Below are 56011 nucleotides of genomic sequence, written 5' to 3'. Positions count from 1 at the left end.
TGATCCCGGGTCAGCCGGGCTCCCAGGCCCCAGACGATCTCGTGGCGCCCGGCGAGGGTGAACCGGTGCTGGAGGTCGAGGTCCCAGGTGTCCCGTACCTCGCCGAGCACCTCGGATCCGCGGTCGGTCCGATCGTAGTAGGCCTGGACCGAAAGTTGGGCCGTGGGGGAGAACCACCGGTTCCATCGGGCCAGGACGTAGGCGCCCCGCACGGGGTCTTCCTCGTCGAACTCCGCGAGGGGTACGTCCGGGCCCACGAGGGCGCGGGTCCTGCTCTGGACCCGTTCGTGGTAGGCCTCGCCCTCGAACGTCCAGGTCGAGGCGCCGGCCATCCCGCCGTCGAGGCGCCACCCGCCCCGGAGCCCCTGCCAGGCGTCGTGGGCCTCCCGCCCTTCCGTGTCGACCGATCCGTCGCGGCCGAAGGCCCGGGCCCATACCCGGCCGAAGGTGCTTCCCGAGGAAAACCCTTGCCGCAGGTTCAGGAACCCCGGTTCCTCGTTCCCGCCGCCCACGCTCACCAAAGTGCCCTGGGTATCCTTGGCGTGGCGGGTGACGATGTTGACCACCCCGTTCACCGCGTTCGCGCCCCACAGGGTCGCCCCGGGCCCCCGGATCACCTCGATCCGGTCGATGTCCTCCAGGAGAAGGTCTTGGGCGTCCCAGTGGACGCCCGAGAAGAGCGGGGTGTACACCGTGCGGCCGTCCACGAGTACCAGGAGCTTGTTGGCGAACCGGCCGTTGAAACCCCGGGCGCTCACCGCCCATTTGTTGGCGTCGATCCTGGCCACCTGCACTCCGGGCACGAGCCTGAGCGCCTCTGGCACGCTCGTCACCCCGGAGCGCCGGATGTCCTCGGCCGTGATGACCGTGACCGCGGCGGCCGCATCCGAGAGCAACTCCGCCCGGCGGCTCACCGTGGTGACCTCGGCGGAGAGGAGTTCCTCGAGGCTCAGGCCGGCCAGTCCCTTCCCCCCTTCGGCCCAGGCGGCCGGAGGGCACGAAACGAAAAGGATCAGGCCGAGACATGCTCCGCGAAACCAACCCGCCGGACGTCGGTTACGGTTCCCGTGGGGCACGGGGGCCCTCCTTTCTAGCTTTCAAGTCCGGTTTTAGGGAGGATGGGAGGGCGCTTCGGCCGCCGACACCCCGTCGCGGCTCATCTCCTTCACGCGGTACATGGCCTGGTCGGCGATCCGCACCAGGGCGAGCTTGCTTTGGGCGTCGTCGGGAAATGTGGCCACGCCGAAGCTCGCGGTGATCCGGATCCGGTAGCCCTCGTCCTGCAGAAAGTATCTCGACCGGATTCGGTTCCGGAGGTTCGATGCCATCTGGATGGCCCCGTCTTTGGGGGTGTTGGGGAGCACCACCACGAACTCGTCGCCCCCGTAGCGCACGGCCACGTCGGCCTTTCGCACGTGGGATCGGATCACCCGGCCCACCTCCGTGAGGAGTCGGCTTCCCACCAGGTGCCCGTAGGTGTCGTTCACGTCCTTGAAGTAGTCGAGGTCGAGGAACACGAGCGACACCGGGTACCCGTACCGGCGGGCGCGGTCGAGCTCGTAGTCCAGAACGTCCAGCAGGTACCGGGCGTTGTAGAGCCCGGTGAGGTCGTCGGTGACCACGAGGTCTCGCACCTTCTCCACGTACCGGGCGTTCTCGATGGCGATGGCCGCGTAATCGGCGATGGTCGAGAGGATCTGGAGGTCGGCTTCGGAGAAGGTCCGCTCGTCCAGGGGGTTCACGAGCTCGATCACCCCCAGCACCCGGTTCTTGCTCTTCAGGGGAACGCACACGATGGAGCGGGTGTTGAACTGCACCGCCTCGTCCACCTTGGGAGCGAACCGGGGGTCCTGGCGGACGTCGGGGATCAACAGGGGCTCGCCGTGGAGGGCGACCCATCCGGCGATTCCCTCCCCCTTCTGGAGCCGGATGTCCTTGAGCCGGTCGGCGGCGGGCGAAACGGCGATCTCGAAGGTGAGTTCCCCGGTGCGCTCGTCCACGAGCAGGAGCGACCAGGTCTTGGGCCGAAGAAGCTGGCCCACCTTGTCCATGATGATGCTCAGGACCTCCTTGAGGTCCAGGGTCGAGGTCAGGGCCTTCCCGATCTCGACCAGGGTCTCCAGTTCGCGCGTTCTGCGCTCCAGGAGCCCACGGAGTTCGGGCGGGCAGGCGTCGTTCGGCTCGGGCATCGTGTCTCCCGTCGCGGTCGGGTGTGGCCGGGCGAACCCGGCGGCGTTATTGCGCTCCCCTACCTCTTCGGCTAGTATGCCCCGAGGTTTTAGCCCGAAAGGGCGGCTTTCCCCTTCCCACGGATCCGAGGCGCCATGCAGGTATCCTGCCCGAAGTGCCAGGCCCGCTACGAGGTGCCGGACGAAAAGCTGGCCCGGGGGGCCGTGAAGATCCGGTGCTCCCGCTGCGCCCGCCTGTTCGCCGTGCGGCGGAGGCAGGAGGCTCCCCCAGAGCCCCCCGAGGCGCGGTTCGAGGACTTCGCCGCGGAGGCGCCGGAGGCCGCGCCCGGCGGGGGTGAGCCGGCGGTGGAAAAGGGGCCGGCGGAAGAGCCGCAGATCCCGGGCTTCGACGACCTGCCCCCCCTGGGGGAACTGGACCTGGCGGGAGATTCGGAGGAACCCGCCGTCCCCTCGGTGCCACCTGCCCAGCCTGAGGTTCCGCCCCCCGACGATCTGCCCTCCCTCGAAGATCTGGATCTCGGGGACTTTGCTGCGGAACTCGCCGGCGAGAAGGGCGAGGAAACCGCCCGACCCGAGGCCGAGATCCCGGCGATGGACGATCTGCCCTCCCTCGGGGAGCTGGATCTCGGGGACTTCGAGGCGGAGGTCGGTGAACCCGGACCGGAAGGGGCCGAACCCGGGCCGGAGTTGGAACGGGTGAAGGAGGACGACCTCGTACCTCCCCGCCGGCAGGGGGGGGTGCAGGTGCAGGGGCTGGCCGACGATATGCCCCGCCTGGACCTCCAGCGGGGCCCCCGGAGCCGGCCCGAGGGGGCGGGCAGGTCGTCCCTCGTGGCCCGGGACCGCCGCCGGTCGCCGCTTTTCTGGGTCGTGGCCGTGGCCGTCGCGGGAGCCGTGGGTTTCACCGCGTACAACGTGTACCAGCACCCCGAGGCGTTCACGTTCCTCAGCCCGTCGAAGATTCGGGCCCTGTGGCACCGTCGCGCCGTCGGGGCCCGGTTGGCCGTGCAGAACGTGGAGGGGTACTACCGGGATCTCGCCGGCGGCCGGCGGGTGTTCGTGATCCGAGGCGAGGTGTGGAACCGCTCCCAGGCGGCCCAGAGCCTGGTGCGGGTGCGGGGAAACCTGTTCGACGCCCGCGGGAAGACGCTCGCGTCCCGGGAGGTGTTCTGCGGCAACATCCTCAGCGAGAAGGACCTGGCTACCCTTCCTCCCGCCGACATCGAGGCTCGGCTCAAGAACGAGGTGGGGGAGGGCCTGAGCAACATGGACATCCGGCCGGGCGGCCGGGTGCCGTTCATGGTGGTGTTCCTGCCTGCGCCCGAGGGAGCCGTGAAGTTCAACGCCGAGGTCGTGGAGGCCCGGGAGGGGGCCTCGGGCGGGTGAGTTCGGCGGTGTGATCCAGACGTTCCGTGCCCTCGTTCCCCACCTGCGACCCCATGCGAAGTCGTTCGCATGGGGTTTTGTCGCGTTGGTGTTCTCCGTGGCCCTGCAGTTGGCGGGCCCCCAGGTTCTCCGCCGGGGGGTGGACGCCCTGGCCGGAGGGGAGGGCGGCGTGTTCGGCCTCGCCGTGGTGCTGGGGGGCCTCGCCGCCGGCCAGGCCCTGTTTCGGTTTGCATCCCGCCGGCTCACCCTTGGGGCGGCCCGGGCCGTGGAGCACGATCTGCGCATGACCTACGTGGCCCATGTGCTTCGGCTCCCCCTCGAGACGCTTGACCGGGCCCGCCGGGGGGATCTGGTGAGCCGGGCGCTCCACGACCTTCAGGACCTTCGGCTCTTTCTGGGTGCGGGATGGCTGAACCTGTGCCAGACCCTCCTCGTGGGCTCCGGAACGGCGGTGCTCCTGTGGCGGATCCACCCGGGGCTCACCGCCGTGGCCCTGGCGCCGTTTCCGGCCATCGCCTGGGTGGTGCGGAGGATGAGCCCCCGGCTCCACCGGAGGTTCCTGGCGGCCGACCGGGCCGCCGGGGCCGTGGCCGACCGGGTGCACGAGACCCTCACCGCGGTCCGGTTGCTTCGGGCCATGCGCCGGGAGCGCTGGCAGGAGGAGCGGTTTCGGGTGGAGAACGAGGCGCTTTCCAGGGCCCGGGAACGGGTGGTTTGGGCCTGGGCGGCCGTATTCCCCGCGGTGGGGGTGCTCGCGGGCCTGGGGCATGTGGCCGTGCTGGGCCTCGGAGGGTACTGGGTGGCGACCGGCGCCCTGACGCTGGGCGGGTTCGTGGCCTTCAGCGCCTACCTCGCCATGCTGATCTGGCCCATGGTGGCCCTCGGCTGGACCCTGAGCCTGGTGCAGAGGGGCGCGGCCGCCCTGGGCCGGTTGGAGGAGGTTCGGGGATGGCCCGCAGAGCCCGAGCCCGGCGACCCGCTTCCGGCTTCGCGGGGGGTGTGCGTCAGGGCCGAGGGGGCCACGTACGCCTATCCGGACGCTTCCGGCCCGGCTGTGGCCGGGGTCGATTGGGAGCTTCCCGAGGGAGGGATGTGGGCCCTGGTCGGTCCGGCGGCCTCGGGAAAGAGCACGCTCGTGTCCCTGGTGGCCCGGCTGCGCCGGCCCCAGCGGGGAGTGATCGAGATCCACGGGGCGGCCCTCGACCGGGTGGCCGACCCCGAACTGCGACGCCACCTGGCGGTGGTTCCCCAGGAGGATTTCTTCTTCTCCGACTCGGTGGCCGCCAACGTGCTCTTGGGCCGGCCCCGGGACGACGAGCGGATCTGGCAGGCCTTGGCCCTGGCGGGTCTGGACGAGGACGTTCGGGCCCTCCAGGAGGGGCTCGACACCCGGGTGGGGGAAGGCGGCATCACCCTATCTGGGGGGCAGCGGCAGCGGCTGGGCATCGCCCGGGCCCTCTACGGCGACCCGGGGGTCCTCGTGCTGGACGGAAGCCTCTCGAACCTCGACGCCCGCACGGCCCGGGAGGTGCTTGGCCGCGTGAGGCAGCGGCTCAGGCGCCGCACCCTCCTGGTGGTGAGCCACCGGGCCTTCGAGGTGGAAGAGGCCGACGGGGTGTGGTTCCTGGAGAAGGGTCGGATCGTGGCGAGGGGCACCCACGAGGAGCTCTGGCAGCGGCTGCCGGGGTATCGCCGCCTCTACCGGGAGGAGGAGCTGCGCCGGGAGCTGGAGGAGGCGCCGTGAGGCCCCACGCCCCTTCGGCGCGCCCGGTCCGGCCGGGGGACTGGCGCCTGCTGGCGAGGCTTTGGCCCCTGACCCGGCCGCATCGGGGGGCTCTCTTCGCGGGGGTGGGGCTCATGGGCCTCGGCGCCCTCGGCCGCATGGCGGGCCCCTATCTCGTGAAGCTGGCCATCGACGGCCCGGTGGCCCGGGCCGATCCCAGGGGCCTCGCCTGGCTCGCGGCCCTCTATCTTCTGGTGCAGGCCGGGGTCGGCGCCGTGGAGGCGGGGCAGACCGTGCTCCTTCGCACACGGGGGGAGAGGATCCTGCGGGACCTGCGGGGGCGCCTGTTCGCCAAGGCCCTGCGGCTTCCGATGGAGCGGCTCGACCGGACCCCGGCGGGCACCGTGGTGTCGCGGGTGTCGTCCGACGTGGCGGTGTTGGCCGATCTCTTCAGCGCCGGGCTCGTGGGGGTCCTGGGGGACATCGTCCTCGTCTTGGGGATCCTGGCCGTTCTGTTCCGACTCCACGCCGGGCTGGCGCTCACGGTGCTCGCGGTGTTTCCGGTGCTCGTTGTGACCTCGGAATGGATCCGCCGGGGCATGCGCGAGGCCTACCGATCCGCCAGGGAGGCCACGGCCCGGCTCACGGCGGCGATCCACGAGCACCTGCGAGGCGCCGAGGTGGTCCGGCTGTTCGGGGCGCGGGCCTGGAGCCTCGGCCAGGTGGAGGAGCGCGGGGTGGAGAACCTGCGGGCCCAGGTGCGATCGGTGACCCTGCAGGCGCTCTTTTTCCCCCTGGTGGAGCTCTTCTCGGCCGTAACCCTGGCCCTGGTGCTCTGGCGGGGCGCCGGGTTCGCCGGCGAGGGGGCCCTGAGCTTCGGGGCGCTGGTGGCGTTCTTCGAGTACGTCCAACGGCTCTTCCGGCCGCTTCGGGACGTGGGCGAAAGGGTGAACGTGCTCCAGGCGTCCCTCGCCGCGGCCGAGCGGATCACCGGCTTCCTCGACGAGGCCTCCGAGGCCCCTGGGGGCCGCGCCAGGCCGCACATCCGGGGGGAGGTCGTCTTCGACCGGGTGACCTTTGGGTACGGCGGCCCGGATGATGTCCTTCGGGAGTTCGAACTCCGGGTACGACCGGGGGAGTCCGTGGCGCTGGTGGGGCCGACCGGGTCGGGCAAGACGACGGCCGTTCACCTGCTCCTCGGATTTTACCCGCCCCGGCGGGGGGAGATCCGGATCGACGGCATCCCCAGGTCCCGGATCGACCCCGAGTGGTTCGCCCGCCACGTAGCGCTCGTTCCCCAAGACCCGGTGCTCCTCCGGGACACGGTGTACGAGAACATCCGCCTGGGCCGGGAGTGGGTGGGGCCGGCCCAGGTCGAGGCCGCGGCCCGGGCCGTGGGGCTTCACGAGATGATCGAGGCGCTGCCGGCCGGATACGATACTCCCCTCGGGGAGGAGGGGGCGGGGCTCAGTTCCGGGCAACGGCAGCTCGTGGCGTTCGCCCGGGCCCTGGCCGGCGCCCCCAGGATTCTCATCCTCGACGAGGCCACCTCCGAGGTGGATCAAGCCACGGAGGCCCAGATCGAGGAGGCCCTGTCCGTGCTGCTCGAAGGCCGGACCTCGCTGGTGGTGGCCCACCGCCTGAGCACGGTGCGGCGGGTGGACCGGATCGCGGTTCTTCGAAGGGGAAGGGTTGCGGAACAGGGGAGCCACGACGAACTTCTGGGCCGGGGCGGGTGGTACCGCAGCCTCTACGAACTCAACCTCCTACGGGCGTGAGCGGTTCCGGCACCGCGCCCGATCCCGCGTTTCGCCGCGAAGGCGCCCCGGCTTGGGCACCCGGGCCGGCGGGGTCGCGGAAACCCATCGGCCGAAGACCGCGAGACCGTGAACCGCTTTTCCAGGGAGTCCCATCGTGAGCGAGTTCGACGTTCCGAAACACGTGGCGGCGCTCGTCGTGCTCCTTGTCCTTTCGGCGTTTTTTTCGGGTTCGGAGACGGCGCTTCTGGGCGCCGACTGGTGGCGTATGCGCTACCGGGCGCGGGCCGGTGACATGCGGGCCCGGATCTACGAGGCCCTCCTGGCCCGGCGGGACCACCTGATCGGCACGATCCTGGTGGGGAACAATCTCGTGAACATCGCCGCGTCCGCCCTGGCCACGGCCGTGGCCATCCAGTGGTTCGGCGAGGACGGGATCGCCGTGGCCACCGGGGTGATGACCTGCCTTCTTCTCGTGTTCAGCGAGATCGCCCCCAAAACCTTTGCGTCCCAGAGGCCGGAGGCGGTGGCCCTGGCCGTGGCTCCGGTGTTTGCCGTGCTGTGCCGGCTGTTCTATCCGTTCGTGGCGGCCGTGACCCTGGTGTCCAACGGCCTCTTGCGGCTGATGGGGGCGAGGCCCGAGGCGGCCGCGCGCCAGAGCCTCTCGGAGGACGAGATCCGGGCCCTTCTGGAGGACGGGGCGGGGGCCTCGGTCGAGGATGCCCGGCGCCGGATGCTCCACGGGATCTTCCGGATCGGCCGGCAGCAGGTCCGCGAGATCATGGTGCCCCGCACCCGCGTCCAGGCCATCGACGTGGCCACCCCGCTCAAGGAGGCGGTGGAAACCTTTGTCCGCACCGGGTACACCCGGCTCCCGGTGTACCGGGAGAACCTCGACGATCTCGTGGGCATCGCCCACGTGCGAGACGCGGTGGCCCTTTTGATCCGGGATCCCGGGGCCGGCGTCGCCCAGGTGGCCCGGGAGCCGTTTTTCGTGCCCGAGACCAAGGACCTGGAGAGCCTCCTCTATGAGTTTCGGACCCGGCGAACCCACATGGCCGTGGTCGTGGATGAATACGGGGGGGTCGAGGGGATCGTCACCCTGGAGGACGTGATCGAGGAGATCGTGGGGGAGATCCGCGACGAGCACGACGTGGAGGGTGAGTCCATCCGGTTTCTTCCCGGCGGCGAGGTCCTGGTGCACGGGGGAACCCCCATCCGCGACCTGAATCAGCAGTTGGGGCTTCGGCTGCCCACCGAGCCCGACGTGACCCTGGCCGGGTTCCTGATGACCCGGCTCGGACACATCCCCCAGGCCGGCGAGACGGTGGAGTTTCGGGGCCACCGGTACACGGTGGAGCGGACGGCCGGCCACCGGGTGCTGCTCGTGCGGATTACCCCCCTTCCGGCCAAGGCCCCGGGTTCCCCGGCGCGGAAAGCCTGATCCGAGGGAGACCCCCTGGGCTCCTGCGGGGCCCTCGGCCGCGGGAAGATAACGGCCGGATCAGGGCCCGGTGTGGGAACGGCGCCCACGCCGCGACCCGGGCGAAGGCCCGCGGGAAGAACTGTCGCGGATTGGGGACCGCTCCCACAGGCTGGGACAGGACAAGACGATGGAATCCAGAAGGTTCCCAGCCGCCCAACCGCCGAGCAGCCCAGCCGCCCGGCGGAGGTTCCCTGGAGGGTCGGCCTTACACGGTGAACCGGGCCATCAGCCCCTTCAGACTCAGGGTCTGGGAGCCTAGCCGTTCGGCCGTGCCCCGGGTCTGCTCCACGGCCGCGGCGAGCCGGGTGGCGAGCTCGGCCACCGCGTCGAGGTTCCGGCTGATCTCCTCCACGGCGGCGCTCTGCTGCTGGGTAGCCGTGGCGATCTGGGACACCCGGTCGGCCGTGTGCTCGATCTGGGCCACGATCTCCGCTAGCGCACCCCCGCCCTGCCGCACCAGGGCGCTGGAGGTCTCGACCTCCCCGAGCCCCTCCTCCACCGAGGCGACGGCGCGGCCGGTCTCGGTTTGGATGCCGGCGATGGTGTCCCGCACCCGGCGGGTGGCCTGGGCCGTCTTCTCGGCGAGCTTTCGTACCTCGTCGGCCACCACGGCAAACCCCCGGCCGTGTTCCCCCGCCCGGGCCGCCTCGATGGCGGCGTTGAGGGCGAGCAGGTTCGTCTGGTCGGCGATGTCCTCGATGACCTGCATCACGGCGCCGATCTCGTGGGTCCGGGTCCCCAGGTCCCGGACCTGGCCGGCGATCGCCCTCACCCGCTCCTCGACCCGGGCCATGCCCTCCACCCCCTGGGCCACGGTCTTCCCGCCCCGCTCCGCCGTTTCCGAAGCGGTTTGTGCCCTCGTTGCCGCCTCCTGGGTGTCGCGGGCCACCTGGAGCACGGTGGCGCTCATCTCCTCGGCCGAACTGGCGGCCGCGTGGGTGCGGTCCTTCTGGGCCTCGGCCTCGTCGAGGGCTTTGCGGCTCGCCTCGAGGATTTCCTCGGCCCCGGCCGCCACCTCGTCCGCGGTGGCGAGCACTTCCCGCACGAGATTCTGGAGATTCCCGAGGAACGCGTTGAAGGCCTGGGCGAGTTCCCCCATCTCGTCCCGGCCCTCCACGGGGAGTCGGCGGGTGAGGTCGGCCTCGCCCGAAGCCATTTCCTGAACCCTTTCGGTGAGGGCCCGGATCGGTCGGCGGACCCGGGCGCCGACGATGACCCAGGTGCCGAGGGTCGCCGCCAGTAGCCCCAGGATGCCGGTCGTCGTGCCGGTCGTGATGCTCTCCCTGCGGGCGGCAGCCACCATCGATCGGGTCTTCTCCTCGGCCTGGGCCAGACGGTCGAGGCTGTAGCGCACGTAGAGGACCCCGGCCAGATCCCCGGCGTTGGCCCCCTCGTGGCAGCGCAGGCAGTCCGCGGTCATGTGGTGGGCCCTGAGGATCGTCACCTCGCCCTGTCCCCCTACCTCGGCGATCCAGGAGGTGTCCCGGGCCCGGCGGAACGCCTCGGCGTCGAGTGGGGTGTTCACGGCTTCCCGGCGGCTGGCGTAGTCGATTTTCCCGGTCGGGTCCGTAAGCCCGATCTCCAGGACCCCTTCGATCCGGGCGAGTTGGTCGAGGAGCGACTGGAACTGCTTCATCTCCCCGCGTTCGAGGGAGTCCCGGGTGCCCATCTCGAGGCTCTCGAACACGCTGCGGGCCTGGGACCGGGCCGAGGCGGTGAGTTCTTCGGCCCCGAACCGCCCCAGGGCCTCCAGAGACCGGGCGGCCCGCACCGTGGCCACCCAGGTGCTCACGCCGAAGGCCAAAACCAGCACCCCCAGCACGAACCCGCCGACCTTGAGTTGAATGCCGATGCGCATCGCGTCCTCCCCTCGGGGTTTAGCGGTCGGGATCAGGCCTCCCGGGCCTCGTTCAGGCGGAAGAAGGGGTAGGCGGGGTTCTGGGCGAACCCGGGCCGGGCGCAGCCGGTGCAGGGGGCCCGGCCCCGCACGCACCAGTTGACCCCGGCGTTCCAGCCCCGCCACGGGCAGTCGGAGTGGGTGAGCACTCCCTGGCAGCCCAGTTGGAACAGGCAACCGTCCTCCCCGGGCGCCCGGGCGAACTCCTGGCGTTCGTACTGGGCGAAATGGGGGCACTGGTCGTGGACAGGCCTGGCGAAGAACGCGAGCGGCCTGGCCTCGTCGTCCAGGCGAAGCCCGGCCGGCCGCAGGGCGAGCACGGCGGTGCCCACGATCCAGTCGGGGTGGGCCGGGCACCCGGGGACGTTGACGACGGTTGAGGAAACACCCCGGTCCTTGAGAAACGCCCGTACGGGCACGGCGCCCGTAGGGTTCGGGGGCGCGGCCGGGATGCCCCCGAAGCTCGCGCAGGTGCCCACGGCCACCACCGCCGTGGCCCTGCGCGCGGCCCGATCGAGAACCTCGGCCAGGGGTTCCTCGCCCACGGTGCAGGCGTCGGGCATGCCGGCCGGCACCGCGCCCTCCACCGCGAGGAGATATCCTCCGGCATCGATGGCCTTCGCCAGGGCCTCGAGGGCTGTCGGCCCCGTGGCGGCCGAAAGCGTCGGGTGAAACCGGAGCGCGAAGTAGCGGGTGACGAGTTCGGCCGGGCCGGGCCGGTCGGCGTTCAGGAGGCTCACGGAGCAACCGGAGCACGACTGGGCCTGAAGCCACAGGAGTGCCGGCCGTTCGGCGGCGAGGCGTTCCAGGGCCCGGGCCACGCCGGGGACGGCGGAGGCGCCGAGGCCGAGGGCGGAGGCTAGGATCCCGGCGTCCCGGAGAAATTCGCGTCGGGTCATGGCCATGGCTTGTCTCCTCCCCTGGGGTGTCAATGGACCGCGCAGGCGATGCACGGGTCGAACGACCGGACCACCCGGGCCACCGCAAGCCCCGGGGGTTCCCCCTTCCGGGCCGCGAGGCCCTCGAGCGCCGTTTCCACCGGCCCGGGCGTTCCGGCGTCGTCCCGGGGCGAGAAGTTCCAGGTGGAGGGTACGACACACTGGTACCGGTCGATCCGAAACCCTTCCATCCGTGCCCAGTGCCCTAGGGCCCCGCGGGGGGCCTCCACGAGCCCGGCCCCGGCGCCGGACGGCCGGGGGGTGTAGGCTCCGGCCGTGGGCTTGCCGGGTTCCAGGCGGTCGAGCCATTCGTTCATCTTGCGGGCCAGGGCCCAGGCCTCCACTCCCCGGGCCAGGTGCCGGCCCAGGACGCCGGAGAGGGCCTCGACCCGGAGCCCGGCGGGCGAAAGCCAGCGCGTTTCCGCCTCCTTCACATCCGGGTGGCCCTGGGCGGCGGCGATCCGGACCCGTGCCAGGGGGCCCACCTCCAGGGGGCGGCCGCCATACCGGGGGGCCTTGAGCCAGGAGTAGGCGCCGGGCTTCCCAGGCTCGGGCTGGGTCGTGCCTTCGGCGGGCCGCGAGGGCCCTGCCGTCCGGTACCGGCTGTGGCCCACCTGTTCGGCGATGGCCTCCGGTCGCAGGGGCTCGAGGCGGCCGTCGGCCAGCACCCCCGGGGGAAGCCAGGGCCGGCCGTCGGCCTCCTCGAAGGCCCCGAAGGCCAGAAACGCCTCCGGTCCCTTACCCTCAAGCGCCAAGTGTGGAAGCTTCCTGCCGAGTTCCAGGAGGTCCGGGAGATACGCCGTCTCCAGGAACGTGAGGACCCGGCCGAGGTCGCTCCGGAACGCCTCCACCTCCAGGGGGTAGACCGGGGTCGTGACACCCCCCGGCACCAGGGAGGCCGTGTGGGGCATCTTGCCCCCGAACCGGGCGGCCATCCGGTGGCAGGCCTGGCGGACCTCGAGGGCGTTGAGGTAGTGGGCGAGCGCCGAGGCCGTCCACGGCGCGTCGGCCGGGAGCCCCCCCTCCCACTGGGGGAGAAACGGGGCGGCGGGGAGGACCCGGTTCGACCGCGCTTCCGCCTCGGCCCAGGCCCGCAGGGCGGCCAATCGAGGGTCGTCCCCCTCGTAGGCCAGGATCCCGGCCACGTCCACGAAATCGAGCGCGCTCAGGTGATAGAAGTGGAGGATGTGGCTCTGGAGGAAGTTCGCCCCCAGCACGAGGCTGCGAAGCAGCCGTCCGTTGGGGGAGACCGACAGCCCCAGCGCCTCCTCGAGGGCCCGGCACGAGGCCACGGCGTGGCTCACGGGGCAGACCCCGCAGATGCGCTGGGTGATCGCGGGCGCGTCCAGGGCGTCTCGGCCCTTCAGGATCGATTCGAACCCGCGAAACATCTCGCCGGCCACCCGGGCCTCGGCGAGCCGGTCGCCGTCCCAGCGGGTTTCGACCCGCAGGTGGCCCTCGATGCGGGTCACGGGATCGAGCACGAGCGTGGCCATGGGATGCCTCCTCCGAGATTCCTCCGAAACAGGACGTAGAAAGCCGCCGGAGACTGCCGGGGCGGACATGCTCCTCTATCGGCCGTGGGGAAGGGCGGCTTTATGGGGTTTGGAAAATTTTGAAAAGAAAGAGCATGGAAAATAACTATATAAGCCAGACATTCTTGCGTTCTCTTGGAGACGTGTTGCGAGTTGTTTCGCGACCCCCCCACCCCTGGCCCTTTCCTGCGCAGGAGGGGTTTCTGCTGCGCAGGCGGGATCTTTTCGGAAAAGCTCCTTGACAGGGGTGGGGCCGGTTTGTATAGTCCGCCCATGTTGTGGGATCAGGTGGGATAGAGTGGGGCACCAGGCCATGGAGGCCGCATGTTCCGGGGATGCTTCGAGCACACCATCGACGACAAGGGTCGGCTCAGCATCCCCGCGCGCTTCCGCGAGGCTCTGGAGACCACCTTCAGCGCCCCCCTGTACCTGACCCGCCACAAGGACTGCCTCGTCGCGTACCCGGCCGACGAGTGGCGGGCCCTCGAGGCCCGCATCAACGAACTGCCCGCCTTCGATCCCAAGATCCAGGCCTTCCGCAGGTTCTTCTACGCCCCGGCCCAGGAGTGCCCCGTGGACAAGGCGGGGCGGATCCTCGTTCCGCCGACGCTCCGGTCCTACGCGGGCCTCGACCGCCAGGTGGTGTTGGCCGGCATGGGAAAGAACTTCGAGATCTGGGCCAAGGAGCGCTACGACGCGGCCATGGACGCGGTGGCCGCCCAGTTCGACGAGATCGCCGGGGCCGTGGGAGGGCTGGGGCTGTGAGCCGCATCGTGCGCCGGACCCACCGGGGCGTGCCGGTGGTGCGGATCGAGGGGGAGCTCGGGCTCGACCGGGCCCAGGACTTCCGCCGGGCGCTCCGGGAGGCCCGGGGGGACCGGATCGTCGTGGATCTCCGGAAGGCTCGCCACCTCCACTACCGCATGGCCACGGAACTCCTGGAGCTGGCACGGCGCCGCCGGGTGGAGCTCGTGGGGCCGAGCCCGTATCTGCGGGAGATCCTGCGGTTCGTGGGGGGGGCCGACGGGGTGCTGCCGGAGTTTCGGACGCTGCGGGAAGCCCTGGAGGCCCATGACGCTGCCTGATGGGGGTTACCACGTCCCGGTGCTGGCCTGGGAGGCGGCGGACCTCCTGGTGACCGACCCCGACGGCCTCTATGTGGACGGAACCCTCGGCGGGGGAGGCCACGCCCGGGAGATCCTGGCGCGGCTGGGACCCGGGGGGCGGCTTCTCGGGCTCGATCGGGACCCCGACGCCCTGGCCCACGCGACCGCCTGGGCCGGGGACCCCAGGGTCCTCCTCCGGCGGGCCAACTTCGCGGACCTGCCGGCCGTCCTGGAGGCGGAGGGGCTGGGGGAGGTCACCGGGGTGCTCCTCGACCTGGGGGTGAGCTCCCATCAGGTGGACGAGGGGGAGCGCGGATTCAGCTTCCTGCGCGACGGCCCCCTCGACATGCGGATGGACCCGGAGGGGCCGGTGACGGCCGCCGACCTCGTCAACACCCTGGACGAGGCCGACCTCACCCGGATCTTCCGGGAGTACGGGGAGGAACCCCGGGCCTCCCGGGCGGCCCGGGCCGTGGTGGCGGCCCGGAGGAAGGCTCCCCTTCGGACCACGGCCGACCTGGCCCGGACGATCGAGCGGGCCCTGGGACGGCGCGGGCGGAAGCACCCGGCCACCCGGATTTTCCAGGCGCTTCGGATCGCCGTGAACCGGGAGTTGGAGGCCCTGGACCGGTTTCTCGAGACTCTGCCCGGGGTGCTCGCCCCCGGCGGAAGGGTCGTCGTGATCTCGTACCACTCGCTGGAGGACCGCCGGGTGAAGCGGGCCCTGCGGGATGCGGAGCCCCGGTGCCGTTGCCCCCCCGAGGCCCTTCGGTGCACCTGCGGCCGGCCGGGCTGGCTCCGGGTGCTCACCCGGAAGGTGGTTCGGCCGTCCGCCGAGGAGGTGGCTCGGAACCCCCGGGCCCGAAGCGCGCGCCTCCGGGCCGCCGAGCGGCTTGTACCCGAACGAGGTCAGGGAGGACAATGATGACCACCACCGCGCTCACCCGTACCCTGCGAGCCGAGGCCTGGATCGGATCTCTGTCGGGGGTCGTTCCGTGGCTCTGGAAGGCCGGTGCCTTCGGTCTGTGCCTCCTCGCGGCCCTCCTCTTGGTGACGCTTCGGATCCAGGCCACCCGACTCCAGTACGAGATGGACGAGCTCGTGCGCCAGAAGCAGGGGCTTTCCGAACGGCTCTCCAATTTGGAGGTGGAGCGGTCGGCCCTGGCCGCGACGCCGCGCATCGAGCGGGAAGCCCGCCGCCTCGGGTTCGTGGTGCCGGGCCGGGATGCGGTCGTCGTTCTCCCGAGGTAAGAAGAAGGCGTGCGGGCCGCTGCGGGGCGAGCGGGTCCGGCTGCGAATCGTAGGGGCGGCCCTCTTGGGGATCCTGGCCGCCGCCGGCCTGCGGGCGGCTTACCTCCAGCTCCGGCTGGCCCCCGAACTCCGGGCGCGGGCGGCCCGCCAGCATCAGGGCCAGATCGAGATCCTGCCCACCCGGGGGGCGATTTTCGACCGGAACGGCCGGGAACTGGCCTTGAGCGTGCCCGGCTGGAGCCTGTTTGCGGACCCCTCGGTGCTGTTGGAACGGGAGGAGGATCTCGCTCGGCTGGCCGAGATCCTGGGGCAATCCGGGCCCGAGGTGCGAAGGCGCCTGGAGGCGGGGGGAAGGCGGTTCGCGTGGCTCAAACGGGCACTGTCCCCCGGGGAGCTCGCCCGGGTGCAAGAGGCGGATATTCCCGGGACGGGTCTGGCCCAGGAACCCCTGCGGTTCTATCCCAAGCGGGCGCTCGCCGGGCAGGTGCTGGGGTTCGTGGGGGCCGACGGCAAGGGGCTCGGGGGCCTTGAGTTCGCGTTCGACGGGCTCCTCATGGGCCGGGAAAAGCGGGTGCTGGCGGCCCGGGACGCCCGGGGCCGGCTGCTTCTCCGAAACGCCCCCGATCCCCTGGAGGCGAGCGGGGGCAGCCTGGTCCTCACGATCGACGAGACCCTCCAGCACATCGCCGAAGAGGAGCTCGCCCGGGCGGTGGAGGCGAGCCGGGCCCGGGGCGGGGTGGCGGTGGTGGTGGAACCGGCCTCGGGAGAGATCCTGGCGCTGGCCCAGGTGCCCCCGTTCAACCCGAACGACCTGGCCCGAAGCCGGGCCGAGGACCGGAAGGTCCGGGCTGCGGTGGACGTGTTCGAGCCCGGGAGCACGATGAAGCCTCTCTTCGTGGGGCTTCTGCTCGACCGTGGCGCGGCCCGGCCCGGGGAGCGCATCTTCTGCGAGAATGGGGAGTGGCCGGTCCACGGCCGGGTCATCCACGACCACAAGCCCCACGGCTGGCTCACGGTCGAGGAGATCCTTCGGGTTTCGAGCAACATCGGGGTCGCGAAGCTCTCGGAGCGGATCTCCCCCGAGGACCTGTACGCCGGATACCGGAAGCTCGGGTTCGGCCGGGCCACGGGGGTGGAACTGCCCGGCGAGTCACGGGGGATCCTGCCGGAGCCGGGGAACTGGTCGCTCATGACCCCGAAGACCCTGGCCTACGGCCAGGGCATCGGGGCCACGGCCCTCCAGGTGGCCGGGGCCTTCGCCGCGCTGGCGAACGGCGGCGTGGGGATGCGGCTCCGGTTGGTGCGGGAGATCCGGGGGCCGGGCGGAGAGACGCTGGAGCGCGCCGAGCCCGAACCCGTGGGTCGGGCGTTCTCCACCGCCACGGCGGCCCGGCTCACCGAGATCCTGGAAGGGGTGGTGGGGCCGGAGGGCACCGCGCCCCAGGCGGCCGTGCCCGGGTTCCGGGCCGCCGGAAAGACCGGCACGGCCTGGAAGGTGGAACGGGGCCGCTACAACCCAAAGAAGGTGTGGGCGAGCTTCGTGGGCTACGTGCCGAGCCGGGCGCCGAGGCTCGTGATCCTCGTGGCGGTGGACGAGCCCACGAAGGGCCCCCGGTACGGGGGCGTGGTGGCCGGTCCGGCGTTTCGGGAGATCGCCCAGCGAAGCCTGGCCTATCTGGGGGTTGCGCCCGACGAGGCCGTTTCGGAGGCGCCCCAGCCGCCGCGGGGGAAGCCGAAGCCGGCGGACACGACGGCCGAGGTCCGGCCCGGCGAGATGCCGGACTGCCGGGGGCTCACGCTCCGGGACGCCGTGCGGGTCCTGGGCCGGGCCGGCCTGCTGGAGGATGCCCGCCTCCTCGGCACCGGATGGGCCGCCCATCAGGAGCCGGCTCCGGGCACGCGGGTGGAGCCCGGGACGAGTTGCACCGTGGTGTTCCGCCCCGCCTTCGACGGCTGACAAACGCCGATCCGAGGTCCCGGCGGGGGGGCGCGGCCCGAAAGCCCTCGGCCGTCCGGCCAGTTCGGGGAAGAGGGTCACGGAAGCCCCCGGGGCCTCTGCCGGGCCCCACAATACGGGACGGCAACGCTGGAATCGCTAAAGATTTTCGCCGGCTAGCCGCCAGGCTACCCAGCCGCCCGGCCAAGTGACTTGGAAGCTCCCGTAGGCCGCGGGGCGCAGCCAGCTCGCCAAGCCCTGCCACGGGGTAGGCGCCGGCGCGCGCTGGCGGGCGGGGCAAGGGGCCTCCCTCCGGCCGGGCGCGAGTGCCGGCACCCGAACCGCCGCGCAGCCCAGACCCCAGGCGGCGGCTCCATGGCCCACTCGCCCAGACGCGGCGGGTTCGTGGTGCGAGCGACGGAGGTACTGCGCGGCTTCTTGCGGGGGCCGCACCCGGCTCTCCGGGAGGCCCCTTGCCCCCCAAGACGCGGGCGACCGGCCCGTGTCAGTTGGAAGCTCCCCAGGGCCCCTGCGGGGCCCCGCTACGCAGGGCAGTAACGTCCGGGTCGGGGCCCGGGTGTGGGAGCGCCTTCCAAGGCGCGACCCGGGCCGAAGGCCCGAAAAGGCATTGTCGCGGCCTGGAGGCCGCTCCCACGGGTTGGGACAGCCGCTGGCGCTCGAATCAGCAATGATTTTGGCGTCCTAGCATCCCAGCCTCCTAACGTCCCAGCGGGAAGTTACTTGGAAGGAACGAAGACGTGACCGATGCGCCTCGTTGATCTGCTGGCCCACCTGCCGGGAGCAAAGCCCCTGGATCCGGGCGACCCCGAGATCCTGGGGGTGACCTGCGACTCCCGGAAGGTGCGCCCGGGGTACCTGTTCGCGGCCGTGCCCGGCACCCGGGCGGACGGCCACGCCTTCGCCCCTGCCGCGGCCGCGGCAGGGGCTTCGGCGTGTTTGGTGGCCCGGGAGGTGGCCGCGCCGGGGGCCGTGCGCGTCCTCGTGGCCGACCCCGAGGAGGCCCTGGCACGGGCGGCCGCGGCGTTCCACGGGCATCCCTCCCGCTTCCTTCGGGTCGTGGGGATCACGGGCACGAACGGGAAGACGACCACGGCGTTCCTGGTCCAGCACATCCTGGCCTGCGAGGGCCGGGTCACGGCGCGGCTGGGCACCGTGGGCTACGCCTTCCCCCGGGGGGACGAACCCGCTCCCCTCACCACGCCCGACGCCGAGACGCTCCAGGCCGCCCTTGCGCGGGCCCGGACCGAGGGCGCCCAGGACGTGGTCATGGAGGTGAGTTCCCACGCCCTGGCGCGCCAGAGGGTCGAGGCGACCCGGTTCGCGGCCGTGGCGTTCACGAACCTGACCCAGGACCATCTGGACTACCACGGCACCCTGGAGGCGTACTTCGAGGCCAAACGGCGCCTGTTCACCCGCTACGCGCCCGAGGCGCCGGCGGCCGTGAACGCCGACGACCCGTTTGGCCGGCGACTCCTGGCCGAGCTCGGCGGCCGCGCCGTGCCGTTCGGCGTGGGGGTGGGGGAGGGCGTTCGGGTGATGGTGGACGAGGAAGGGCCGTGGGGGTTCCGGGGAAGGGCGCGGTTCCGGGGGCGCGAGGCGCCCCTGGCGCTTCCCCTGGCCGGCCGGTTCAACGCGGCCAACGCCGCCTGCGCCTTGGCCTGCGCCGTGGCCCTGGGGGTAGACCTCGCCCGGGCCGCCGAACATCTGGCCACGGCTCCAGCGGTGCCGGGCCGGATCGAGGCCGTTCCCAACCGGCTCGGGATCGGGGTGTACGTGGACTACGCCCACACCCCCGACGCACTCGACCGGGTCCTCGAGACCGTGGCCGCCGTGACCCCGGGTCGGGTCATCGCGGTGTTCGGGTGCGGGGGCGACCGCGACCGCACGAAACGGGCCCCCATGGCCCGGGCGGCCGCCCGCCGGGCCCGGGCCATTGTGCTCACGGCCGACAACTCCCGGTCGGAACCGACGGAGCGGATCCTCGACGAGATCGAGGCGGGGATGCCAGGGGGGTGGCGGAGGGTCGAAACTCCGTCGGGCCTCGGGGCCGACTGGGCCTACGCCAGGGTAGCCGACCGGGCCGAGGCGATCCGGTGGGCCGTGGCCGCGGCACGGCCCGGGGACGCCGTGGTGATCGCGGGCAAGGGACACGAAACCACCCAAACCCTGGGAGACCGGGTGCTCCCCTTCGACGATCGGGTCGAGGCCCGCAGGGCCCTGGCCGAGCGGGAGGCGGCGGCGTGAGGTGGCGGCTCGGGGAGATCGCCGCGGCCGCCGGCGGGGAGCTTCGGGGCGGAGATCCGGAAGCCTGCGTGGAGCGGGTCCACACCGACACGCGCACCCTCCGGGAAGGGGACCTCTTCGTGGCCTTGGTGGGCCCTCGCCACGACGGCCACGACCATCTGGCCGAGGCCGCCGGGCGCGGCGCGGTGGCCGTGCTGGTCCACCGGGCGGAACGACTCCCGGATCTTCCGGCGGTCGTGGTTGACGACACCCTGCGGGCCCTGGGCCGCCTCGGGGCGGAGGCTCGCCGCCGGCTCGGGATCCCGGTGATCGGGGTCACCGGAAGCGCCGGGAAAACCACGACCCGGGAGCTCGCAGCGGCCCTCCTGCGGGACCTGGGCCACCGGGTTCTCACGAGCCCGGGCAACTGGAACAACCGGATCGGCCTGCCTCTGACCCTCCTGGGAGCCTCGGGCGATGAGACGGCGGCCGTCCTGGAACTCGGGATCAGCGAGCCGGGGGAGATGGCCGAGCTCACGGCCGTGGCCCGGCCAGACGTGGCCCTGATCACCTGTGTGGCCCCCTGCCACACCGAGGGGCTCGGCGGGCTCGAAGGGGTCGCGCGGGAGAAGCTGGCGATCGCCCGGGGCCTCCGGCCGGGGGGGACCCTGGTCCTGCCCTTTGGGGACGAGCGGCTTACGCCCCCTCCCGGCGTGCGGTGTCTCACCTTCGGGTGGGAGGCCGGGGCCGACGTCAGGGCCGAGGGGTTCCGGCCCCTGGGGGCCGAGGGCGTGGCGTTCCGGTTGGAGGGGCGGGAGGTCCGGCTTCCGCTCTTCGGCCGCCACAACGCCTCGAACGCCCTGGCCGCCTGGGCCGCGGTCAAGGCCCTGGGCCTCGGCCACCCCGACCCGGTGCGGGCCTGGGGGGAGGTGGCGTCGGCGCGGCTTCGGGGGGAGGTGCGGCGGACCCGATCGGGAGCCCGCCTCTACGTGGACTGCTACAACGCGAACCCCAAGGCCGTGGAGGCCGCCCTGGAGACCCTGGCCGAGCTCGCCGGAGGGGCCCGGATGCTCGCCGTGCTCGGGGAGATGCGGGAACTGGGGGATCTCTGCCGGGCCGGCCACGAGGCCGTGGGCCGGGCCGCGGCCCGGCTCGGGGTGGCCGAGCTTCACCTCCTGGGGCCCCGCACGGCCGCCGTGCGGGAGGCGGCCCTCGACGCCGGGATGCCGCCGGAGAGGGTCTGGATCTACGACGATCGGACCACGTTGGCGGCCGCCGTGGCCCGGCGGCTCCGGGAGGGGGACTGGGTGCTGGTGAAGGGAAGCCGTGCCATGGGGCTCGAGGCCGTGGCCGAAGCGCTGGAGCGATGACGGGTGCTGTACCGCCTCCTCTACGGGCTGAGCGACGCCTTCGGGCCCCTCAACGTGTTCCGGTACCTCACGTTCCGGAGCGTGGTCGGGATGCTCACGGCCCTCGTGATCGTGCTCTTCCTGGGGCCGGCCGTGATCCGGTGGCTCGCCCGGCTCAAGGTGGGCCAGGCCGTGCGGGACGACGGTCCCGAGCGGCATCTGGCCAAAGCGGGCACGCCCACGATGGGGGGCGTGCTCATCCTGGTGGGGGTGACCGTGGCGACGCTCTTCTGGGCCGACCCCATCGAGCCCCGGGTCTGGATCGTGCTCGGCATCACCCTGGGGTTCGGGGCCGTGGGATTCGCCGACGACTACCTCAAGGTCTCGCGCCGAAACAGCAAGGGCCTTCCGGCTCGGACCAAGTTCTGGAGCCTGGTGGCCGTGGCCACGGCGGGGTGCGTGGCCCTGTGGGCCCTTCCCGGGTTCGACACCCGGCTGTCCGTGCCCTTTTTCAAGACGCTGCGGCCCGACCTGGGGTGGGCCTACATCCCCTTCGCGGTGTTCGTGGTGGTGGGCGCCGGAAACGCCGTGAACCTGACCGACGGACTGGACGGCCTGGCGATCGGACCCGTGATCACGGCCAGCCTCACGTACCTCATCTTCACCTACGCCGCGGGGCATGCCCGGATCGCCGAGTACCTGCAGATCCCGTGGGTGCCGGGCGCCGGGGAACTGGCGGTGTTCTGCGCGGCCATGGCCGGGGCGGCCCTCGGGTTCCTCTGGTACAACGCCTACCCGGCCCAGGTGTTCATGGGGGACGTGGGGAGCCTGTCGCTGGGGGGGGCCCTGGGGGCCGTGGCCGTGGTGAGCAAGTTCGAGATCGTGCTGGCCGTGGTGGGGGGCGTGTTCGTGGTGGAGGCCCTGAGCGTCATGATCCAGGTGGCCTCCTACAAGACCCGCCGGAAGCGGGTGTTTCGCATGGCGCCGATCCACCACCACTTCGAGCTCAAGGGGTGGGCCGAACCCAAGATCATCGTGCGGTTCTGGATCGTTTCCATCATCCTGGCCCTCCTGGGCCTCACCACGCTGAAGCTGCGATGACCCAATCTGCCTACGAGGCCTCCCGGATCCTGGTGGTGGGGGCGGGCCGTTCCGGGCTCGCGGCGGCCCGGTACCTGGTGCGGGCCGGGGCCCGGGTGGAGGTCCACGACGACCGGCCGGTGGAGCTGCCGCCGGACCTGGGCGCGGACCTGCGGGGCCGTAGGCCCCTGGAGGAGTACGATCTGGCCGTGGTGAGCCCGGGCATCCCGCCCCGCCATCCGGTGTGGCGGGGGCTCCGGGAGGCCGGGGTGGCGGTGCTGGGGGAGCTGGAGCTCGCGGCCCGCCACCTGGCCTGCCCCTTGGTCGCCGTGACCGGAACGAACGGGAAGAGCACGGTCACCGAGATGTTGGGCCGGGTGTTCCGGGCGGCCGGCCGCCGTGCCTTCGTGGGCGGGAACCTGGGCACCCCCCTGGTGGAGGCGCTCGGGGGGGAGTGGGACCTGGCCGTGGCCGAGGTGTCGAGCTTCCAGCTCGCCACGGCCGAGAGCTTGCGGCCCCGGGTGGCCGTGCTCCTCAACGTGGACCAGGACCACCTGGACTGGCACGGGTCGGCCGAGGCCTACCGGGAGGCCAAGGCCGGGATCTTCCGGAACCAGGGGCCCGGCGACGCGGCGGTGGCCTTTGCCGACGACCCGGTGGCCTGGGGTCTGGCCCGGCGGGGGCGGGGGACGCTCTTGGGGTTTTCGGAGACGAGGCCCCAGCCGGCCGGGGCCTGGCTCGAGGGGCGCGAGGCCGTGGTCCTCCTGCCGGGGGAGGACGGGGTGCGTCTCCCCGCGGAGAAAGTGCTCCGGCAGGGCCGCCACCGGGTGCGAAACGCCCTGGCCGCCGTGGTGGCCGCGGGCTGGATGGGAGTGCCGCCCGAGACGGCGTGGGAGACGATCGGGTCGTTTCCCGGGCTCCCCCACCGCATGGAGGCGTTCCTGGAGTGGAACGGGGTCCGGTTCGTGGACGACTCCAAGGCCACGAACGTGCACGCCGCCCGGGAGGCCCTGGCGGCGTGCGCCGGCCCGGTGGTCTGGCTCGCGGGCGGCCAGGCCAAGGGCCAGGACCTCACCCCCCTGGCCGAGGCCGCCCAGGGGCGGGTGCGGGAGGCGATCGCCGTGGGGGAGGCCGCCCCGGAGTTGGTGCGGGTGCTCCGGGATGCCGTGCCGGTGCGGGCGTTCGACGGCTGGGAGGAGGCCGTCGAGGCCGCGGTGGACCGGGCCCGGCCCGGGGACGTGGTGCTCCTTTCGCCGGCCTGCGCCAGCTTCGACCGGTTTTCGGGCTACGCCGAGCGGGGGCGGGTGTTCCAGGACCTGTGCCGGCGGGCCGTGGAGCGGAGGGCCGACCGTGGGCGGGGCTGAACGCCGGGCCGACCCCTGGGTGATGGGCACGGCCGCCGTGCTCGTGGGGCTCGGGCTCGTGCTCGTGTACTCCTCGGCCACCCCCCGGGCGTTCGGGATCGGGGCCCAGGATCCCCTGTTCTACGTGAAGCGCTCGGCGGCCTACGCCGGGGCGGGGCTTCTGGCCATGGCCCTCATGAGCCGGGTGCGAACCGAGTGGCTTCGACCCCTGGCCTATCCGGCCCTGGCCCTGAGCGTGGGGCTCCTGGTCCTGTGCTGGGTGCCCGGGTTCGGCCAGGAGGTGAACGGGGCCCACCGGTGGGTCCGGCTGGGGCCGGTGGGGTTTCAGCCGTCGGAGATCGCGAAGTTCGCGGTGATCCTGTTCTTGGCCGACAGCCTGGCCCGCCGGGGCGACCGGCTGCGGTCGTTCGCCTACGGTTATCTGCCCCACGTGCTCATACCGGCCGTGCCGGTCGCGCTCATCCTGGCCGAGCCCGATCTGGGCACGGCGGCCCTCGTGGCCGCGGTGGTGCTGCTGGTCTGCTTCGTGGCCGGGGTGCGGCCGGCCCACCTGGTGGCCGGGCTGTTGCCGGCGGTGCCGGTGGCGGTATGGGCCCTGTGGTTCGTGCCCTTTCGAAGGGCCCGGATCCTGGCGTTCCTGGATCCGTGGAAGTACGCCCAGGACGAGGGGTTCCAGCTCGTCCAGAGCCTCCTGGCCTTCGGGATGGGGGGGCTCTGGGGCGTGGGCCTGGGCCGGGGTCAGCAAAAACTCTTCTACCTGCCCGAGGCCCACACCGATTTCATCCTGAGCGTCTGGGCCGAGGAGGCCGGGTTCGTCGGTGTGGCGGCGGTTCTCGCCCTCGTGGCCTTCCTGGTGGCCCGGGGCTGCTGGATCGCGGCCCGCCAGGCCGACCCCTACCGGCGGTACCTGGCCTTCGGCATCACCGCCTGGCTGGGGCTCCAGGCCGGTCTGAACGCGCTGGTGGTGACCGGGTGCCTGCCCACCAAGGGGCTCCCGTTCCCGTTCCTCTCCTACGGGGGCACCGGGTGGGTGGTGGACCTCGCCGCGGTGGGGGTGCTCGCGGGGATCGGCCGGTGCGACTCCTGATCGCGGGCGGCGGCACGGGGGGGCACCTGTTTCCCGGGATCGCCGTGGCCCAGGAGCTCCTGGGCCGGCCGGGCGGGCACGAGGTGGCCTTCGCGGGAACGGAGCACGGCATCGAGGCCCGGGTGGTCCCGGCCCGGGGGTTCCGGTTTTTCCCGGTGCGGGCGGCCGGGGTGGTGGGCAAGGGGCCGGCGGGGGCGCTCCGGGGGCTCGGCCGCACGATCCTCGGGCTCCGGGACGCCGCGGGCGTGATCCGGTCGTTTCGGCCCGGCGCCTGCCTCGGGGTGGGGGGATACGCGAGCGTGCCGGTTCTCGCGGTGGCCCGGGCGCGGGGGATCTTCACCGCGGTGCAGGAGCAAAACGCCTGGCCGGGGCTCGCGAACCGGGTCCTCGGCCGGTGGGCCCACCGGGTGTTCCTGGGGTTCGAGGAGGGCCGGGCCGGGTTCCCGGCGGGAAAGGCCGTGGTCACCGGAAACCCGCTGAGGCCGGAGTTCGCCGAACCCGCGCCCTACCCGGAGCGGGGGCAGGGGGAGCCGCTGCGGATCCTCGTGCTCGGGGGGAGCCAGGGGGCCCGCACCCTGAACCGGGCGGTGCCCGGGGCCCTCGGGCGTTTGACGGGGCCCGTCGAGGTGCTTCACCAGGCCGGGCCCGGCCGGGGGCACGAGGCCGCCTACGGAGGCCGGCCCGGCGTGCGGGTCGTGGAGTTCGTGGACGACATGGCCTCGGCCTACGCCTGGTGCCACCTGGTGGTGGCCCGGGCCGGGGCGCTGACGGTGGGGGAGGTGGCGGCCGTGGGCCGGCCGGCGGTGTTCGTGCCCTACCCCCACGCGGCCGGGGGGCACCAGGAGAAGAACGCCCGGGCGGCCGAGGCGGCCGGTTGGGCCGTGTGCCTGGCGGATGCCGCGTGCTCCCCGGAGCGTCTGGCGGCGGTCCTGGAGGACCTGGCCGCCGAGCCGGGCCGGCTCCGGGCCATGGCGGACCGGGCGGCGGCCTGGGCCCGCCGGGACGCGGCGGCCCGGATCGTGGACAAGCTGTTGAAGGCGGGAAGGCTAGAACGCTAGGAAGCTAGAAAGCCGGAAGGCGAAAACGCCAAGAACCGGTGCCTGCAGGTGAAGGGCTGGGGAGTCGGAGCGTTCCAGCCTTCTGGCCTTCCAGCTTTCCAGCCATGCCCAGAGGAAGCCCTTGTACCGTAAAGATCACCGCATCCATTTCGTGGGCATCGGGGGCATCGGCATGAGCGGCATCGCCGAGGTGCTCCTCAATCTGGGGTACCGGGTGAGCGGCTCCGACCTGAAGGAAACGCCGATCACCCGGCGCCTGGCGGGCCTGGGGGCCCGGGTTCACCGGGGCCACGCCGCCGGGCACGTGGGCGACGCCACGGTAGTGGTGATCTCCTCGGCGGTGGGGCCCGAGAACCCCGAGGTGGTCGAGGCCCACCGCCGGGGCATCCCCGTGATCCCCCGGGCCGAGATGCTCGCGGAACTCATGCGGATGAAATACGGCGTGGCCGTGGCCGGGGCCCACGGGAAGACCACCACCACCTCCATGGTGGGGGCGGTGCTCACCGAGGCCGGACTCGACCCCACGGTGGTGGTGGGAGGCCGGCTCCGGAGCGCCGGGACCAACGCGGTGCTCGGGCGGGGGGAGTTCCTGGTGGCCGAGGCCGACGAGAGCGACGGGAGTTTCCTGGCGCTGGTGCCCACGGTGGCCGTGGTCACGAACATCGACCGCGAGCACATGAACCACTATGGCAGCGAGGAGGCCCTGGAGCGGGCGTTCGTGGACTTCGCCAACAAGGTGCCCTTCTACGGCGCCGTGGTCGTGTGCCTCGACGATCCCCGGATCCAGGCGCTCCTTCCGGAAATCCGCAAACGGGTGATCCCCTACGGCCTCTCGGCCCAGGCCGAGGTGTCGGCCCGGGCGATCGAGACCTCGGGGGCCTGCACCCGGTTCGAGGTGTTGGTGCGGGGGGCGTCCGTGGGCCGGGTGGACCTGGCCGTTCCCGGGCTTCACAACGTGCGAAACGCCCTGGCGGCCGTGGCGGTGGCCGAGGAGCTGGGCGTGGACCCGGGGCTCGCCTGCCGGGCCCTCTCGGCGTTCCAGGGCGTGGAGCGCCGAAGTCAGGTGGTGGGGGAGGCCGCCGGGGTGGTGGTGGTGGACGACTACGGGCACCACCCCACCGAGATCCAGGCCGTGCTGGCGGCCCTCAAGGAGGCCTACGGCCGGCGGGTTGTGGCCGTGTTCCAGCCGCACCGGTACACCCGCACGGCCGACCTCCTCGATCGGTTTGCTACCTGCTTCTACGACGCGGACACCGTGCTCGTGACCGACGTGTACCCGGCGGGGGAGGCGCCCATCGAGGGGGTGACGGCCGAGGCGCTGGTGGAGTCCCTCAGGACCCACGGCCACCGGGACGCCCGGTACGTCGGGGCCCTCGAGGGGGTGCCCGGGGCGGTGGCCGAGGCGGCCGGCCCGGGAGATCTCGTGGTCACCCTGGGCGCGGGAAGCATCGGGGGCGTGGGCGGACAGATCCTCGAGCGGCTGGGAGGAGCGGGCTGATGGCGAAAACGGCGATCGACGAACTCCAGGAACGGGTCCGCGGCAAGGTGGTCCTGAACGCCCCCATGGACCGGCTCACCACCCTCCGGGTGGGGGGCCCGGCCGACCTCCTGGTGTACCCCGAGGACCGGGAAGACCTAACGGAGCTCATCTCGTTTCTGGCCGAGCGCGAGATCCCGTACTTCGTGCTCGGGAACGGGTCGAACCTGGTGGTGCGAGACGGGGGCATCCGGGGCGCCGTGATCTGCCCCACCGAGGGGTTCCGGGGCCTCGAGCGGCGCGAAGGCGCCCGGTTCCGGGTGGATGCCGGGGTGCCCCTGCGACGGCTCGTGCGCTGGACCGTGGACCAGGGCATCACCGGCTTCGAGCCCCTGGTGGGCGTGCCGGGCTCGGTGGGCGGGGCGCTTGCCATGAACGCCGGGGCCTGGGGCATGGAGATCGGGGAGCGGCTGGTGGAGCTCGAGACCCTGAGCCCCGAGGGCCGGGTGCAGGTGTTCGACCGCACCACCCTGCGGTTCGGCTACCGGAGCCTCGACCTGCCGCCCGGGTTCGTGATCCTGGGGGGGGTGCTGGAGGGGGAGCCGGCCGACCCCGAGGAGGTCAAGGCGGCGGCCAAGGCGTTCTTCGCCCGCCGGAAGGAGTCCCAGCCGCTCGCCGAGCCCAGCGCGGGCAGCGTGTTCAAGAACCCGCCGGGCCAAAAGGCCGCCAAGCTCATCGAGTCGTGTGGCCTCAAGGGCGTGCGGGTGGGCGATGCCGAGGTCTCCCGGCTCCACGCGAATTTCATCGTGAACGCCGGCATGGCCACGGCGAGCCAGGTGGTCTCGCTCATCGGCATGATCCAGGAGAGGGTGTTCGTAAAGCACAAGGTGAAGCTGGAGCCCGAGGTGCGGATCGTGGGGGAGTGGGCCAAGGGCAAGGTGCGGGTCACGGACTAACCACGGGCCCCGACGAGGAGGCGGCATGGCGCGGGTCGCGGTGATCCTGGGCGGAAAGAGCAACGAGCGGGAGGTGAGCCTTCGCACCGGCCGCGCCGTGGCCGAGGGGCTGCGCCGGCGGGGACACGAGGTGGAGGAGGTGGACGCCGGCGGGGACTGGATCCCCCGGGTGCAGGCGCTTCGGCCCGACGCCGCCTTCGTGGCCCTCCACGGCCGGTGGGGTGAGGACGGCACCGTGCAGGGGGTCCTGGAGATCCTGGGCATCCCGTACACCGGGTCCGGGGTGCTCGCGAGCGCCGTGGCCATGGACAAGGTGGCCTCCAAGCGGATGTTCGAGGCCTGCGGGGTGCCCACCCCAGGGTGGCAGGTGCTCGGGCCGGGGGAGGCCGCCTCGGCCCTGCGGATCCGCCCCCCACTCGTGGCGAAACCCCCCCGGGGCGGCTCGACCCTGGGGGTGGGGGTGGCCCGCACGCCGGACGAGATCCCCGCCGCCCTGGACGCGGCTCGGTCCTGCGAGCCCGAGGTGCTGGTGGAGGAGTTCGTGGAGGGGAGGGAGCTCACCGTGGGGTTTTTGGACCGCGACGCGCTCCCGGTGGTCGAGATCGTGCCCGAGTCGGGGTTTTACGACTACGAGTCCAAATACACCCCGGGCCGCACCCGGTACCTGTGCCCGGCCCCCCTGGAGCCGGGCCTCGAGCCCCGGGTCGTCGAGGTGGCCCGCATGGCCTACGAGGCCCTGGGGTGCTCGGGCGCGGCCCGGGTGGATCTGCGGCTCGACCCGGCCGGCCGGCCCTGGGTGCTCGAGGTGAACACGATCCCCGGCATGACGCCGACGAGCCTGTTGCCCAAGGCGGCCGCGGCCGCAGGGGTGGGGTTCGACGAGTTGGTGGACCGGATGCTCGCCGGCGCGAGCCTGAAGGCGTGAGGACGGCATGAGGGCGGACCGACGGGAGGGTTCGAGGCGCAGGGGGCACGCGACCGCGGCGGCCGCGCTGGCCTGGCTCGCGGTGGGCGCGGCCCTGGCGGCGGTCCTCTACACCGGGCTTCGCCGGGGCCTCGGCACGGTGTTCCCGGTGACCACGGTGCGGGTCGAGGGCGCGGTCCGCACCGACCCCGAGGCCGTCCGCCGCGCGGCCGGCGTCACCCCGGGCACACCCCTGTTCGGGATCGATGTGGAACGGGTCCAGCGGGCCGCCGAGGCGCTCCCCTGGGTGCGCTCGGCGAGGGTCATCCGGCAGGTGCCGGGCACCGTGCGGATCGCGGTGACCGAGTGGGAGCCCCGGTACCTCTTGAAGGCCGAGCGGCTGGTGTACCTCACGGCCGAGGGGCACGTGGTGGCCGCCCCGGTCACGCCGGGCGACGACCTGCCCGTGGTGACCGGGATCACCCCGGCCGACCTCCACCGGAACGCCGGGGTCCGGGAGGCCCTCCTGGGGCTTCTCACCCGGATCGAGGGCGGGTTGGCCGGCGAGCCGGTGGGGGAGGTCCACGTGAGCCCGGACGAGGGGTTCACGGTGTACACGGCCCGGCGGGCCGTGCGGTTCGGGTTTGGCCGGATCGACGAGAAGCTCGCGCGCCTCGAACGGCTCGATCGCCACCTGGCCCGCAGCGGTCAGTGGGCCCGCACCGTGGACCTGGACTTCGAGGATCGGATCGTGGCCCGTTTGGAACCGGGCGCCCTTCCCGGAGGATCGAGATGAGACCGACCTCCCGGCAGGTCGTGGGGCTCGACATCGGCACGACCAAGATCTGCGCGGTGGTGGCCGAGACATCACCCGAGGGACTGCGGATGCTGGGGTTCGGCACCCATCCCTCGAAGGGCCTCCGCAAGGGGGTGGTGGTCAACATCGAGGCCACCGTCCAGTCGATCCGCAAGGCCGTGGAGGAGGCCGAGATCATGGCCGACCGGGAGATCCGGCAGGTGTACGCCGGCATCGCGGGCGGCCACATCCAGGGGTTCAACAGCCACGGGGTGATCCCCCTTCGGGACCGGGAGGTGCGCCAGGCCGACGTGAGGCGCGTGCTCGACGCGGCCCGGGCCGTGGCCATCCCCATGGACCGGGAGGTCATCCACATCCTGCCCCAGGAGTACATCGTGGACGACCAGGACGGCATCCGCGACCCCCTGGGCATGAGCGGGGTGCGGCTGGAGGCCCGGGTCCACATCGTCACCGGCGCGGTCACGAGCGCCCAGAACATCGTGAAGTGCTGCAACCGCGCCGGGCTCCAGGTGGCCGACATCGTGCTCGAGCCCCTGGCCAGCGCCGAGGCCGTGCTGACCGAGGACGAGCGGGAGATCGGGGTGGCCCTGGTGGACATGGGCGGCGGCACGACGGACATCCTGGTGGTCAGCCAGGGGGCCGTCCGCCACTCGTCGGTGCTGGCGCTGGGCGGGGCCCATGTGACGAACGACATCGCCGTGGGGCTGCGCACCCCGGTGGCCGACGCCGAGAAGATCAAGCGCCGCCACGGCTGCGCCCTGGCCTCCCTGGTGGGCAAGGACGAGACCCTGGAGGTGCCGAGCGTGGGAGGGCGCCGGCCCCGGATGATGGGCCGCAAGATCCTGGCCGAGATCGTCGAGCCCCGCATGGAGGAGCTCCTCACCCTCGTCCACAGCGACCTCCAGCAGGCCAACATGGAGGACCGGCTCGCCTCGGGCCTCGTGCTCACCGGGGGAGGAAGCCTCCTGGAGGGCACGGTGGAGATGGCGGAGCAGATCTTCGGCGGGCTTCCGGTGCGGCGGGGGTACCCCCTGCGGCCCGAGGGCCTGCCCGACGGCCTGCGGGACCCGTCGTTCGCCACCAGCGTGGGGCTCGTGCTCTACGCCGCCCGGGCCTCGGCCGAGGGGGTGAGCCCGCTGGACCCGGCCGACGAGAACCTGTTCGCGAAGATCGTCACGCGCATGAAGGGATGGTTTCGTAACTTCTTCTGAGGCGGCCCCCGGGGATCGGTGACCGGCGGATCGAGGGGTTCCGCCGGCCACCCGTTCCCAGGTGCCGTTCCCAAGCCAGGAGGTGACCCATGGCCAAGTTCGAGTTCGCAGATGCGCACGTGTTCCAGGCCCGGATCAAGGTGGTCGGGGTGGGAGGCGGCGGCGGAAACGCGGTGAATACCATGATCGCGGCCGGCGTCACCGGGGTCGAGTTTCTCGCGGCCAACACCGACGCCCAGGCGCTGGGCTCCAACCTGGCGCCCATGAAGATCCAGCTCGGGGGAGGCCTGACCCGGGGCCTGGGCGCCGGGGCTAACCCCGAGGTGGGCCGGCAGGCGGCGGTCGAGGATACCGCCGTGATCGCCGACGCCCTGGAGGGGGCCGACATGGTGTTCGTCACGGCCGGCATGGGCGGCGGCACCGGCACCGGCGCGAGCCCGGTCATCGCCCGGGTGGCCAAGGAGGTTGGGGCGCTCACGGTGGGGGTGGTCACGAAACCGTTCGGGTTCGAGGGGAAGCGCCGGATGCGCCAGGCCCTGGAGGGCATCGAGGATCTCCGCAAGGAGGTGGACACCCTCATCACCATACCCAACGACCGGTTGCTTTCCATCGCGGGCAAGCAGGCCTCCTTCGTGGAGGCGTTCCGCATGGCCGACGACGTGCTCCGCCAGGCCGTGCAGGGCATCAGCGACCTCATCACCCGGGAGGGCCTGATCAACGTGGACTTCGCCGACGTGCGCACCGTGATGAGCGAAAAGGGCATGGCGCTCATGGGCACGGGCATCCGAAGCGGCGAGAACCGGGCCGTCATGGCCGCCCAGGACGCCATCTCGAGCCCGCTCCTGGACAACGTGAGCATCGAGGGTGCCCGGGGGGTGCTGATCAACATCACCGGGCCCTCGGACCTGGGCCTGGCCGAGGTGGCCGAGGCCGCCTCCCTGATCCAGGAGGCCGCCCACGAGGACGCGAACATCATCTACGGCCAGGTGATCGACGACACCCTGGAGGACCGGGTCCAGGTGACCGTGATCGCCACCGGGTTCGGCGAGGCCAAGGCCGAGCAGGCCCCCATCGACCTGGAGACCGTGCGGGTGGCGAAGGCCGAAAAGGCCAAACCCGTGGACTACGACCGGCCCGCGTTCCAGCGCCGCAAGGAGCCCTCGGCCCTGGCCGTGCGGGTGAGCCGGGTCGTGGGGGGTGACATCGAGGTGGACAGCGAGCTTGACATCCCGACGTTCCTGCGAAAGCAGGCGGACTGAGGGCCCAGGGCGCGCGGCTTCCCCGGCCCCCGGCGCCATGGGTGAGCGGCAGGCGCTCCGGCCCCTGGAGCCGGTGCCGCCCGGCCGGGCGGAGGTGACCTGCGCCCTCGTTTATCCCAACCGGCTGGCGCTGGCCGCCGCCAACCTGGGGTTCCAGACCCTCTACGCCCTCCTGAACCGGGAGGGGTGGCTGTGCCACCGCGCCGCGGCCGACCGCCCCCGGACCCTCGAGGCCGGCCGCGACCTTGGGGCCTACGACGTGGTGGCCGCGAGCCTCTCCTTCGAGGGCGACTACCCCGCGTTTCTGGAACTGCTGCGAGACGCCCGGATTCCCCTGCGATCCGGGGACCGGGGCGCCTCCCACCCCCTCGTCCTCGTCGGGGGCGTCGCCCCCACCCTCAACCCCGAACCCCTCGCCCCCTTCTGCGACATCGTGTTCCTCGGCGAGGCCGAGGCGGGCCTCGCCGGGCTCTTGGCCTTCCTGCGCGACCATCGGGAGCTCCCCCGGTCCGAGCGCCTCCGGGCCCTGGCCGGGGCCGGGCTGGCCGGGGTGTACGTGCCGGGCCTTCAGGACCCCGCGGCAGGATTTCGGGCCGAGCGGGTCTGGGCCCGGGTACCCTGGGACCCGGCCCGCACCCGGTTCCTCGTGCCCGACGACCCCTTCGGCGGGGCGTACCTCCTGGAGATCGGACGGGGTTGCCCCCACGCCTGCCGGTTTTGCGCCGCGGGGTACGCGACCCGGCCGTTTCGGCCCCTGCCCCTCACGGCGCTGCTGCCCTGGGTCGGGTTCGGCGCCGAGAAGGCGGGAAAGGTGGGCTTCGTGGCCGCGGCCGTGTCCGACCACCCCGGCTTCACCGATCTGGCCCGGGCCGCCCTGGAGGCCGGGGCCGGGTTCTCCGTGAGCTCGTTTCGGGCCGAGAACCTGTCGGCCGAGGCGGCCGACCTCCTCGTCCGGGGAGGGCTCAAGACCCTGACCGTGGCCCTGGAGGCCGGAAGCCCCCGGCTCCGGGCCCTCCTGGGAAAGCGCATCACGGAGGAGGACCTCTTGCGGGCGGCCCGGTCGGCCGGGGAGGCCGGCATCCCGAACCTTCGGATCTACGCCATGGTGGGGCTTCCCACCGAGACCGACGAGGACGTGGACGCGCTCGCCGACGCGGCCGAGCGGGCCCGGGTCGCCCTGGGGCGGGGCCAGGTCACGGTGAGCGCGGCGCCCTTCGTCCCGAAGCCCCACACCCCGCTCCAGTGGGAGCCCGCGCCGGCCGAGGCCCTGGTGCGGGCCCGGATCCGGCGGCTCCAGGCCCGGTGCGGCCGGGTCCGGGGGGTGCGGGCCGTGGCCGAAACCCCCAAGTGGTCCCGCCTCCAGGCCCTGTGGAGCCGCGGCGGCCGGGCCGTGGCCGATCTGCTGGAACAGGGGGTTGGGTCCGCCGACTGGCGGGCGGTGCTGCGCTCGCCCCTGGCCCGGCGGGAGCTCGACGAGCCCCGGGATCCCGACGCCCCGTTGCCCTGGGACTTCCTCGGGGGCGTGCCCGACCGGGCGCACCTCCTGCGGGAGCGGGCCGCGGCCCTTGCAGGGTCTCCCCCGGTCCCCTGCCGCCCCGGTACCTGCACCGCGTGTGGGGTGTGCGAGAGCGGAGGGGAAGCGGGGCAGCGTCGATAGGGGTGCCGATCGGCCGAGGCCGCCCTGGATTCCCTTTCGAGTAGCTTCCGCTAGGCGGCTGGGCTGCTCGGCAGCTAGGCGGCTAAAAACATTCGCGATTCCGGCGTCATCGCGCCTGCCAACCTGTGGGAGCAGCGTCCGAGCCGCGACAGTACCCTTTCGGGGTTTCGGCCCGGATCGCGGCGTGGACGCCGTTCCCACCCCCGAGCCCTGCCTCGGCCGTTACTGTCGTGCGGGGTGGGGCCCGGAAGGGGCCCTGGGGAGCTTTCAACAGGGTTTCGGTCGCCGGTCGACGGTCTTCTGGCCCTTGGTCCAAGCCGGGGCGACCTCGCGTCTGGCCGAGAGTGGAAAGTTATCGTTGTTCTTGCGAACAGGTCCCGTCGCGGCCTGCGGCAGCTCCCGAGAAACCGCTTCGTGGAATGCAACGCGACCCCTCTCCCCGCTTCCCCGTCCGCGTGGATCACACACCACGGCGGAGCCCGGGTAGCGGGGAGGAGAGGAGCGGTTGACCCGGTAGTTTCCCGTTGATTACGATTCGGGCATGAAGACGAACGAAGCCCCCCACGAAGAGGTCCTTGCCCGGCGGGCGGCCGTGCTGAAGGCGCTCGGCCATCCCACCCGGGTGGCGATCCTGGAGATCCTGCGGGAGGGGGAGGAGTGCGTGTGCCGGATCTGCCCCCGGGTCGGAGGGAGTCAGCCCAACACCTCGAAGCACCTGGCGATCTTGAAACGGGCCGGCATCGTGGCCTCCCGGCAGGAGGGCACGATGACGTTCTACCGGGTGCGCGACCCCGCGGTGTTCGAGATCCTCGACCGGGCGGGCGAGATGGGGTGAGGCCGCCCTAGGGGGCCGACTCCCGGGGGAACCGGATCGCCTCCACCAGCACGTACGCCGCCTGGAGCCAGGAGGTGGGGCACAGCGGGAAACACTCCCGGCACCGCCAGCATTCCTCGGCCGCGAGCTCGGGCACGAAGGCCACCTCCTTTTTCGCGCCCCGGTTCACGAACCCCACGGCGTGCTTGCCCTTCACCTCGGCGCAGTAGCGCACGCACAGGGCGCAGTGCACGCAAAACGAAGCGCCTTTCTCGAACCGGTCCCGCTCGGCGCCGTATTCCTCCGCCAGGGCCCGAAGCCCGGGGGCCTCGGGGGCCCGGGCCAGAAGGAGCTCGAGGATCACCCGCCGGATCCGGTCCACGGTGGGGGTGCGGGTGCGCACGGTGATCCCTTCGGCCACCGGGTACACGCAGGACACCACGTGCTGGGTCCGGCCCCCCCGCTCCACCTCCACGGTGCACAGCCGGCACCCGCCGAAGGGCTCGATGGCCTCGTGGTGGCACAGGGTGGGGATCCGGATCCCCGCGGCCTTCGCCGCCTCGAGCACCGTGGCCCCGGCCGGGGCGGTCACGTCCTGATCGTCGATCCGAAGCCGAACCTCGCTCATGCGTCACGCCCTTTCGCCCGAACGGCCCGCTGCTCCTCGGGGAGGGGCGGCGGGACCGGTTCGCCCGAGATCTTCCGCACGGCCCCGAACTTGGGGGGGCAGACCTCGAGGCAGCTGCCGCACCGGGTGCACCGTTCCTGGTCGATCTGGTGGATCACCTTCTTGTCGCCGTCGATCGCCTCCACCGGGCACTGCCGGCGGCACCGGCCGCAGGCCCGGCACTTGTCGGGGTCGATGTAGAAGGCGATGAGGTCCTTGCACACCAGGGCCGGGCACCGCCGCTCCCGGATGTGGGCCTCGTACTCGTGGCGGAAGTACCGCAGGGTGCTCGCCAAGGGGTTGGGGGCGCTTTTCCCGAGCCCGCACAGGGCGGCCTCGCTCGCGGTGAGCGAGAGGTCCTCGAGCTTCTCCAGGTCGGCCTCGGTGCCCTCGCCTCGGCAGATCCGGGTCAGGATCGAGAGCATCTGGCGCAACCCCTCCCGGCAGGGCACGCATTTCCCGCAGGACTCGTCGGTGAGGAATTCGATGAAATACCGGGCCACGTCCACCATGCAGGTGTCTTCGTCCATGACGATCATGCCGCCCGAGCCCATCATGGAACCGGCCTGGGTGAGCTCGTCGAACCCCACCGGGAGGTCGAGCATCTCCTCGGGCAGGCACCCCCCCGACGGGCCGCCGGTCTGGACGGCTTTGAACCGCTTGCCCCGCGGGATCCCGCCGCCGATGTCGTAGATGATCTCCCGGAGCTTCATGCCCATCGGGACCTCGACGAGCCCGGTATTGGTGATCTTGCCCACGATGGAGAAGATCTTGGTGCCCGAGCTCGTCTCGGTTCCGATGCTCCGGAACCAGTCGGCCCCGTTTCGGATGATGAGCGGCACGTTGGCCCAGGTTTCCACGTTGTTCAGCACGGTAGGGTGGTTCCAGAGCCCCCGGATGTTGGAGCGGATGTACTTGGGCCGGGGTTCCCCGGCCTTGCCCTCGAGGGCCGTCATGAGGGCCGTAGACTCCCCGCACACGAACGCCCCGGCCCCCCGGTGCACCTTCACCCGAAACGAGAATCCCGCCCCCAGGATGTCGTCCCCAAGCAGGCCCAGTTCCTCGGCCTGGCGGATCGCCAAGGTGATGTTCTCCACGGCCAGGGGGTACTCCTGGCGCACGTACACGTAGCCCTCCTGGGCGCCCACGGCGTAGGCCCCCAGGATGAGCCCCTCGAGCACGGAGTGGGGGTTGCCCTCCAGGAGGCTCCGGTCCATGTAGGCGCCCGGATCGCCTTCGTCGGCGTTCACGATGACGTATTTCACCGGGTCGGGGGCGTTTTTCGTGCCCTCCCACTTGACCCCGGCGGGGAATCCGCCGCCTCCGCGGCCCCGGAGGTTCGCGGCTTTCACCTCATCGAGCACCGCCTCGGGCGTCATCTCGGAGAGCGCTTTCGCCAGGGCCGCGTACCCGCCGATGGCGATGTAGTCGTCGATGCTCTTGGGGTCGATGCTCCCGTTCGACCCGAACACGATCCTGCGCTGGTGCTTGTAGAAGGGGATCTCGTGCTCGTGGTCGATCCGGTCGCCGGAGGCCGGGTCGGCATACAGCAGTCGCTCCACCCGGGCCCCGTTCTTGATCTCCTGCTCCACGATCTCGGGCACGTCGGCCGGGGTGATCTGGAAATAGGCCACCCCCTCGGGCTGGAGCACCACGATCGGGCCCCGCTCGCAAAACCCGTGGCACCCGGTGAGCCGAAGGAGCACCCGGTCCTCGAGTCCCTGCTTCCGGAGTTCCAGGCGCATGGCTTCGGCCACGTCGTTGCATCCGCAGGCGTGGCAGGCCGAGCCCGCGCACAGGGTGATCACGGGCTTTTCCGGATCCCGGGCCGCGAGGACCTCGGCCCGGTAGGCCTCCAGTTCCGCCGGGGTGGTCAGGGGCCTCATGGCGTCCCTCGGTCGTAGCCGCGCACCACCTCGGTCATCTCGGCCGGGGTGAGCTTGCCGTAGGTCTTGCCGTCGATCTCCACCACCGGGCCAAGCGCGCAGCAGCCCAGGCAGTTCACCGTTTCGAGGCTGAACTTGAGTTCGAGGTCGGTTTCGCCGGGCCGGATGCCCGTGACGTTTTCCACAGCCTCCAGCACCCGCTGGGCCCCTCGCACGTGGCAGGCCGTTCCCATGCACACGTGGATCTGGTGGCGGCCCTTGGGCACCAGGCTGAAGGCCTTGTAGAACGTGGCGATGTGGAGGATCCGGGCCAACGGCACCCCGAGCCGCTCCGCGACGCGCCCCAGGGCCTCCTGGGGAAGCCAGTTGTTCTCGGCCTGGATGTCGAGGAGCACCTGGATCAGATAGCTCTCATCGCCCCCGTACCGGTCGATGATCTCGTCCACCCGTGCAAGGTCCATGGAACACACCCCTTAGGCGAGCGCGTAGCGCTTTTCCGAAAGGTCGAAGCGGATGAGCCCCCGGGTCACCGAGGCGGCGAGGTAGCGACCCGCCTCTGCCGCGTCGAGCCCGAGGCGCTCGGCGATCTCGGCCGTTCCCAGGGGGGCCTGGCGCAGAAGCCGGGCCACCTGGGCCATCCGCCATTTCTCGACCACGGCCTCCTCGAAGATCCGGTCCACCTCGGGGCTCTGGAAGAAGGCGTCGTAGGCCTCCCGCGACCGAAGCCCCGGGTTCAGCCGTTCCGCCAACACCATCCGCAGGTAGGGCAGGATGTCGAGGAGCGCCGCGAGCCCCTCGGCGACCCGCTCCGGCGGAACGCCCTCCCCCTGCCCCAGGGGGCCGAGCCGGCGCACCTCCTCGGCGAACCGGTCCGTGCTCTCGGCGAACCGCATGCCCTCGCCGCTCGAAAGGAACTCGACCGCCATGCGCCGCGGGTCGAGCCCCATGCGGGCGAGGAGCCGCTTCACGAAATGGGTGAGCCGCAACGCGTGGAAGTTCCCGTGGGTGGTGTAGTTGCACTCGTTCAACCGACACCCCACGATGAACACGCCGTCCGCACCCTTGGCGAAGGCCTTGAGCACGAACCCGAGATCCACGCGCCCCGTGCACATCACGCGCACGAGCCGAACGTCGGTGGTGTACTGTAGCCTGGAAACTCCGGCTAGGTCCGCAGACCCGTACCCTCACCAGTGGCAGACGAAGCCCAGGATCTTCGCCGAGATCTCCTGTGCCATGTCGTCCTCCTTGTGAAATCGGTCGTCAGTCGTCGGTCACCCGTCACCCGTCACCCGTCACCGATCGTCGGTCACCCGCCGACCAGGGCCACCTCGATCTGGGCCTCGAACTCCTCGTCGGTGAAGTGCTTGAGCGAGATGGCGCCCGTGGGGCAGACCACGTTGCACAGCCCGTCCCCCTTGCACAGCACGGGGTTCACCGTGGCCCGGCGGTTCGGGCCCATCTGGACCGCCCCGTAGGAGCAGGCCAGCACGCACTGCCCGCACGAGACGCATTTCTCCTCGTCCACCACGCACACGGCCCCGGAGGCCACCACCGTGTCGTGGGTGAGCAGGGCCACGGCCCGGCCGGCCGCGCCCTGGGCCTGGCTGATCACCTCGGGCAGATGCTTGGGGTACTGGGCCGCGCCGCACAGGTACACCCCGTCGGTGGCGAACTCCACGGGCCGGAGCTTTACGTGGGCCTCCTTGAAGAACCCGTCCGGGCCCAGGGCCACCTGGAACATCTGGGCGAGCCGGGGGGCGTCGTCCCGGGGTATGGCCGCGGCGGCGAGCGACACCAGGTCGGCGTCGATGGCGAGCTCGGTGCCCAGGATCGGGTCGGTGACCCGCACCCGCAGCCGCCCGCCGTCCCCCTCGGAAACCTCGGGCCGGGTTTCGGGGGTGTACCGGATGAACGCCACGCCCCGCTTCGATGCCTCCCGGTAGGCGTCTTCCCGCATGCCGTAGGTGCGCATGTCGCGGAAGAGCACGTACACGTCGGTGTCGGGGTTCGTCTCCTTGAGGGTCAGGGCGTTCTTGACGGCGTGGCTGCAGCACACCCGGGCGCAGTAGTTTCGCTCCTCGTTCCGGCAGCCCACGCACTGGATCATGACCACGCTCTCGGCGGCCGCCACCCGCTCGTCGCCCGCGGCGAGCGCCTCCTCCAGTTCGAGGTGGGTGAGCACCCGGTCGCTCCGGCCGTAGAGGTACTCCGCCGGCCGGAGTTCGTCCGCCCCGGTGGCGATGACCGCAACCCCGTGCTTGAGGTCCTGGGTGCGGCCCCTCACGCCCACCCGGGTCACGAAGTTGCCCACGTATCCCCAGGCGCCGGTGATCGTGGCGTCGGTGTACACGTGGATCAGGGGGTGGCGGTGGACCTTCGCCACCAGGTCGCGCACGAACGTTTGGACGTCGAGCCCCTCCAGCGTGCGGCGCAGCCGGAGGGCCGTGCCGCCGAGCTCCGGCTCCCGCTCCACCAGGTAGACCAGGTGCCCCTGGTCGGCGATGTGGAGCGCCGCGGTCATGCCGGCCACCCCGCCCCCTATCACGAGCGCGGCCTTGGTCACCGGAAGGTCGAACTCCTGGAGCGGCTCCAGGTGCTCGGCCCGGGCGACGGCCATGCGCACTAGGTCCAGGGCCTTCCGGGTGGCCTTTTCCTTCTCCTTGGGGTGCACCCAGGAGCAGTGCTCCCGGATGTTGGCCATCTCCAGGTAGTACTGATTCAGGCCCGCCTCCTTGAGGGTGTCGCGGAACAGGGGCTCCAGGGTCCGGGGGGAGCAGGCCGCGATCACCACCCGGTTGAGGCGTTCCTCCTGGATCACCCGGGTGATGTCCTTGGCCGAGTTGGTGGCGCACGAGAAGAGTTGCTCGTCGGCGAACACCACGTGGGGCAGCGTCTTCACCTGCTCGACCACCCAGGGCACGTTCACCACGCGGCCGATGTTGGCCCCGCAGTGGCACACGAACACCCCGATCCGCAACTCCTCGGCCGAGGCGTCCCGCTCCAGCGGGTACTCGCGCTCGACCGCGAGCTTGCCGCGCCTGCGGTTGAGAAGCCGGCCGCACTGGGACCCGGCGGCGCTCGCCCCGAACACCGACTCGGGGATGTCGGCGGGCCCCTGGAACGCCCCGCTCACGTACACCCCGGGCCGGGTGGTTTCCACCGGGTTGTCCGGCGACACCTTCACGAACCCGTGGTCGGTGAGCTCCACCCCGAAGGTCTCGGCCAGGCGCGGGGCATCGGCCGGCGGGGTGAGGCCGACCGAGAGCACCACGAGGTCGAAGGCCTCCTCCTTCACCCCCTCGTCCGGGGTGGAGTAGCGCACCGTGACCTGCCCGGTCTCGGGGTCCTCCCCGGTGATCGAGGCGTAACTCCGGATGAACCGGACCCCGGGCAGGGCCTCGGCCCTCTGGTAGTAGGGCTCGAAGTCCTTGCCGTAGGCCCGGATGTCGTTATGGAACACCGTGCACTCGGCGTCGGCCTCGTGCTCTTTGGTCAGGAGGACCTGCTTCTGGGTGTAGGTGCAGCACACGGCCGAGCAGTAACTCTTGGCCCCCTCCCGCACCTGCCGCGAGCCCACACACTGGAGCCAGGCAACCCGTTTGGGGGGCTTTCCGTCCGACGGCCGGCGGATGTGGCCCTGGAACGGGCCCGTGGAGCTCATGAGCCGCTCGTAGTCGAGGCTGGTCACCACGTTGGCGAACTCTCCGTAGCGGTACTCCCGGAGCGCCCTCGGATCGAACGCCTCGAATCCCGTGGCCAGGATCACGGCCCCCACCCGGACCTCCACCGTCTCCTCGGTCTGGGTGAAGTCCACGGCCTTCGCCTGGCACACGGCCTCGCAGATGCCGCACTTGCGGTCTTTGAGGTACAGGCACGACTCATCGATGTAGGTGATGAGGGGGATGGCCTGGGAGAAATAGATGTGGATCGCCTTGCTGAGCGAAAGCCCCTGGTTGTAAGGGTCGGGGCACTCGACGGGGCAGTACTCCACGCACACGGCGCACCCCGTGCACTTCTCCTCGTCCACGTACCGGGGCTTCTTCTTGAGGAACACGCGAAAGTTCCCCACGTTGCCCCGCACGCTTTCGACCTCGGTGTACGTCAGAACCTCGATGTTGGGCTGCCGGCCGACCTCGACCAGTTTCGGTGCGAGGATTCAGGTGGAGCACTCGTTGGTCGGGAAGGTCTTGTCCAGTTGGGCCATGTGGCCCCCGAGCGACGGCGCCGAGTCCACCAGGTAGACCTTGAACCCGGCGGCGCTCAGGTCGAGGGCCGCCTGCACCCCGCTGATGCCGCCGCCCACCACCATGACGTCGCCGAACTCGGCGTCGCCGAGCTTTCGAAAGAGTCCCTGGGCCTTGAGCCGTTCCAAGAGTTCGTTCGCCATGGTCGCTCCCGTAGGGCTAGAAGGCTGGAAAGCCAAAGGGCTACGAGGCTGGGAGGCCCGGGAGCCCGGAAACGCGCTCCCGGCGGTCTCCCGATCCCGCTGGGCTCGGTCGGGCCGGGCCCGATCGGTCAGTCCTTTTTCGCCAGCCGGGCCAGCGTCTCGAGCACCGTCTCCGTCCCGTAGCGGTCCATCAGGGCCTCGAGGCCCACCTGCACGTCGTCGGGCCGCTCCTCTTCCTCCTCGTCCACCTCGACCTCCACCTCCTCGTAGGTCAGGGCGTCCACGAGGCACCACTTGACGCAAAGGGGTTCCTCGGTGTCCGGGAGGCTTTCGCACATGTCGCACTTGAGGGGCAGGCCCGAGTCGGGCTCCTTGAAGTCGGCCCGCGAGGGGCAGGCGGCCCGGCAGAACGCACACTCGTCGTAGAACTTGCCGTCGAGGGTGTAGGTGTTGCGGCCCAGGCACTCGGCCGGGGTGTACTCCCCGGCGTACACGGGCACGTACACGTCCCGCAGGGGATCGGTGAGCACCCGGATCCGGGCCCGGGCCGGGTTGTTGGTGCTGTACTCCGGCGACGCGTGGAAGGCCGAGCAGATCATCTCGCAGGCCCGGCAGCCGTTGCACTTGTCCGCGTCGATGTGGATCCGCTTCACGATTTTGGTCTTCTTCTTCGGCTCAGACATGTCGGCACGCACCTTTGGGATCACTCGACCGGGGTCTCGTCGGACGCCGTGGCGGCGCCGGCTCCGTTTCCTTCTTTCAGGATGCCCTTTTCCACGAACTCCTTGGCCACGTAGTCGAGGCCAAGGTCTTCCAGGGTTTCCTTGGTGGGGATGCCGTCCTCGTTCCAGCCCCGGTAGGCGTAGTAGGTGTCGAGGAGCTTCTTTTCCAGATCGGGGAACCGGTGTTTCCAGTGGTTCTCCGGCGGTTTCTCGTCCTTGCGGCGCATGCCCCGGCGGATGTTGTTGGCCCGCACCAGGGTGCGGTACCGCCAGGCCGTCTTCCAGAGGGTCTTCTCGTCCATCTCGAACCCGGCCCCGGCCTCGATGATCTTGGGGTAGTTGTGGATGTGGTACGGCGGCTTCAGGGGAAACGACGACAACCCGGCACACATCCCGAGGGCGTCGTCGATGTAGTGCATCGTCTCCTGCCAGTCCACGATCTCGCAGCACATCTCCGGGGTCGGATAGTAGGGGATCGAGTTCTCGCCCCGGGGTTCCCAGTTGAGGAAGTACTCCTTGATCCGCTCGTGGGGCACCTGGAACCAGTCCTTGACGAACTCCTCGCGGTCCTTCCGGTCGGGGAACGGCGCCTGGGGGAACTGGCCCTCGATCTGGGTGATGTTGATCTTCTCCCCGGTGCTGTACATGAGGAAGTAGATGGGATTGAGCATCGAGAGCTTCAGGGGCAGCTGCTCGTGCTTTTTGATCGTGTTATGGGCGTAGGCCTCGGCCCCCTTGCCGATCTTCTGGGCCGCCCAGTAGGTGCCGTCGGCCAGCACGTCGCCGATGCCCTCGCGGCGCACGATCCGGTCGAGCAGCCAGTAGAACCGCTCCTCGTTGTCCTTGGGGAACCCGGGCATGTCCTCGTCGGTGAGGATCCCGTTTTCGTAGAGCTCCACCGCGAACGCCATGACCTGGGGCGTGGAGAACCCGTCCACCCCGTACTCCGTGGCCCGCTGGGCGATCCGGAGCCCGAACTCCAGGTCCGAAAACGCGGCCATGGTGTAGTTGAGCTTGGAGAAGCACTTCATCATGTAGGTGGGAACCCCTGGCAGGCTCAAGGTGGCCCCGCACTTCATCGGGCAGTTGTAGCAGCTGATGAGCCGTCGTCGGGCCTTCTCCAGGGTCTCGGTCCACTGCCTTTCGATCTCTTCGGTCCAGAAGCCCTTGCGACGGACCCGCGAGTTCCCCCACATGAAGTTCTCGGTGTGCCACTTCTCGTCGTGGATCGCCATCTCCTGGGGTGAGCCCAGACCGGCGAGGATCGGCATGACGCCCTTGATGGGGTTTGCCGCCCGCCACTGGATGTAGTCCATCACCTCGTCGCACAGCTTCAGGAACTCGTCGGGTCGGGCCACGCCGATGTCCCGGGTGCCCCGCACCGCGATGGCCTTGACGTTCTTGTCGCCCATCACGGCGCCGAGCCCCTGCCGGCTCGCGCTGGAGCGGCCCTGCTCGATCGAGGCGAAAAACACCCGGTTTTCCCCGGCCAAGCCGATGGCCGCCACCTGGGCCCGGGGCTGGCCGAGTTCCTTTTTGATGATCTCGGCGGTCTCGATGGCGCCTTTGCCCGCCAGGTGCCGGGCGTCCCGGATCTCCACCTTGTTGTCGTGGATCCAGATGTACACGAGATCGGGGGATTTCCCCCGGAGGATCACCTTGTCGTACCCGGCGTATTTGAGTTCCGGGGCCCAGAACCCCCCCATCATCGAGAAGGCCATGAGCCGGGTCTGGGGGGAGATCGTCGAGACGATGGTGCGGTTGCAGCCGATGGCCGGGGTGCCGCACAGGAGCCCGGCGCTAAAGATGAGTAGGTTGTCTTCGGAAAAGGGGTCGACCTCCGGCGGGACCCGGTCCCAGATGATCTTGGCGTTGGTGCCGAGCCCTCCGAGGTAGAGCCGGGTTTCCTCGGGGTCGGTGACCACCTTCTGGATGTTGCCGCTCGACAGGTCGATCTCCAGATTGACGCCGGTCTCTGCGTACCTCATGGGTTCCTCGTGTTGGCGGTGCGATGGGACGGGTTGGGGGCCGCGGTGCTTTTCGGCCCAATCGGTTACTGGCTCCCGGCGTCACACGGGCCCCGAGTGTCTGGCGCGGTCCATGGGGCGCAGAGAGCGATAGGCTCCGAATGCAAACGACGGACCGCGGGGGGGTCTGCTTGAGGAAATGTAGTCTGGACGAGGAGTTGTCGGCCAAGCCGCCGGCGCGGAAGGCGGGGTCGGCAGTCCGGTGGGGCGGTAGAAAGTGACCGGTCCGCGGGTAAACCTGAACGACTCGGTACCGCTCCGGGGCTGTGTGGTACCCTCTAAAAAGATCGCGAACCGGACGTTTCGAGAGGAGATGTTCCATGGCAGAGGTGTTTCGCGCCGGGGTTCTCTTTTTCCTGGCGGGCTTGTGCGAGATCGGGGGCGGGTACCTGGTGTGGCTGTGGCTCCGGGAGGGCCGGAGCGGATGGCTGGGGTTCTGGGGCGGAATCGTGCTGGTGCTCTACGGGATCATCCCGACGCTCCAGGCCTTTCCCCATTTCGGCCGGGTGTATGCCGCCTACGGCGGGGTGTTCGTGGTGCTCTCGGTGCTGTGGGGCTGGAGCATCGACGGGGTGGCGCCCGACCGCTGGGACACCGTGGGGAGCCTCGTGTGCCTGGCCGGGGTAGGTCTCATCCTCTACGGGCCGCGGTGAGGTTCGCAAGGGCGGCCGCCGGACCCGGGCCGGGCCGGCAGCCGCGCTCCTCGGTTCAGTTCTCGGCACACCCCCCGCACAGGGTCTTGCCATCCTTCTCCGCCACGGCGTTCGTGAACACCGCCTCGCCGCAGGCGTCGCAGCGCACCACGTCGAAGCAGGCCTTCCCGCCTTCCCACGGGTAGTCGAAGGGCTCCGAGACGTTCAGGAACTGCTCCTCCGGCAGCGAGAGCACCCGGTCCAGGAGCGGCGCCAGGATCTCCGCGGGCACGTCCTGGGGCGGCACCCCCTGGCGGCGCTGCTGCACGAAGGGGGACTGGAGCGCCTGCTCGAAAAACTCGGGCTTCAGGCTCACCCGGACGGCCTTGCCCCGTTGGGTGTCCACCAGGGTGAAGGCCATCTTGTTCCAGTACTTCTTCTCGATGTTCGATTTGCCGTAGGTGCACCCGGTGGCGGCCATGATGCCGTCCAGAAAGCACCCGGCGGCGTGGCCCTTTCCGGTCTCGGAGATCACGTAGAGTTCCTTGTCCTGGGCTCGTTCGGCCCCCAGCGCCTTCATGGCCGCCAGCCCCGCCCGCAGGCCCATGGGCATGGCCGGGCACCGGTGGCCGTGGAACTTCACCGCCATGTCGAAAAGTTCGTCGAACTGCATGCTGCACCTCCTTAGGTAGGGTCTACGGTCTACGGTCTACGGTCTGCCGGTCTGCCGGCCTTGCGGCGAACCGGCTGCCTCGCGGGGTGCCGAAGTCGTCTTCCGAACTCCGATTCCTGGCACGGGACCCGGGCCGATCGCCCCCTTCGTGGCGGCCCTTCCGCGGGGGCTGGGCCCCGGGGGTGCCCCCTCGGCCGGGCCCGGGTTTGCTCGCCAGCGTGCGCTCAGCCCCGGGGCGCCGGCGAGGGGGTGCGGTTTAGGCTTCCCAGGATCCCTTCGGTTTCCTCGGTGACCCGGGCCATGATGCGACCGACCCATCGGCCGAAGATCGGCGCCAGGAGCCCGGTGTTCATCTGGGCCACCGTGACCGAGCCGTCTTCTTCCTCGTACACGGCGATCCGGCACGGCATGATGCCGGCGAGCCGGCGGTACGCCCCGCGGCCCAACACCCGGGCCGCGTAGGCCGGTTTGCACAGGCTGATCACCCGGACCCGGGGTTCCAGAACCTCCCCGGCGTTCCGGATGCTCCCGGTGAGGTCGTAAACCTTCGGCACCGACCACCCGGCGTTCCGGGCGGCCTCGCACAGCCGCTCGACGGTGTGGTCCACGTCCAGGGGGCTGGTGCGCCGCACAAGCATCCACCGCCGCATGCCCCAGAGGGCGGCGGCCGTCGTCCCCGCAACTCCCACGATCACGCCGGCCACGAACACCATGGGTCACCTCCTTTCGCCCTCTACAGGAGCGCGTTGAACAGGTACCCGACGAGTAGGATTCCCGCGCCCACCACCGAAATGAACGTCGCGATGAGCCGGGGCTTCAGGACCTTGCGCAGGATCACCATCTCGGGCAGCGACAGGGCGATCACGCTCATCATGAACGCGAGCACCGTGCCGAGCGCGGCCCCCTTGCCCAGGAGGGCCTGGACCACCGGGATGATGCCGGCCGCGTTGGAGTACATGGGCACGCCGATCACCACGGCCAACGGCACCGACCACCAGGCGCCCTTGCCCATGATCGAGGCCATGAAGTTCTCGGGTACGTAGCCGTGGATGCCGGCCCCCACCGCGATGCCCAGGGCCACGTAGATCCACACCCGGCCCACGATGTCGCGCACGGCGTCGAGCCCGGCGCCGACCCGCTCCGGCCAGGTCAGGGCCGCGCCCTCCTGCCTGGCCACCGGGCCGTCCAGGTTGCGCACCCAGTCCTCCACGTGGCGCTCCATGTGCATCCGGCCGATCACCCAGCCCGCCACCACAGCCACACTGAGCCCGGTGGCCAGGTAGAGCGCCGCGATCTTCCATCCGAACAACCCGAGCAGGAGCACCAGGGCGATCTCGTTTACCATGGGCGCCGAGATCAGAAACGACAGGGTCACCCCCAGGGGCACCCCGGCCGTGACGAACCCGATGAAAAGGGGCACGGCCGAGCAGGAGCAAAACGGGGTGACGATCCCGAGCAGCGCCGCGAGCACGTTGCCCACGGATTCGCGTTTTCCGGCCAGGATGGCCCGGGTGCGCTCCGGCGTGAAGAACGTGCGCACGATGCCCACGCCGAACACCACCAGGGTCAGGAGCAGCAGGACCTTGGGCACCTCGAAGGCGAAAAAGGTCACGGCGGCGCCCAGGTGCGTGGTCGGGTCCACGCCGAGCAGATCGCGAGTGAGCCAGTCGGTCAGGGGCGCGAGGTTGTGGTACAGGCCGAACCACCCGGCCAACCCCGCGGCCAGGGCGGCCCAGAGGGGAAATCCGGTGAACATCGATGCGGGCTTCGGCTGGGTTGGGATAGAACAGCTTGAACTGTTGGGGGCCATGGGGTGCTCCTCGTGTCTATATATCGGTAAATAACGTTTCGGTTATATTCGATGCCGCACGCGCCGGAAGGTTTCAGGGGTGAACCCCTATTTTTCGTCGGGTGGGCGACCCCTCACGCCAGCGCCTCGGATTCGCACCGGTCCAGCTCCAACTGCAGGGTGATGTGGTGCATTCCGTAGTGGCCGCGAAGAAAGTGTTCGATCCGTTCCTCCAGGGGTTGGGTAGTGCTCACCGGCAGGTTCTCCGCCTCCACGTGGCATCGAAATGGGAGTCGTCCACGCCCCAAAGATGCACATGGTGCGGGATGCGCATCTCCTGAAGGGCCTCGATTCCCCCCAGGGGGTGAGGCGGGCAAACCGATGCCGGGCCGGCCAGCGATCAGCCCCGGCTCGCGGGCGCTGGTCGCGTCGAGAGGGCGCCCGGGGCCGGGCACCATCTCCGCGCCGCCGGGTGCGATCCGTTCATGGCCAGGCTCGTGGGGCGCCCGGGAGCGGCCGAGGGGCTCACGGCTTAGGCGGGCTCACCCCTCGAAGCACCCGGGCACGAGCAACACCGCCCGGTCGGCGTGCCGCGCCACGTGCTGGGCTACGCTCCCCACCACCATCTCCTCGGCCCAACCGTGGCCCCGGGTGCCCAACACCACGAGGCTCGCGTCCGTCTCGGCCGCGATCTCCAAGATCCGCTTCGCCGGCCGTCCGGCCTCGACGCGGATGTTCACCTCCGAGGCCCCGGCGCTTCGAAGGGACTCCTCTAGCGCCGAGAGTTCGTCCCGCTCGGCCTGGGAGAGGGCCGTTTCGTCGGCCGTTGGCCGGGATCCCCACCCGCGGGAGGCTCGCACGTGAACGACCGTCACCTTCGCACGGGTGTCGGCGACGATCCGGCCCACGAGCTCTGCTGCCGCGGCCGCGCAGGGGGAAAAGTCCGTTGCGAGCAGGAGGTGGGAGCCGAAGATGTCCGGCCACACGCGGCACCGCGTTTCGTCGGAACCGCACTGGAGGCCGAGAAGGGGGTAGGTGGACTGGTGGAGCAGGGCGTCCGCGAGCGGATGCACCACGGCCTCTTGAAACAACCCCGGGGAGAATCGGGACACGACCAGGAGATCCGCCTTTTCCCGGTACGCCGTCTGAAGCACGGCCTCGACGGGCTCGCCCCGGGGCGTGTGAGGCACGACCCGCAGGCCGAGGCGTTCGAGCTTCTTTTTCTGCTGCTCCAGGTCGGCGTCGGCGAGCTGTTTAAGAAGCCGCGGTGCACCCAGGCTGCGAGACGGGTCCGGCAAAGGCCGCACCAGGTGTACCTCTCGCGCGCCGGACTCCGCGGCCCCCCGTAGGCAGTTCGGAAAGGACGGTACGGGCGAGAACAGGTCCGAGGGGACCAGCAGCGAGGAAAACATGGCGTACCTCCTGCCCGGGTTTCCCGGGCTCAGCCGGAAAGGAACTCCGGGGGCACCTCGTACCCCGCCTCCTCCAAGAGTTCCAAAAGCGTGACCCGTTTGTCCCGGAACGCGGGTGTGAAGAGCGGCCGGCAGGCCAGCACCGAGACCTCGTCCGCGAGGAGCTTGGCGGCGAACGCCAGGCACGAGGGTTCCCCGCACTCCCGGCAGTTGGTGCCCGGAAGCCCCTTGTAGATCTGCAGCGCCGTGAGCTGGAGGCCCCGGTCGTAGCTCGGGGTGATCTCGGCCCGGCGCTCCCAGACCTCGTTCAGGCGGGCCACGAGGGCGTCGAGTTCGGCGCGGGCGTGTTCCACGTCTCTGAGCTTCGTGGCCGTGATCTCGCCGTTTTTCACGGTGAAGCACATGCCTTCCCGCTTGAAGGTGAGGGTCCGGGCGCCGGGGTTGAAGACGGCTCGCTTTTCCTCGGCGTTCAGGTAGGGAAGGACCTCCCCGGCCTCGCCCTTGAGCCGGGCCATCACCCGGATCTTGGCCGTGTCGGCGATGCAGGGGAGAACCGTGGTGATCTCGTACCCCTCGATCTTCGGCATCGAAGCCCCCTTGGGCCCCGGCGGGCCCTACAACGCAGGGAGGGAATGGGTTGGGACGGGCAGCGACGCCGAAATCCAAAAGGTTTTCCGCCGCTAGGCCGCCCGGCGGCCCCGCAGCCCGGCTGGACGTTGCCTAAGGAAGCTTTCGTTCACCGGTTGCGAGCCAGCCGCGCCAGGGCCTCCGCGACCCGGTCGATCTCCTCCCCCGTGTTGTCCCGGCCCAGGCTGAACCGGATCGAGGAGCGGGCCTCGGCCGGGGGAACCCCCATGGCCAAAAGCACGTGGGAGGGTCGGGTGTCGCCGGTGGTGCAGGCCGACCCGGTGCCCACGGCGATGCCCTCCCGGTCGAGGGCCAGCACCAGGTCCTCGGCCTCCCAGCCGGGCACCGACACGTTCAAGGTGTTGGGCAGGCCCCGCCCGGGGTCGCCGTGGCGGCGCACACCGGGCACGGCGTCCCGGAGCCCGGCCCAGAGCCGGTCGCGCAGGGCCGCGATCCGTGGGCCGTCCTCAGAAAGCCGCTCCCGGGCGAGGTCGGCGGCCACGCCCAAAGCATGGGCCAGGGCTACGGGTTCCGTGCCGGCCCGCAGGCCCCGCTCCTGGGTTCCCCCCACCAGCAGCGGCTGGAGGGGAAGGCCGGGCCGCACCCACAGGGCCCCGATGCCCCGGGGCCCGTGGAACTTGTGGCCGGAGAGGCTCAGGAGGTCCACCCCCAGGGCCTCCACGTCCACCGGGATCTTTCCGCAGGCCTGCACCGCGTCGGTGTGGACGGGAACGTCCCGGGCCCGGCAGACCCGGGCGATCTCGGCCACGGGCTGGAGGGTTCCGACCTCGTTGTTGGCGAGCATCACCGACACCAGGGCGGTGTCGGGCCGCAGGGCGGCTTCCACGGCCCGGGGATCCACGCGGCCCGCCCGGTCCACGGGGAGGTAGGTCACGGCCACCCCCTCGGCCTCGAGCCGGACCGCCGACCGGAGCACGGCCTTGTGTTCCACCATGGTGGTCACCAGGTGGCGGCCGGCGGCGGGCAGCCGGAGGCGGCCGAACAGGGCCAGGGCATCGGCCTCCGTGCCCCCCGACGTGAACACCACCTGCCCCGGGTCCGGGGCGCCGATGAGCCGGGCCACCCGCTCGCGGGCCCGGTCCAGAGCGGCCTTGGCGGCCCGGCCCACCCCGTACAGGGTGGAGGGGTTCCCCCAGGCCTCCTGGGAGGCCCAGGCCAGGGCCTCGACCACCTGGGGATCCGGGCGGGTCGTGGCGTTGTGGTCGAGGTAGATCACCGCCGGGACTCCGGCTCAGGGCCCGGGAGGTACGGGATGCGCGCCGCGCATCTCGAAGTACGGGCGTCAGGCCGTGGCCCGGGCGTGGCGGACCTTCTCGGCCAGGGCCTTGCAGATCCGAAGCGCCTCTTCCCGGTCGCCGTCGGCCACGCACCGTTCGAGGGCGATCACATCCCGCGGGTCGATCCTCACAGTGAGTTCGCGTTCCATCCCGGTTCCTCCGTCGGGCCGGGGTTGGTTGCCCGGCCCGCCCGTCAGGACAACATCTTGGCGATCTCGTCGGGCTTGAGCACCTTGCCCGTGGTCTTGACCTCGCCGTCGATGGCCAGGGCCGGGGTGACCATCACCCCCCGCTTCATGATCTCGGCCAGGTCCTCGACCTTGACGACCTCGGCGTCCTTGCCGGCCTTGGCCACGGCTTCCTTGGCGGCCTCGTAGAGCTTGTTGCACTTGGCGCATCCGGTTCCCAGGATCTCGATCTTCATGGGTCACCTCCGTCGTTCGGTGGTTGGAACCCCCTCCCGGCCCCACGGGACCCGGCAAGGGGGAAGGGCATGTTACTGGCACCAACAGAAGTATCGTCAGGTCCCCTTCGTCGCCAGGGAAACCAGCGGGTGGGGGGCTGGTGGAGAGCCGGGTGCGGCCCCTCTCCTCGCCGCGCCCTCACCGGGCTTCAATCGCTTTGGGAGATCCGGAACGTCCGCCACCGATGCCCCGGCCTGCCGAGCCGACAACGGCATGGAAAGGCGCGGCGATCGGGGGCCGCATTCGCGCCCGGCCGGAGCCAGGCCCCCACCCGCCACCCTGCTTTCTCTTAAGAAGTTTGTAACTTGTTGATATACGAGCCATATTCGCCGCCCAGCCGCCCAGCCGCCCAGCCGCCCAGCCGCCCTCACACCGAGTTCACCAGGATCACCACCCCCACCCCGGCGATCAGCACCCCGGCGACCCGCTTGAGCACCCAGTTCGCGCGGCCCAGCCCCCGGGACTGGATCAACTGTTTCGCCACGCCCATGCTGGTGCCCGCCGCCACGATGAGGATGCAGTGGCCCACGGCGTAGGTCCACAGAAGGGCGAGCCCGTAGGGGAGGTTTCCCTGGGACGCGATGTAGGTGAGCACCACCACCAGGATCGGCGCGGCGCAGGGGGCCGACACGAGGCCGAACAGGAGGCCCAGGGTGAAGGCCCCGATCACCCCGGCGTGCTTGGGCCGGTAGCGCGCGAGCCCCTCGGGCACCGAAAAGGTCCAGAGATCCCACAGGTGCGCCGCCATGGCGAAGCACACCGCCGCGATCACCCACGGCCAAAACCGCCCCACGTCGCCGAAAAGCCGCCCCAGGCTCACCGCGATCACCCCCATGGCGGTGAAGCTCACGGCCAGCCCGAACACGAACACCAGCGAAAACCCGAAACTGCGCTTCCATCCCGAGATGCCCTCGTACCCGCCGACGAAGCCGATCACCAGGGGGATCATGGCGAGCACACAGGGGTTCGAGGCCGTCAGGGCTCCGCCCACGAACACGGCCACGAACGCGAGCCAGGGGTTCGTCTGGATGTAGGTCTGGGCGTTTCCCAAGAGCGCTTCGAGCCCGGTCATCCGGCGCCTCCCGCGGCGATCGTGAGGTGGGGGAAGAGGTGGCCGAACACCATGCCGGCCACGGTGGAGAGGAGGACCACGTACACCACGAAAACCAGGGTCTTCTTCGTGCCCAGCACGCTTCGGATCACCAGCATGTTCGGAAGGGAGAGGGCCGGGCCGGCGAGCAGCAGGGCCAGGGCCGGGCCGCTTCCCATGCCGCTGCCCAGGAGACCCTGGAGGATCGGCACCTCGGTGAGGGTGGCGAAGTACATGAGGGCCCCGGCCACCGAGGCGAACAGGTTCGCCCCGAGGGAGTTCCCGCCCACGAGCCGGGCGACCCAGGCGCTTGGGATCAGCCCGGCGTCATGGCCGGGCATGCCCAGGAGAAACCCGGCCACCAGCACCCCGGCGAAAAGAAGCGGCAGGATCTGCTTCGCGAACCCCCAGGTGGACTCGACCCACTCGGCCACCTCGTCCCGGGTGAACCAGGCCCAGACCATCCAGAGGGTCGCCAGGAGCCCCGCGCCGGCCAGTTCCCATTTCACCCCGTACACGGCCTCGGCCCAGCCCACGGGTTCCCGGGGCTTCCCCCAGGCCGCGAACACGAGAACCGCCACCATCGAGGCCAGGTACAAGGCGTTCTTCCACAGGGGACGGGCCGGCTCCTCCTCGGGCAGCGCCAGGAACTGGGCTTGGCGCTCGGCCTCCTCCTTGCGGAACGTGAACGCCATGAGGAGCCCCACGACGTAGGCGAACACCACGGCCCCCACGGCCCGGGCGATGCCGAGCTGCGGGCCCAACACCTTGGCCGTGAGCACGATGGCGAGCACGTTGATGGCCGGGCCCGAGTAGAGGAAGGCCGTGGCCGGGCCGATGCCGGCCCCCCGGGCGTAGATGCCGGCGAAGAGCGGGAGCACCGTGCACGAGCACACGGCGAGCACCGTGCCCGACACCGAGGCCACGGTGTAGGCCAGGGCCCGCTTGGCCTTGCCGCCAAGGTACTTGAGCACGGCGGCCTGGCTGATGAACACGGCGATGGCCCCCGCGATGAAAAACGCGGGGACGAGGCAGGTGAGCACGTGCTTGCGGGCGTAATCCTGGAGCATGAGGAAGCTCTCCAGGATGGCCGTGCTCACCCGGGGGTGGTCCACGGGCACGAAATAGGCGGCGCAGAACACGCCGACGATGAGCAGGAATTTCGTGCGCTCCTTCATGTCGGGCCTCCCTCGTCACGCCCGCTCGCCCCGCGGGCGGCCAGCACCTCCCGGAGTTTCGCCTCCAGGGCGGGCGCCTCCACCAATCCCACGTGCCGGAACACCTCCCGGCCCTGGGCGTCGAAGATGACCACCGTGGGGATCAGGAGCACCTTGTAGCGGGCCGCCATGTCCTCCTCGCGGCCGATGTGCACGAACCGGAACCGGGCCTGGCCCTCGTACGGGGGCGCCAGCGCGTCGAATACCTTGCCCTGCTCGATGCACTGCATGCAGCGGTCCAAGCCGAACCGCACCACCAGGGGCACGCCGGCCTCGCGGGCCGCCCGCTCCAGGGGGCCGTCGGCCGCCCGGGCGGAGGAGCACACGGCCAGCAGCACCACGATCAAGGCGATGTTCACGAGCCGGACCGAACGCATCCCCTGTTCTCCCGTTGTCACGCGCCCCGCACCACCGAGCCCACCATCCACACCGCGATCAGCACGAGGAGCACCCCGAACGCCCGCTTGAGCACGCGCTTGTCCACGGCGAGCGACACCCGCGAGCCCACCTGGGCGCCCAGGAAGCCGCCAAGGGCCAGGGGGAGGGCGAGGCGAAGGTCGAAATGGCCCGCCGCGGCGTGGCCCAGCAGTCCGGTCACGGCCGTCAGGCCCACCATGAGCGAGCTCGTGCCCACCGCCACCTTCATGGGGATCCGGCAGGCGAGCACCATGAGCGGCACCTTGAGGAGCCCCCCGCCCACGCCCAGCATGCCGGCCAGGCCCCCGGCCAGCACCATGAGGGGGATCGTGACCACCCAGTTCACCGAGTACGTTTCCCCGCCCAGGGTGCGCGTCCAGTAGGCGAAGCCCCGTTTCGGCGGATCCGTGCGCTCGGCCACGGGCCGGATCATGAAGTAGGCGCCGACCACGAGCACCGCCGCAAAGATCACCTTGCCCACGTGGCCCGGCACGTACTGGGACAGGTAGCCGCCCAGCACGGCCCCGAGGTTGGTGGCGGGCTCGATGAGGAGCACGAGCTTCCAGTCCAGGAACCCCGCCCGGTGGAACACCAGCATGGCCGAAAGCGAAACGGCCACGATCACGGCCTGGCTCGCCGCGGCGGCGTGATGAAACGGGACTCCCCAGGCGAGGAGGAGCGGCACGTAGAACGCGCCTCCCCCCTGGCCGAGGGCCGAGAACACGGCGGCCACCCCGAAAAAGGCCAGGCCGAGCACGATCATTTCGGCTTCACCCCCATGCGGTGGAGCACCGCCTCCACCATGGGCAGGGGCAGGTACCCCTGGTGCCGGTACACCTCCTCGCCGTCGGGGCCCAGGAACACCTGGGTCGGGATGAGGGTGACCCCGTACTCCCGAGCCATGGCCGGATCCTTACGGACGTCGTAGAACACGACCTCCACCTGGTCGCCGTAGCGCTCCCGCACCGCCTGCATCACGGGCTTCATGGCCTCGCAGGGTTTGCAGCCCTCGCTCCCGAGTTCCAGGAACGCCACCTTCTTCCCCTGATCCGGCCCGGCGCGCCCGGCCGGGAGTTCGACGGGTTCACTCAGGCCCGTAGTCCCCACCTGTCGGACGGCGAGTTCGGGAAGGGCCCACACGGCGGCGCCGGCCGCGGCGAGGCCGACCAACACTAGGACCAGCCGTTTCATCGAGACCCCCTCCGGTTTCGGTATTCGTTCCATTCCCGCAGGAGGTGGCGCGCCTCCACGTAGCCGTAAAACCGGGCGAGCGCCTGACCCCGCTCGTCCCGGAGGATCACCACGGGCACGGCGAACGCCTTGTAGGTTTTTCCCGCCTCCGGGGTCTTGGCGAGGTCCACGACCACCAGGTCCACCTCCCCGCCGGTGTCCGCCAGGAAATTTCGCACCTCCTGTTCGGCCGCCACACAGAGGCTGAGCTGGCAGCCACAGGCGTCGCTCTTGGTGACGAACACGACCGACGGCCGGGAGGCGGCCTGAGCGACGGCGGCCAGGAGGATCGCGGCGAACAGTGCAAGTAGGGCCGGTTTCTGCATGGCAGGTCTCCGGTGGGGATCGAGATATGCCGAAATAGTAATGAAGGAAATTGCCCGGGTCAAGAGGGGAATGCACGGAAGAGAAAAAATGCGTGTGAACGGTTGCACACCGTTTCGGTCGGTGTTAGCATCGGGTCGTCCATATCGATGGAGGGCGATATCATGGAAGATGTGCTGATCCCGGCCAAGGCCCTGGCCGACGAGTCGCGGCTGAAGATTCTGTGGATGCTGGAGGGCCGGGCGCTCTGCGCCTGCGAGATCCAGGCCGTGCTGGGGCTGGCCCAGTCCACCGTGAGCCGGCACATGCAGGTGCTCGAGGAGGCGGGGTTCGTTCTCTCGGAGCGAAACGGGCCCTGGAAGGACTACCGGCTCCACCCGGGGCCATCGCCCTTCGTGCAGGGGCTCCTGGCCCAGGTCCGGCTGGCCGGGGCGGCCCACCCCGCGGCCCGGGAACTCCGCGAGCGGGCCGCCGGGGTGAACCGGCAGAGCGTGTGCGCGGCATGACGACGGCTGGAAGGCTGGAAAGCTGATATGACTGACACCTGTCAAGAGGGTAAACGCCTCCCCTCCTCGGTTTTTTCGTCCCGGTCTGAACCGTATGGGCTCTCGGATGGAGGCAGGGGCGAGAAGCTCAAACCGACGGTGGATCCTGCTGATATGCGCGGG

General features: G+C 71.0%; 50 protein-coding genes and 1 pseudogene (1 of these 51 cut by a window edge). 25 read left to right on the top strand and 26 right to left on the bottom strand.

What is annotated here, in order from left to right; all coding sequences use genetic code 11:
- Positions 1-1076: the 5' portion of a TonB-dependent receptor plug domain-containing protein gene (locus ACY0I8_RS02300; RefSeq protein ID WP_461393411.1), read on the bottom strand. It extends 955 nt beyond the left edge of the window; 1076 of the gene's 2031 nt are visible here — the first part of the coding sequence; it begins with the start codon at positions 1074-1076; its stop codon lies off the left edge, out of view.
- A 33-nt stretch (positions 1077-1109) separates the two neighbouring features.
- On the bottom strand, positions 1110-2189 hold the full coding sequence (locus ACY0I8_RS02295; RefSeq protein WP_461393410.1) for a GGDEF domain-containing protein: 1080 nt from the start codon (positions 2187-2189) through the stop codon (positions 1110-1112).
- Positions 2190-2324: 135 nt separating this feature from the next.
- Here ACY0I8_RS02295 and ACY0I8_RS02290 point away from each other — a divergent pair, with 135 nt between their 5' ends.
- From ACY0I8_RS02290 to ACY0I8_RS02275, 4 genes are all read left to right on the top strand, one after another.
- Entirely contained in the window at positions 2325-3575 is a 1251-nt protein-coding gene (locus ACY0I8_RS02290) for a DUF3426 domain-containing protein (RefSeq protein WP_461393409.1), read from the top strand.
- A gap of 10 nt (positions 3576-3585) precedes the next feature.
- Positions 3586-5319, top strand: a complete 1734-nt coding sequence (locus ACY0I8_RS02285; protein ID WP_461393408.1) for an ABC transporter ATP-binding protein — start codon at positions 3586-3588, stop codon at positions 5317-5319.
- A complete protein-coding gene (locus ACY0I8_RS02280) occupies positions 5316-7076 on the top strand; it encodes an ABC transporter ATP-binding protein (protein WP_461393407.1) in 1761 nt (586 codons plus the stop codon). Before ACY0I8_RS02285 ends, ACY0I8_RS02280 begins: the two co-directional genes overlap by 4 nt.
- Positions 7077-7212: 136 nt before the next feature.
- Positions 7213-8499: an HlyC/CorC family transporter gene (locus tag ACY0I8_RS02275; RefSeq protein WP_461393406.1), complete on the top strand. Its 1287-nt coding sequence runs from the start codon at positions 7213-7215 to the stop codon at positions 8497-8499.
- 247 nt (positions 8500-8746) lie between these two features.
- Here the strand turns inward: ACY0I8_RS02275 and ACY0I8_RS02270 are convergent, their stop codons facing one another.
- Genes ACY0I8_RS02270 through ACY0I8_RS02260 form a run of 3 tightly spaced genes read right to left on the bottom strand, consistent with a single transcriptional unit; the run spans position 8747 to position 12872 of the window.
- The gene (locus ACY0I8_RS02270; protein ID WP_461393405.1) at positions 8747-10399 is read right to left on the bottom strand and encodes a methyl-accepting chemotaxis protein; all 1653 of its coding nucleotides are present in this window, start codon (positions 10397-10399) and stop codon (positions 8747-8749) included.
- A 32-nt stretch (positions 10400-10431) separates the two neighbouring features.
- Positions 10432-11343, bottom strand: coding sequence for a hydrogenase small subunit (locus tag ACY0I8_RS02265; protein WP_461393404.1), 912 nt, complete (start codon positions 11341-11343; stop codon positions 10432-10434).
- A gap of 23 nt (positions 11344-11366) precedes the next feature.
- Positions 11367-12872, bottom strand: a complete 1506-nt coding sequence (locus ACY0I8_RS02260; protein ID WP_461393403.1) for a nickel-dependent hydrogenase large subunit — start codon at positions 12870-12872, stop codon at positions 11367-11369.
- 363 nt (positions 12873-13235) lie between these two features.
- On the opposite strand from ACY0I8_RS02260, the gene mraZ reads away from it, so the two are divergent.
- The 19 genes from mraZ (at position 13236) to ACY0I8_RS02165 (ending at position 34502) form a co-directional block, all read left to right on the top strand.
- Positions 13236-13676, top strand: a complete 441-nt coding sequence (gene mraZ, locus ACY0I8_RS02255) for a division/cell wall cluster transcriptional repressor MraZ (RefSeq protein ID WP_459941818.1) — start codon at positions 13236-13238, stop codon at positions 13674-13676.
- Positions 13673-13996 (top strand): STAS domain-containing protein, encoded by a 324-nt coding sequence (locus tag ACY0I8_RS02250; protein ID WP_461393402.1) that lies wholly within the window; start codon positions 13673-13675, stop codon positions 13994-13996. The genes mraZ and ACY0I8_RS02250 overlap by 4 nt, the downstream gene beginning before the upstream one ends.
- The gene (gene rsmH / locus ACY0I8_RS02245; RefSeq protein WP_461393401.1) at positions 13983-14942 is read left to right on the top strand and encodes a 16S rRNA (cytosine(1402)-N(4))-methyltransferase RsmH; all 960 of its coding nucleotides are present in this window, start codon (positions 13983-13985) and stop codon (positions 14940-14942) included. The genes ACY0I8_RS02250 and rsmH overlap by 14 nt, the downstream gene beginning before the upstream one ends.
- On the top strand, positions 14942-15268 hold the full coding sequence (locus tag ACY0I8_RS02240; RefSeq protein ID WP_461393400.1) for a cell division protein FtsL: 327 nt from the start codon (positions 14942-14944) through the stop codon (positions 15266-15268). Before rsmH ends, ACY0I8_RS02240 begins: the two co-directional genes overlap by 1 nt.
- Positions 15243-17225, top strand: coding sequence for a penicillin-binding protein (locus tag ACY0I8_RS02235; protein WP_461393399.1), 1983 nt, complete (start codon positions 15243-15245; stop codon positions 17223-17225). Before ACY0I8_RS02240 ends, ACY0I8_RS02235 begins: the two co-directional genes overlap by 26 nt.
- 744 nt (positions 17226-17969) lie before the next feature.
- Positions 17970-19469, top strand: a complete 1500-nt coding sequence (locus ACY0I8_RS02230) for a UDP-N-acetylmuramoyl-L-alanyl-D-glutamate--2,6-diaminopimelate ligase (RefSeq protein WP_461393398.1) — start codon at positions 17970-17972, stop codon at positions 19467-19469.
- Positions 19466-20818 (top strand): UDP-N-acetylmuramoyl-tripeptide--D-alanyl-D-alanine ligase, encoded by a 1353-nt coding sequence (locus ACY0I8_RS02225; protein WP_461393397.1) that lies wholly within the window; start codon positions 19466-19468, stop codon positions 20816-20818. The genes ACY0I8_RS02230 and ACY0I8_RS02225 overlap by 4 nt, the downstream gene beginning before the upstream one ends.
- Before the next feature lie 3 nt (positions 20819-20821).
- Positions 20822-21898 (top strand): phospho-N-acetylmuramoyl-pentapeptide-transferase, encoded by a 1077-nt coding sequence (mraY, locus tag ACY0I8_RS02220; RefSeq protein WP_461393396.1) that lies wholly within the window; start codon positions 20822-20824, stop codon positions 21896-21898.
- On the top strand, positions 21895-23241 hold the full coding sequence (gene murD / locus ACY0I8_RS02215) for a UDP-N-acetylmuramoyl-L-alanine--D-glutamate ligase (RefSeq protein ID WP_461393395.1): 1347 nt from the start codon (positions 21895-21897) through the stop codon (positions 23239-23241). The genes mraY and murD overlap by 4 nt, the downstream gene beginning before the upstream one ends.
- The gene (gene ftsW / locus ACY0I8_RS02210) at positions 23228-24328 is read left to right on the top strand and encodes a putative lipid II flippase FtsW (protein WP_461393394.1); all 1101 of its coding nucleotides are present in this window, start codon (positions 23228-23230) and stop codon (positions 24326-24328) included. Before murD ends, ftsW begins: the two co-directional genes overlap by 14 nt.
- Positions 24316-25386 carry an undecaprenyldiphospho-muramoylpentapeptide beta-N-acetylglucosaminyltransferase gene (gene murG / locus ACY0I8_RS02205; RefSeq protein WP_461393393.1) on the top strand — a complete coding sequence of 357 codons (1071 nt, stop codon included), beginning with the start codon at positions 24316-24318 and terminating at the stop codon, positions 25384-25386. Before ftsW ends, murG begins: the two co-directional genes overlap by 13 nt.
- A 121-nt stretch (positions 25387-25507) precedes the next feature.
- Positions 25508-26884: a UDP-N-acetylmuramate--L-alanine ligase gene (gene murC, locus ACY0I8_RS02200; RefSeq protein ID WP_461393392.1), complete on the top strand. Its 1377-nt coding sequence runs from the start codon at positions 25508-25510 to the stop codon at positions 26882-26884.
- On the top strand, positions 26884-27819 hold the full coding sequence (gene murB / locus ACY0I8_RS02195; protein WP_461393391.1) for a UDP-N-acetylmuramate dehydrogenase: 936 nt from the start codon (positions 26884-26886) through the stop codon (positions 27817-27819). The genes murC and murB overlap by 1 nt, the downstream gene beginning before the upstream one ends.
- A gap of 25 nt (positions 27820-27844) precedes the next feature.
- The gene (locus ACY0I8_RS02190; protein WP_461393390.1) at positions 27845-28744 is read left to right on the top strand and encodes a D-alanine--D-alanine ligase; all 900 of its coding nucleotides are present in this window, start codon (positions 27845-27847) and stop codon (positions 28742-28744) included.
- 7 nt (positions 28745-28751) lie between these two features.
- Positions 28752-29519: a cell division protein FtsQ/DivIB gene (locus tag ACY0I8_RS02185; RefSeq protein ID WP_461393389.1), complete on the top strand. Its 768-nt coding sequence runs from the start codon at positions 28752-28754 to the stop codon at positions 29517-29519.
- Positions 29516-30751: a cell division protein FtsA gene (gene ftsA / locus ACY0I8_RS02180; RefSeq protein WP_461393388.1), complete on the top strand. Its 1236-nt coding sequence runs from the start codon at positions 29516-29518 to the stop codon at positions 30749-30751. The genes ACY0I8_RS02185 and ftsA overlap by 4 nt, the downstream gene beginning before the upstream one ends.
- An 89-nt stretch (positions 30752-30840) precedes the next feature.
- Positions 30841-32010, top strand: coding sequence for a cell division protein FtsZ (gene ftsZ, locus ACY0I8_RS02175; RefSeq protein ID WP_461393387.1), 1170 nt, complete (start codon positions 30841-30843; stop codon positions 32008-32010).
- Between the two features lie 37 nt (positions 32011-32047).
- The gene (locus ACY0I8_RS02170; RefSeq protein WP_461393386.1) at positions 32048-33667 is read left to right on the top strand and encodes a radical SAM protein; all 1620 of its coding nucleotides are present in this window, start codon (positions 32048-32050) and stop codon (positions 33665-33667) included.
- A 541-nt stretch (positions 33668-34208) separates the two neighbouring features.
- Complete coding sequence (locus ACY0I8_RS02165; protein WP_461393385.1) at positions 34209-34502, top strand: ArsR/SmtB family transcription factor; 294 nt, start codon at positions 34209-34211, stop codon at positions 34500-34502.
- 7 nt (positions 34503-34509) lie between these two features.
- Here ACY0I8_RS02165 and ACY0I8_RS02160 read toward each other — a convergent pair whose 3' ends face one another.
- The 7 genes and pseudogenes from ACY0I8_RS02160 to ACY0I8_RS02130 all read right to left on the bottom strand — a co-directional run bounded on the left by ACY0I8_RS02160 (position 34510) and on the right by ACY0I8_RS02130 (position 44131).
- Positions 34510-35109 (bottom strand): 2Fe-2S iron-sulfur cluster-binding protein, encoded by a 600-nt coding sequence (locus ACY0I8_RS02160; RefSeq protein WP_461393384.1) that lies wholly within the window; start codon positions 35107-35109, stop codon positions 34510-34512.
- Complete coding sequence (locus tag ACY0I8_RS02155) at positions 35106-37034, bottom strand: NADH-ubiquinone oxidoreductase-F iron-sulfur binding region domain-containing protein (RefSeq protein WP_461393383.1); 1929 nt, start codon at positions 37032-37034, stop codon at positions 35106-35108. The genes ACY0I8_RS02160 and ACY0I8_RS02155 overlap by 4 nt, the downstream gene beginning before the upstream one ends.
- Positions 37031-37495 (bottom strand): complex I 24 kDa subunit family protein, encoded by a 465-nt coding sequence (locus ACY0I8_RS02150; RefSeq protein WP_461393382.1) that lies wholly within the window; start codon positions 37493-37495, stop codon positions 37031-37033. Before ACY0I8_RS02150 ends, ACY0I8_RS02155 begins: the two co-directional genes overlap by 4 nt.
- Positions 37496-37507: 12 nt before the next feature.
- Positions 37508-38203: pseudogene (locus tag ACY0I8_RS02145) on the bottom strand (hydrogenase iron-sulfur subunit); the annotation flags it as partial.
- Positions 38204-38340: 137 nt separating this feature from the next.
- On the bottom strand, positions 38341-41421 hold the full coding sequence (locus tag ACY0I8_RS02140; RefSeq protein WP_461393381.1) for an FAD-dependent oxidoreductase: 3081 nt from the start codon (positions 41419-41421) through the stop codon (positions 38341-38343).
- 128 nt (positions 41422-41549) lie between these two features.
- Complete coding sequence (locus ACY0I8_RS02135) at positions 41550-42104, bottom strand: 4Fe-4S dicluster domain-containing protein (protein ID WP_461393380.1); 555 nt, start codon at positions 42102-42104, stop codon at positions 41550-41552.
- A gap of 20 nt (positions 42105-42124) precedes the next feature.
- A complete protein-coding gene (locus tag ACY0I8_RS02130; protein WP_461393379.1) occupies positions 42125-44131 on the bottom strand; it encodes an aldehyde ferredoxin oxidoreductase family protein in 2007 nt (668 codons plus the stop codon).
- A gap of 368 nt (positions 44132-44499) precedes the next feature.
- On the opposite strand from ACY0I8_RS02130, the gene ACY0I8_RS02125 reads away from it, so the two are divergent.
- Positions 44500-44823 carry a YnfA family protein gene (locus ACY0I8_RS02125; protein ID WP_461393414.1) on the top strand — a complete coding sequence of 108 codons (324 nt, stop codon included), beginning with the start codon at positions 44500-44502 and terminating at the stop codon, positions 44821-44823.
- A 55-nt stretch (positions 44824-44878) separates the two neighbouring features.
- Here the strand turns inward: ACY0I8_RS02125 and ACY0I8_RS02120 are convergent, their stop codons facing one another.
- From ACY0I8_RS02120 to ACY0I8_RS02055, 14 genes are all read right to left on the bottom strand, one after another.
- Complete coding sequence (locus ACY0I8_RS02120; protein ID WP_461393378.1) at positions 44879-45475, bottom strand: FmdE family protein; 597 nt, start codon at positions 45473-45475, stop codon at positions 44879-44881.
- 224 nt (positions 45476-45699) lie between these two features.
- The gene (locus ACY0I8_RS02115; RefSeq protein ID WP_461393377.1) at positions 45700-46188 is read right to left on the bottom strand and encodes a DUF302 domain-containing protein; all 489 of its coding nucleotides are present in this window, start codon (positions 46186-46188) and stop codon (positions 45700-45702) included.
- A 20-nt stretch (positions 46189-46208) separates the two neighbouring features.
- Complete coding sequence (locus tag ACY0I8_RS02110) at positions 46209-47231, bottom strand: permease (protein WP_461393376.1); 1023 nt, start codon at positions 47229-47231, stop codon at positions 46209-46211.
- A gap of 575 nt (positions 47232-47806) precedes the next feature.
- On the bottom strand, positions 47807-48571 hold the full coding sequence (locus ACY0I8_RS02105) for a universal stress protein (protein WP_461393375.1): 765 nt from the start codon (positions 48569-48571) through the stop codon (positions 47807-47809).
- Between the two features lie 134 nt (positions 48572-48705).
- A complete protein-coding gene (locus tag ACY0I8_RS02100; protein ID WP_461393374.1) occupies positions 48706-49263 on the bottom strand; it encodes a (Fe-S)-binding protein in 558 nt (185 codons plus the stop codon).
- A gap of 149 nt (positions 49264-49412) precedes the next feature.
- Positions 49413-50540, bottom strand: a complete 1128-nt coding sequence (locus tag ACY0I8_RS02095; protein WP_461393373.1) for a cysteine desulfurase family protein — start codon at positions 50538-50540, stop codon at positions 49413-49415.
- A gap of 66 nt (positions 50541-50606) precedes the next feature.
- Positions 50607-50750 (bottom strand): hypothetical protein, encoded by a 144-nt coding sequence (locus ACY0I8_RS02090; protein WP_461393372.1) that lies wholly within the window; start codon positions 50748-50750, stop codon positions 50607-50609.
- A gap of 44 nt (positions 50751-50794) precedes the next feature.
- A complete protein-coding gene (locus ACY0I8_RS02085) occupies positions 50795-51025 on the bottom strand; it encodes a thioredoxin family protein (protein ID WP_461393371.1) in 231 nt (76 codons plus the stop codon).
- Between the two features lie 407 nt (positions 51026-51432).
- Positions 51433-52137: a cytochrome c biogenesis CcdA family protein gene (locus tag ACY0I8_RS02080; RefSeq protein WP_461393370.1), complete on the bottom strand. Its 705-nt coding sequence runs from the start codon at positions 52135-52137 to the stop codon at positions 51433-51435.
- On the bottom strand, positions 52134-53333 hold the full coding sequence (locus ACY0I8_RS02075) for a permease (RefSeq protein ID WP_461393369.1): 1200 nt from the start codon (positions 53331-53333) through the stop codon (positions 52134-52136). The genes ACY0I8_RS02080 and ACY0I8_RS02075 overlap by 4 nt, the downstream gene beginning before the upstream one ends.
- The gene (locus ACY0I8_RS02070) at positions 53330-53749 is read right to left on the bottom strand and encodes a thioredoxin family protein (RefSeq protein ID WP_461393368.1); all 420 of its coding nucleotides are present in this window, start codon (positions 53747-53749) and stop codon (positions 53330-53332) included. The genes ACY0I8_RS02075 and ACY0I8_RS02070 overlap by 4 nt, the downstream gene beginning before the upstream one ends.
- Before the next feature lie 17 nt (positions 53750-53766).
- Positions 53767-54552, bottom strand: a complete 786-nt coding sequence (locus ACY0I8_RS02065; protein ID WP_461393367.1) for a sulfite exporter TauE/SafE family protein — start codon at positions 54550-54552, stop codon at positions 53767-53769.
- Complete coding sequence (locus ACY0I8_RS02060) at positions 54549-54980, bottom strand: thioredoxin family protein (RefSeq protein WP_461393366.1); 432 nt, start codon at positions 54978-54980, stop codon at positions 54549-54551. Before ACY0I8_RS02060 ends, ACY0I8_RS02065 begins: the two co-directional genes overlap by 4 nt.
- Positions 54977-55345: a thioredoxin domain-containing protein gene (locus tag ACY0I8_RS02055; protein WP_461393365.1), complete on the bottom strand. Its 369-nt coding sequence runs from the start codon at positions 55343-55345 to the stop codon at positions 54977-54979. The genes ACY0I8_RS02060 and ACY0I8_RS02055 overlap by 4 nt, the downstream gene beginning before the upstream one ends.
- Positions 55346-55507: 162 nt before the next feature.
- On the opposite strand from ACY0I8_RS02055, the gene ACY0I8_RS02050 reads away from it, so the two are divergent.
- Positions 55508-55849, top strand: a complete 342-nt coding sequence (locus ACY0I8_RS02050; protein WP_461393364.1) for an ArsR/SmtB family transcription factor — start codon at positions 55508-55510, stop codon at positions 55847-55849.
- The last annotated feature ends 162 nt before the right edge of the window (positions 55850-56011 follow it).

The organism is Deferrisoma sp., from assembly GCF_054681715.1.
Note: the sequence above shows the minus strand (reverse complement) of the source record. Positions and strands in the feature narration are given on the sequence as shown.

Excerpts from the sequence above, each read along its gene's own strand:
- ACY0I8_RS02135 (WP_461393380.1), bottom strand. The coding sequence starts at position 42,104 with ATGTCTGAGCCGAAGAAGAAGACCAAAATCGTGAAGCGGATCCACATC.
- ACY0I8_RS02165 (WP_461393385.1), top strand. The coding sequence starts at position 34,209 with ATGAAGACGAACGAAGCCCCCCACGAAGAGGTCCTTGCCCGGCGGGCG.
- ACY0I8_RS02155 (WP_461393383.1), bottom strand. The coding sequence starts at position 37,034 with ATGAGGCCCCTGACCACCCCGGCGGAACTGGAGGCCTACCGGGCCGAG.
- ftsZ (WP_461393387.1), top strand. The coding sequence starts at position 30,841 with ATGGCCAAGTTCGAGTTCGCAGATGCGCACGTGTTCCAGGCCCGGATC.
- ftsA (WP_461393388.1), top strand. The coding sequence starts at position 29,516 with ATGAGACCGACCTCCCGGCAGGTCGTGGGGCTCGACATCGGCACGACC.
- ACY0I8_RS02170 (WP_461393386.1), top strand. The coding sequence starts at position 32,048 with ATGGGTGAGCGGCAGGCGCTCCGGCCCCTGGAGCCGGTGCCGCCCGGC.
- ACY0I8_RS02295 (WP_461393410.1), bottom strand. The coding sequence starts at position 2,189 with ATGCCCGAGCCGAACGACGCCTGCCCGCCCGAACTCCGTGGGCTCCTG.
- ACY0I8_RS02110 (WP_461393376.1), bottom strand. The coding sequence starts at position 47,231 with ATGTTCACCGGATTTCCCCTCTGGGCCGCCCTGGCCGCGGGGTTGGCC.
- ACY0I8_RS02060 (WP_461393366.1), bottom strand. The coding sequence starts at position 54,980 with ATGAAACGGCTGGTCCTAGTGTTGGTCGGCCTCGCCGCGGCCGGCGCC.
- ACY0I8_RS02130 (WP_461393379.1), bottom strand. The coding sequence starts at position 44,131 with ATGAGGTACGCAGAGACCGGCGTCAATCTGGAGATCGACCTGTCGAGC.
- ACY0I8_RS02070 (WP_461393368.1), bottom strand. The coding sequence starts at position 53,749 with ATGCGTTCGGTCCGGCTCGTGAACATCGCCTTGATCGTGGTGCTGCTG.
- ACY0I8_RS02160 (WP_461393384.1), bottom strand. The coding sequence starts at position 35,109 with ATGAGCGAGGTTCGGCTTCGGATCGACGATCAGGACGTGACCGCCCCG.
- ACY0I8_RS02075 (WP_461393369.1), bottom strand. The coding sequence starts at position 53,333 with ATGAAGGAGCGCACGAAATTCCTGCTCATCGTCGGCGTGTTCTGCGCC.
- ACY0I8_RS02080 (WP_461393370.1), bottom strand. The coding sequence starts at position 52,137 with ATGACCGGGCTCGAAGCGCTCTTGGGAAACGCCCAGACCTACATCCAG.
- ACY0I8_RS02240 (WP_461393400.1), top strand. The coding sequence starts at position 14,942 with ATGACCACCACCGCGCTCACCCGTACCCTGCGAGCCGAGGCCTGGATC.
- ACY0I8_RS02085 (WP_461393371.1), bottom strand. The coding sequence starts at position 51,025 with ATGAAGATCGAGATCCTGGGAACCGGATGCGCCAAGTGCAACAAGCTC.
- ACY0I8_RS02055 (WP_461393365.1), bottom strand. The coding sequence starts at position 55,345 with ATGCAGAAACCGGCCCTACTTGCACTGTTCGCCGCGATCCTCCTGGCC.
- rsmH (WP_461393401.1), top strand. The coding sequence starts at position 13,983 with ATGACGCTGCCTGATGGGGGTTACCACGTCCCGGTGCTGGCCTGGGAG.
- ACY0I8_RS02100 (WP_461393374.1), bottom strand. The coding sequence starts at position 49,263 with ATGCCGAAGATCGAGGGGTACGAGATCACCACGGTTCTCCCCTGCATC.
- ACY0I8_RS02270 (WP_461393405.1), bottom strand. The coding sequence starts at position 10,399 with ATGCGCATCGGCATTCAACTCAAGGTCGGCGGGTTCGTGCTGGGGGTG.
- ACY0I8_RS02115 (WP_461393377.1), bottom strand. The coding sequence starts at position 46,188 with ATGGTGTTCGTGGCCGGCGTGATCGTGGGAGTTGCGGGGACGACGGCC.
- ACY0I8_RS02090 (WP_461393372.1), bottom strand. The coding sequence starts at position 50,750 with ATGGAACGCGAACTCACTGTGAGGATCGACCCGCGGGATGTGATCGCC.
- ACY0I8_RS02150 (WP_461393382.1), bottom strand. The coding sequence starts at position 37,495 with ATGGACCTTGCACGGGTGGACGAGATCATCGACCGGTACGGGGGCGAT.
- ACY0I8_RS02120 (WP_461393378.1), bottom strand. The coding sequence starts at position 45,475 with ATGCAGTTCGACGAACTTTTCGACATGGCGGTGAAGTTCCACGGCCAC.
- ACY0I8_RS02190 (WP_461393390.1), top strand. The coding sequence starts at position 27,845 with ATGGCGCGGGTCGCGGTGATCCTGGGCGGAAAGAGCAACGAGCGGGAG.
- ACY0I8_RS02065 (WP_461393367.1), bottom strand. The coding sequence starts at position 54,552 with ATGATCGTGCTCGGCCTGGCCTTTTTCGGGGTGGCCGCCGTGTTCTCG.
- ACY0I8_RS02260 (WP_461393403.1), bottom strand. The coding sequence starts at position 12,872 with ATGGCCACGCTCGTGCTCGATCCCGTGACCCGCATCGAGGGCCACCTG.
- ACY0I8_RS02185 (WP_461393389.1), top strand. The coding sequence starts at position 28,752 with ATGAGGGCGGACCGACGGGAGGGTTCGAGGCGCAGGGGGCACGCGACC.
- murD (WP_461393395.1), top strand. The coding sequence starts at position 21,895 with ATGACCCAATCTGCCTACGAGGCCTCCCGGATCCTGGTGGTGGGGGCG.
- mraZ (WP_459941818.1), top strand. The coding sequence starts at position 13,236 with ATGTTCCGGGGATGCTTCGAGCACACCATCGACGACAAGGGTCGGCTC.
- murB (WP_461393391.1), top strand. The coding sequence starts at position 26,884 with ATGGCGAAAACGGCGATCGACGAACTCCAGGAACGGGTCCGCGGCAAG.
- ACY0I8_RS02265 (WP_461393404.1), bottom strand. The coding sequence starts at position 11,343 with ATGGCCATGACCCGACGCGAATTTCTCCGGGACGCCGGGATCCTAGCC.
- ACY0I8_RS02230 (WP_461393398.1), top strand. The coding sequence starts at position 17,970 with ATGCGCCTCGTTGATCTGCTGGCCCACCTGCCGGGAGCAAAGCCCCTG.
- ACY0I8_RS02235 (WP_461393399.1), top strand. The coding sequence starts at position 15,243 with ATGCGGTCGTCGTTCTCCCGAGGTAAGAAGAAGGCGTGCGGGCCGCTG.
- ACY0I8_RS02290 (WP_461393409.1), top strand. The coding sequence starts at position 2,325 with ATGCAGGTATCCTGCCCGAAGTGCCAGGCCCGCTACGAGGTGCCGGAC.
- ACY0I8_RS02050 (WP_461393364.1), top strand. The coding sequence starts at position 55,508 with ATGGAAGATGTGCTGATCCCGGCCAAGGCCCTGGCCGACGAGTCGCGG.